A 44,035-nucleotide genomic window follows, 5' to 3' on the forward strand; every position below is an offset into this window, starting at 1 on the left:
CCCATCTCCCCATCTCTCCACACTCCCGTACGGACGCCCTTATGCAACGTCCCTATCCCCACTCCCCTGCTCCCCTACTCTCAATCTATAATTTTAAATAGATCCTTTCAGGGGTTCTATACAGTTGCAACGGAGGGAGATTTCTTTTCCACCTGCTTGCGTTCCCCTTTCATCAGCATTTTTACTCCACCCGCAGGTCCTAAAGTTATTCCTCGACGTTTAGGTTTCACGGGTTGATTTTCTGCTAATTCCATCTCAAAATTAGATAATAGAGTTGCCAATACCAAACGCATCTCGAAATTTGCTAATGCCATTCCCAAACAGCGACGACTGCCACCTCCAAAAGGCAAATATTCATAAGGAGAATATTGTCGTTCTAAAAATCGCTCTGGCTTAAACTTTTTCGGTTCTGGATATAAATCTTCCCGTTGGTGAGTCAAATAAATACAACCCTGAATCATTGTACCTGCTTCCAAGTGATAACCTTGTAACTCAAGAGGTTGTTTTGTCCGACGAAAAGTTGTGAAAATTGCTACTGGATATATGCGTAAGGTTTCCTGACAAACTGCTGTCAAATAGGGTAAACGGAAAATTGTCATAGGGTCAGTATCTGCTTCTAGAGTTGCTAATTCCTGCATTAGCTTTTGATATACTTCTGGATGCTTGTATACCCAATAAACTGCCCAAGCTAGAGCTGTTGCAGTAGTTTCGTGACCTGCAACTAACATGGTCATCAACTCATCCCGAATTTCTTGGTCTGTCATACCTTGACCTTCTTCATCTTGTGCTAATAGCATTAAGGTCAGGATATCAGTACGATTTGGATCTAGTTGAGCGCGACGAGTGGCAATTTCTGCATAGAGAAGTTCATCTAGTTGTTTAAGTAGCCGCTGATATTGACCCCAAGGACTCCAAGCACCCCAATCCTTTTGCAACCAAGGCAAGAATAATAAACTAGCTCGGAGCGGGGTAGCTGTGAGTTCAAGCCAATCTGCCAATATTGACCTAATTTGTGATAACCGGGGACTATCATATAGACCAAACACAGCTTGGAGTATCACCTGCATCGTAATTTCCTGCATCAGTTTACGAGCAATAAATGTTTTACTCACTGTTAAATTGCTAGCGGCTTCTTTGGTTATGTTACAGATTAACTCACCATAGTTCCGCATTCTGTCGCCATGAAAGGGAGGCATTAATAATTTACGTTCTCGGCGGTGGCGATCGCCTGTCAAGGACAAAATTGAGTTTTCCCCAAGCATTGATTGTAAAATTGGACTACCAAAAGTTTCATACTCATTCTCATCCTTTGTTAATATCTGCTGCAAAGCTTGTGGACTACTGACTAATACTTGTACTTGTTTAGGTAAAGTAACTACGGCGGTAAAAATATCTCCATACTGCTTGGCGTATGATTCAAGAGTATTAAGGGGGTTGAGAATAAATTGAATTTTCTGGAATAGGGATGGTTTTTTTTGTCCAGGGATTGATTTCATGTTATTTACTGGTTAATTTTTAGACTATTTAGTGGCAGAAGTTAACAGTAAGCATGAGCATTTCACTCTACTGTTAACTTCATATAGCTTAACAATATATCATCATGACTTACGCACGCGCAACGAAGAAACCGGGTTGATTGCCGTGATATTGTTGTTTGAACCACGACATTTCGCTTGTCAACCCTGTTTTTGCCTAAGTTATAATCATACAACTGCAACGGAGGGAGATTTCTTTTCTACCTGCTTGCGTTCGCCTTTCATCAGCATTTTTACTCCACCAGCAGGTCCGACAATTAATCCTCGACGTTTAGGTTTTACAGGTTTATTTTCTGCTAATTCCATCTCGAAATTAGATAACAACGTTGCCAATACCACACGCATCTCGAAACTTGCTAGTGCCATTCCTAAACAACGACGACTACCACCTCCAAAAGGCAAATATTCATAAGGAGAATATTGTCGTTCTAAAAATCGCTCTGGCTTAAACTTTTTCGGTTCTGGATACAAATCTTCCCGTTGGTGAGTTAAATGGATAGAACCCTGAATCATTGTACCTGCTTCCAAGTGATAACCCTGCAACTCGACAGGTTGTTTTGTCCGACGAGGAAATGTAAACATTCCTGCCGGATATAGTCGTAAGGTTTCCTGACAAACTGCTGTCAAATAGGGTAAATGAAAAATTGTCATTGGATCAGCAGTATCTATCTCTAGGGTTTCCAACTCCTGCATCAGCTTTTGATATACTTCTGGTTGTTTGTAAATCCAATAAACGGCCCAAGCTAGAGTTGTTGCGCTAGTCTCGTAACCAGCAAACAACATGGTCATCAACTCATCCCGAATTTCTTGATCTGTCATACCTTGACCTTCTTCATCTCGTGCTAATAGCATTAAGGTAAAGATATCATTACGATCCGGATCTAGTTGAGAGCGGCGAGTAGCAATTTCTGTATACAGGAGTTCATTAAGTTTTTGTTGTTGAAGTTGATACTTACCCCAAGGACTCCAAGGACCTAAATCCTTTTGCAACCAGGGAAAAAACAATAAACTAGCTCGGACTGGAGATGCGATCATTTGAACAAAATCTCCTAAGCTTGACCTGATTTGTGATAACCGGGGGCTATCCTGTAGACCAAAAACAGCTCGAATTATCACCTGCATCGTAATTTCTTGCATTAGTTGACGCGCAATAAATGTTTTACCTTCTGTTAAATTGCTGGCTGCTTCTTTGGTAATGTTACGCATTAACTCACCATAGTTCCGCATTCTGTCTCCATGAAAGGGAGGCATTAATAATTTGCGTTCTTGGCGGTGGCGATCGCCTTCTAGCACAATCATTGATTTCTCCCCTAGCAAAGATTTCAAAATCATATTACTGGGGGCTTCATACTGATTCTTTTTAGTCAATACCTCTTTTTGAGCTTCTGGACTACTTACATACACTGTAGCGGAATTACTTAAACCAGCTTGTAACATGAAGATATCTCCATATTTTTGAGCGCAGGTTTCCATTGTTTGAACTGGGTCTAAAGTCCATTGCATTTGTTGTACAATGGCTGGTGTTTTTGGTCCAGGGATTGATTTCATGTTAGTTAATGGTAAATTTTTGGACTATTTAGTGACAGAAGTTAACAGTAAGCATGAGCATTTCACTCTACTGTTAACTTCATATAGTTTAACAATATATCATCATGACTTACGCACGCGCAACCAATAAACCGGGTTTATTGCCGTGATATTGTTGTTTGAACCACGACATTTCGCTTATAAACCCTGTTTTTGCCTAAGTTATAATCATGCAACTGCAACGGAGGGAGATTTCTTTTCTACCTGCTTGTATTCCCCTTTCATCAGCATTTTTACTCCAGTTGAAGTCCCTAAAGTAAATCCTCTACGTTGGGGTTTCACAGGCTGATTATCTGCCAATTCCATCTCAAAATTAGACAACAGCGTCGCCAATACCAAACGCATCTCAAAATTTGCTAGTGCTGTACCAATACAGCGACGTTGACCTCCTCCAAACGGCAAATATTCATAGGGAGAAAACTGCCTCTCTAAAAATCGCTCTGGCTTAAACTTTTTTGGTTCTGGATACAGGTCCTCTCGGTGATGAGTCAAATAAATAGAACCGTGAAGATTTGTACCAGTTTCCAATTGATAACCATTCAACTCCACAGTTTTTTTTGTCTGACGTAGGAATGTAGACATTACCGGTGGATATATACGTAAGGTTTCTTGGCAAACTGCTGTGAGATAGGGTAAACGGAAAATTGTCATTGGGTCAGTATCCGCTTCTACAGTTGCCAATTCCTGCATTAGGTTTTGATATACTTCTGGCTGCCTGTGGAGCCAATAAATTGCCCAAGTCAAACCTGTTGCAGTGGTTTCGTGACCAGAAAATAACAGTGTCAATAACTCATCCCGAATTTCTTGGTCAGTCATACCTTGACCTTCTTCATCCTGCGCTAATAGCATGAGAGTTAGGATATCAGTACAATTCGGATCGAGTTGAGCGCGGCGAGTAGCAATTTCTGCATAGAGGAGTTCATCAAGTTTTTGTTGTTGACGCTGATACTTACCCCAAGGACTCCAAGGGCCTAAATCCTTTTGCAACCAGGGAAAGAATAATATACTAGCTCGAAGCGGGTCAGCCGTAAATTGAATCCAATCTGTCAACATCGACCTGATTTCTAATAACTGGGGGCTATCATATAAACCAAAGACAACCTGGAGTAATACTTGCATCGTAATTTCTTCCATTAGTTTACGCGCGATAAATATTTTACCTACTACTAATTTACTCGCCGTTTCTTGGGTGATGTTACGGATTAACTCTGCATAGTTACGCATTCTATCCCCATGAAGGGGTGGCATGAGTAGTTTACGTTCTCGGCGGTGGCGATCGCCTTCTAAGGCAAATATTGAGTTTCCTCCAAACAATGGTTTGAGAGGTTTCGGACCAGGAACCTCATACTCATTTCCATCATCTTTTGTCAATAATTGCTGTAGCTCTTTTGGGTTGTTTACTATTACTGCTTTACCTATATCAGCTACCATGGTAAAAATATCTCCATACTTCTTGGCATTCGATTCAAAAGTCTTAAGGGGGTTGAGAATAAATTGAATTTTCTGGAACAGAGTTGGTGTTTTTGGTCCCGGGATTGATTTCATGTTATTTACTGGTTAATTTTTAGACTATTTAGTGGCAGAAGTTAACAGTAAGCATGAGCATTTCACTCTACTGTTAACTTCATATAGTTTAACAATATATTATCAGGACTTACGCACGCGCAACCAAGAAACCGGGTTTATTGCCGTGATATTGTTGTTTGAACCACGACATTTCGCTTATCAACCCGGTTTATGCCTAAGTTATAATCATACAGTTGCAACCGAGGCAGATTTCTTTTCTACCTGCTTGCGTTCCCCTTTCATCAGCATTTTTATACCACCCGCTGGTCCTAAAGTCAATCCTCGACGTTGGGGTTTCACAGGTCGATTTTCTGCTAATTCCATCTCAAAATGAGACATTAATGTTGCCAATACCAAACGCATCTCGAAATTTGCTAATGCCATTCCCAGACAACGACGACTACCACCTCCAAAAGGCAAATATTCATAAGGAGAAAATTTTCGCTCCAAAAACCGTTCTGGCTTAAACTTGTTTGGTTCTGGATATAAATCTTCCCGTCGGTGAGTCAAATAAATACAACCATTAATCATTGTACCTGCTTCCAACTGATAACCCTGCAACTCTACAGGTTTTGTTGGTACGCGAGGAAATGTTAGCATTCCCACTGGATATATTCGCAAGGTTTCCTGACAAACTGCTGTCAAATAGGGTAAACGGAAAATTGTCATGGGTTCGACATCCGTTTCCATAGTTTCCAACTCTTCCGTTAACTTCTGATATACTTCTGGTTGTTTGTGAACCCAATAAACTGCCCAAGCAAGAGCTGTTGCTGTAGTTTCGTGACCAGCAATTAACATGGTCATCAGCTCATCGCGGATTTCTTGGTTGCTCATCTCTTGGCCTTCCTCATCTCGTGCCAACAGCATCAATGTGAGAATATCAGTACGATTTGGATCTAGTTGACCGCGACGTTCATTAATTTCTGCATATAGGAGTTCATCCAGTCGTTGCATTTTACGTTGATATCGACCCCAAGGACTCCAAGGACCTAAATCATGTTGTAAAAATGGGAAAAATATTATAGTCGAACGCAATGGTGAAGCAGTGAGTTCTAGAAAATTTGCTAATATAGATTTGATTTCTGAGAGTCGGGGGCTATCATATAAACCAAAAACTGCTTGCAGTATTACTTGCAGAGTAATTTTTTGCATTAGTTGACGGGCAATGAATTTTTCACCTATGGGTAATTCTTTGGCAGTTTGCTTAGTCAGGTTACAGATTAATTCTCCATAGTTCCTCATTCTGTCGCCGTGAAAAGGAGGCATTAATAGTTTGCGCTCTCGACGGTGGCGGTCGCCTTCTAACAAAATCATTGATTTTTCCCCAAACATTGATTTTAAAATTGGGCTAGCTGGAGCATTATATTCATTATTATCTTTTGTCAATATCTCCTGTATAGCTTCTGGGTTACTCAGATACACTAGAGGTTGACCACCTACGCCGATTTTTAATTGGAAGATATCTCCATATTTTTTAACACAGGTTTCCATTGTTTGAACTGGGTTTAAAATCCATTGCATTCGTTGTACCATGGCTGGTGTTTTGGGTCCTTTGATTGATTTCATGTTAGTTAATGGTGAATTTTTAGACTATTTAATGTTGGAAGTTAACAGGAGAGTGAAAAATTCAAACTACTGTTAACTTCCTTCAGTTTAACAATATTTTATAGAAGCCATTTGGTATCTCCAAAAAATAGGTTCTCAGGAGAATTAATTGATACACTCAGGGGTAATAATTGATTTGATGATGGGATGATATAGAATCCGGATAATTACTATAGCCTGCGTCATTGCGACTTACACTCCGTGGAAGGTTTGCGGAGCATTCCGGAACAGATAGCAATCTCAGGGGTGCGCGGAGATTGCTTCCTATCGTCGATAGGGACGACTATTCAACCGCTATATGAGTGGGAGATATTTAATACACCCCATCACCCCATCACCCCATCACCCCATCACCCCATCACCCCATCACCCCATCACCCCATCTCCCTACCTCCCCCTCTACTTTTAAATAGCTCCCTTCAGGGGTTCTATACAGTTGCCACAGAAGGAGATTTTGTTTCTACCTGCATACGTTTTCCAGTCATAACCATTTTCACTCCACCTGCTGGAGCTAAAGTTACAGCGCGACGTTCTGTTTTGATTGGTTGTTTCTCTACTAATACTAAATTATAGTTTCTCAGAATAGTTGCTAATACCAATTTCATGTCAAACATGGCAAATGCTGCTCCTATACAACGTCGGTTACTACCGCCAAAAGGTAAAAATTCGTAAGCAGAGTATTGACGTTCTAAAAATCGTTCTGGTTTAAATTTTTTGGGTTCCGGATACAAATCTTCTCGGTGATGAGTTAGATAAATACAGGGAGTTAAAATTATTCCTGGTGGATATGTTTGACCCATTATTGTTATTGGTGATTTTGCTTCTCGTGGAGAAGCTAATTCTAACACTGGATAAATACGCAGGGTTTCACTACAAACTGCATTCATATAGGGCAACTTAATAACTGTCATTGGGTCTGGAGCATCCCCAAGAGTTGCCAATTCTTGTAATAGCTTATGACAAATTTCTGGTTGGTGGTGAATCCAGTAAAAAGCCCAAGCTAATGCTGTTGCTGTGGTTTCATGTCCTGCTAAGAGTAAGGTCATCAACTCATCCCGCAATTCTATATCGCTCATACCTTCCCCTGCTTCATCCCGCGCTAACAAAAGCATTGTCAAAATGTCAGAGCTTTCAGTATCTAGTTTTTGACGACGTTCAGAAATTTCTGCACACAATAACTCGTAAATCTCTTCCCTTTCTTTGATAAATTTTCCCCACGGACTGCTTCATAAAACCGATATAAAACGTCATAAAAAGTGACATTTTCATGTTTACTTCCTGCTTCCACCGGAACTGTCGGCAGCACTCCGTCCACAGGCATTAACGGTCAAGCCGACCGCATCTCTCAAATTAATACTGGCGTTTAAATCTCTATCTATTGATAACCCACAGTCAGGACAGTTATAAGTTCTAAGGTGTAGGGGCATATCTTGGACGTGACCGCAGTTAGAGCAAGTTTTTGATGACGGGAAAAATCTATCAACAACTACTAGCTCAGAGCCGTACCACTGAGTTTTATATTCAAGCTGTCGCCTGAATTCATAAAATCACTATCTGCTAACTGATTTTAGCTAGTTTGTGATTTGCTAACATTCCAGAGACATTAAGGTCTTCAATAGCAACAGTGCCGTGGTTCTTGGCTAAATGTGTTGTCAATTTATGAAGCGAGTCTTTACGGATGTTAGCTACTCGCCTATGTAGGCTAGCTATCTTCAGTTGTGCTTTTTGCCAGTTAGCTGAACCAATCTTTTTATGACGATTTAGGTATTGCAGCCTAGACAACTTAGCTTCAAATTTCTGATACGATTTCACACTTTCAAATACTTTTCCATCACTTAAAGTAGCTAAGGTTTTTATACCTAAATCTACACCTATGATATCAGTTGTTTTCGGTGTGTTTATGGCATTAAATTCATAGCTACAACTGAGATACCAATCCGAAGCTTGCCTACTAATTGTTATTTTTTTAGTTGTTGCTTCAATCGGTTCATAAGTTTTTACCCATCCAATAAAAGGTAATTTATGATTCCATCCATTTAATTCTATTGGTTTTCCAGAATTATCAATTGTGAATGAATTTGACCTACCTTTTTTCTTAAACTTTGGGTATTGTCCTAACCCTTTAAAGAATCTTTTGAAGGCTTCACCTAAGTTTCGGAAAGCATATTGGTAAACTTTAGATGACAAGTTTTTCATCCAAGGATATAAAGGTTTTGTCTGGTTAGTAAAAACTTCTCTAATTATACGAATATTAGGCTTATAACCAGCCAGGGGCGCAGCATTCCACAAACTTAACCCCAATTATAACACCAACGTGAGTAGCCTACGTGTTGAGCCATCAGAGTTTTCTGCTTGTTATTAAGTTTGAGCTTGGTTCTAATGGATTTCATTTACTTGTGTTTTGTATGCGCAGCAAACAGAGTCTGTCTAATAGTATGCTTTATTACTTATAATATCGCTATTCTTTGATTAAGTCAATGCTCCCACCAGTGGTAGCAAATATTTATTACCGGAACCACAGTCAAACTGTTTTGGGTTAGTCTTGAAAATTTCCTCAATGGCCTTTGGATGGCTAATCAATACAATTGGTTCATTCAATTTTACTTGAAATGTGTCGCCATATTCTTTTGCACATTTTTCCATAAATGTCAAGGGTTGGGCCACCCACTGGAGGATTTGAATCAAAGCCGGAGATTTTGGACCTGGCAGTTGTATCATTGCTATATTCTTAATTTAGTTATCTTTTGGATTTTTTGATTATTGTAACTATTAATTTTTTTGATTGCCTAGAACTTGAACAACATTGCCTAGACTTATTAATCCCTCAAGTAAAATCAATTAACATCGATCCCCGTAGATGTTAAATTATTATTAAGCTGAAATAAAAACAGAAAGATATAGGAAAATTGCCATGACTGCAACAACCCCAAAACCAACAACAGTCCCAGATTTTTGCGAAGGTATCCAATATTTCGGAGAAGCTTGGCCTGATTTTGAAACCCACGGCAAAACACCAGCAATAGCAGAAGGTAGTAAAGCGATCGCCTCACCAAGCGACCCTACTGGGGTATATCAAACCCTTCTCTACGCCGACGCCCTCCGTTACCTAATGCTACAAGTGACAGGTAGTAAAGCATCAGGACACCCTGGTGGTTTTGCCAGTCAAGCTGAAGCTTATGCAGCCTTAGTTATGTTAGGCTACAAAAATATTCTCACAGAAGTCGGACACCACGCTCCCGGATTTTATAGCGCCGTATTTCTCGATCGCTCCCTAGAAGATATGGAAATCTTCACAGTCCAACAAATGCGCGATCGCTTCCGGGAAATGCACGGACTTCTCGGACACCTATCTGGCTGTATTCCTGGATTACTTAACCCCGCTGGGCCACTGGGACAAGGGCAACATTTCGCTATGGCAGCAGCATTATTACATCGCGACACCCTATTCCCTTTCACTTTGGGAGACGGTGGTCTGGGAGAACCCTATCCAGTCAGCAGTATGGCGCACTTTAACACTGCCTATCCTGATGTCACTAACTTTTTACCTATTTTAGTGTGGAACGGTTATAGTCAAGAACATCACAGCATGGTCTCCACTAAAACTAATGAAGAAATGATTGCCTACTGGAAAGGCAACGGTTTTGCGGAAGTAATATTGGTAGATGCTAAAGACTTCGACGACCAAAACCAACCAGGCGACTATATTGATAGCAGCGCCTTCTCCTTAGAAAAGCGTCTGGAATTTACCAAAGCAGTATTAGAAAATGTTGACAAAGCAGCAAAATCTGCTCTTGGTGGCAAACTGACGATTTTTATTATCAAACAACTCAAAGGTGCAGGAGTTCACGCCAGAGGTTCAAAATCTCACAACCTCTATCCGAAAGACACCCTCGATAGTCCCCAAATTATGAACGCTCTCAAGGAACGCGCTCTACCAGTAGAAGGTTGGGAGTTAGTACGGAAAAATTGCGAACGTGCTGGTGGCGGTCCTGCTTCTAAAACTGTTGTCACGGAATTTGAGTACCCACTAGCAGAATTAGGTCAACTACCTTTAGAAGAATATGCTGTTGGTGGAGACCCCAAAGTTGCGACAACTGCAATGGGAGCATTAATAGCTCATGTCGGTCAAAAAGACCCTCATTTCTTAATTACTAATGCTGATGGTAACGCTGCATCAGGTATTAATAATATTAACCAAGCATTGAAAATTATTCACCCTACCACCGACGACATTTATTTCCAAGGTCCGAAAGGTCAGGTTTACGAACCTTTGAGTGAAGATGCTTGTGCTGGAATGGCAGCGGGTTTAGCATTAATGGGAGCGCGGACAGTTTGGTGTTCTTATGAATCTTTTGCTATTAACGGCGTACCTATTTGGCAAACTGTTACTCAAGCAATGGCAGAATTACGTCATCTCACCCCTTCGACTATTACATTATTTACTGCGGGTGCATTGGAACAGGGGCGTAATGGTTGGACACACCAACGTCCGGAAATTGAAGCTTATTTTGCAGCGATGATGCGAAATGGGAATGTATTCGCTCTATTCCCACCCGATGCTAATAGTATTCAAGTTTGTTATGACTGGGCGCTGACGACTAAGAATAAGGGTGTGACTATTACTGCTAGCAAGTCACCATTACCTATTCGCACTACTTTTGAACAGACAAGACAAGGTTTACAAGATGGTGCTGTTGTTCTTGAAGAGGTAGCAGGAGATCAGACTGTTGTGTTTGCAGTGGTGGGAGATATGCCATTAATTCCAGTATTTGAAGCTGCTGCTGCTTTGGAAGCTGAGGGTATTGGGGTGCGCATCGTTTCTGTGATGAACCCCCGGCGTTTGTATCGTCCCCAGGATACAGGTTGGGATACTTGTTCTGAAGCTGATGGCGGATTTTTGGATGATGCTGGTTTTGAGAAGTTATTCGGCGGTGATGCTTTAATAGGTGTGACTGGTGGCGCTAGTTTGATGTTGGAACCAATTATGTTACGGAGTCAGGTTAAGCGGGATACCTTTGCTTGGCGTCGTGGCGAGACTGCTTCTAGTGCTGCTCAGGTGATGGCTTTTAATGGTATAACTGCTGAAGCTTTGACTAAGCGAGCGATCGAATTGGTACATTAAATGAGTTAAGCTGAGTCGTATTGGGGTGACATAGCTAAAATCGTGCAATAGTAGGGGCGGGTTTGAGCTAGAATTTTAATGTTTACTCTCAGATTTACATAAACCCGCCCTAATGCACACCCATTAGTTGTGTCATTCTAGTAGGTTGGGTTTTGCTACGCGAAATTTAAAGCGACAGCACAACCCAACAACCTAACACCAATTTCAGCAAATTTTGCTTGGTTTTCTTGTTCTTTTAAACGTTTTCGGGAAGAAGTACAGAAAAGGTACAATGATGTGGTAAAATTGACTTCAACTGAATTTGCCGATAAAACCTTAAATAGCATTCAACCTTGGATCGAACGTTACGAACAAGGATATATGCAATGGGGAATTTTACACTTCCGTTTGTTGGAGAAAGATTGATGACAAAATCCTGAAACCCTTTGATATTATACTGTTCCCTGTTCCATATTCCCTATTCCCTAGCGCTATAACCGATAACTGAAATGACTATTTACTTTTTTGATGAAACAGAACAGCCTTATGGTTGTTTTTCCAATTTTTCCCCCCACGGTTTTGAACTTGATGGACTCTGGTGGCCAACCTCAGAGCATTATTTCCAAGCCCAAAAATTTGTGGGGACTCAGCATCTCGAAGAAATTAGATTAGCTAAAACTCCCGCCGATGCTGCTAAAATGGGACGAGAGCGTAGTCGTCCCCTCCGCAAAGACTGGGAGGAAATTAAAGAGGATGTGATGGAGCGAGGTTTACTTTGTAAGTTTCAAACTCATAAAGATATTGGCGAAATTCTTCTGAGTACGGGGGATGAGTTAATAGTAGAAAATGCGCCTCAAGATTATTATTGGGGATGTGGTAAAGATGGGAGTGGGAAAAATCGTTTGGGAGAAATATTGATGAAAGTGCGTACTCTATTGCATAATTTGTGAAGACAAGAAAAATCATAATTCAATTTCTTAAAAATCTACATCAGAGGTATTTATGGATCAACTACCATTTCCAGAAATAATTAAATCATTGCCACAGTTGACAGATCTTGTAGCTGCCGAGCAGCCTGATAGCCGACAGATAGTTTATCATTTGGAAACGGATAAGGTAGATATTTATTATGCCACATATGAAGCAGGGATAACCACTGATTTTCATAGCCATACAACTGATAACTTTGGGGTAGTTACTGAGGGAGGATTTACATTGATAATGGATGGTCAAGAACAAAGCTTTGGAGTGGGAGATTGGTACTATATTCCGGCCAATAAAATGCATGCGGCTAGATTTGATGAAGACACTGTAGACGTAGAATTTCGGTTGAAAGAAAATAATTGAAAAATAGCCCATAGACATCTCCAACAATGATCAAAATTTTGTAATTCCTAGCATAAAAGTTAGTTAATCGAAATGTCTGGTGGCTCAAAAAAAACAGGTAATATCTTGTCAAAAAAGTTTAAATATCATAAATCACTATGGCAAAATACACACTCTATTGGAATCCTCTAACTTCATCTTTTGCACCCCATGCAGTTCTCGAAGAAATTGGGGTGGATTATGAAACGCATTTGGTGGATATTGAAGCAGGAGAACATAAAACTGAAAACTTCCTCAAGGTGAATCCAAATGGTTTGTTGCCAGCTTTGTTGTTAGGCAATAGACATACTATGTACGAATGTGCTGGTATTGTAATGTATCTCGCAGACAAACATCCGGAAGCAGCTCTTTCTCCATCAGTTTCCGATCCAGATCGCCATCTGTTTAACCAGTGGCTTTTTTATATGTCAAGCATGATTTATCAAACTTATACACGTTACTATTATTGGGAACGTTTCTCCACCGATCCTGCTGATGCACCCAAAATTCGCGAAAAAGCAGCCCAGGATCTAAAGTCTCGTTGGCAAACAATTGATGATGCCTTAAAAGATAAACCTTGGTTAATTGGCGATAGATTTAGTGCTTGCGATATCTATATGCAAATGATGACAATATGGCATATTCCAGACGAACTATACGATCCAACTTCATCCCCATTACCCCCAGAGTCATTCTTTAATCAGTTTAAAAACATTATCAGAACTGCGACAAAAGTTGCCCAACGCCCTGCTTTGCAAAAGATTATTGCTCTTTACCCCTCAAAAGGTTATTTAAGTTCCAAAGCACATCAAAGTAAATAAGTGAAAAAGATTCTGTTTATATTTCACAAACCTACCACTAATCCTGGTCCTGTCGGAAAAATCCTGAAACAACGGGGTTATGAACTTGATGTTCGAGTCCTAAACGAAGGATATCAATTACCCTCTACAATGAATGAGTATGAGGCAGCTATTAGTTTTGGTGGTTCTATGAGTGCCAACGATAGCGAAACTTTACCATTTATTAGAACTGAATTAGATTGGATTCCTAAATTTATTGAATCAGGTAAGCCTTTCCTTGGTATTTGTCTTGGCGCTCAATTATTGGCAAAAGCATTAGGTGCAAAAGTCACACGACATTCTGAAGCTAGGGTGGAAATAGGTTATCACCCGATTATACCTACCCTAGCTGGAAGTAAGTATTTTAACTCCAAGCTGTATTTTTATCACTGGAATGGAGAAGGCTTTGAGTTACCTTCAAATGCAGTAAAACTTGCTTCAGGGGAGATGTTTGAAAATCAGGCATTTCGCTATGGTGAGAACGCCTATGGCGTCCAATTTCACCCAGAAATGTCAAAAATGGTTTTGGAAGAGTGGGCAGCTACAACAGATTCAGAAACAGAACAAAAATTAAAATTACCTGGAGCGCAATCATGGGAGGAGCAAATTGACAAACATTTACAGTATGCACCTGTTGTAGAAAATTGGCTAGAACGATTTTTTTCTCTTTGGTTGAACCTAGAAACAAGCTCAAACCTAAGTTAATTAAAATTGGATTATCGGCTCTAAAACTTTTGATTTTTTTGGTATAAAATACTTTTAGATATTACTGATATATTAAGGTATAAAGCCTATCCATTCATGGATAAATAAAGAAGAAAAATTCCTTGAGTTCCAATCCTTCTATTACAGAAGAGGTAATTAATAATTATTAATTATTAATTATTAATTATTAATTATTAATTGTTAATTGTTGAAAATGCCCTCACCCTTCCCTGGAATGAATCCCTATTTAGAAGATTCAGCCTATTGGTCAAGTTGACATCATTGGCTAATTACGGAAATTTCTCGCTTATTAAACCACAAAGTTAGCCCCTAAATATGTAGTTGCGGTGGAAGTGCGAATCTATGAAACCAGTGGAGAAAAATCTACACTTATTGGTATTCCTGATAATATAATTGCTAAAAGTTCTGAGACTTCCATCAAATCTCCTGAGTCTAATTTAGCTGTTGCAGCGCCTTCTACTCAACCTTTAACCATAGAACTTGCTCTTGCAGAAACAATTAAACAAGGATATCTAGAAGTTAGGAGAGTTGGCACGGGAGAAGTTGTTACGGAAATTGAAATTATTTCCCCTATCAATAAAAATACAGGAGAAGGTCGGATAAAATACGAAAAAAAACGTCAGCAGATTTTAAGTAGCTACACAAATTTTGTAGAAATAGATTTGCTACCTCAAGGTAATTCAATGATTACCTTAAATCAAAATATAGAACATGATTATTGCATTTTAGTCAGTCCTAGTAATCAACGTCCTCAAGCATATCTCTATACTTTTAAGATTCAAGATATGATTCCTGTTTTTACTTTGCCTCTACTTCCAGAAGATTCAGAAATTATTCTAGATTTACAAAGTATTTTACATCAAGTTTACGACCAAGGACGCTATGATTTAATAATTGACTATCAACAAAAAATTATTCCTGCTTTATCAAAAACTGATACAATTTGGGCAGAAAATATCTTGAACAAACAAGGATTAAGATAAATTTGTACTAAAACTTGAACTGGGGAAACTGACCGTCTAAAAGTATGAAGCTAAAATTGACTTTACCTATCTATACTCTGGTACTCCTAAAGATAACTCAAGCAATCAAAAAATCAGCTATTTTTACAAAATCAAATTAGGCAGTAGATTAGTAATAATGTATAAAACTCAAGCAACAGATACAACCATAGAAACTGAAAAAATTTGGTTCGACCTCATAGGAAAAATACCCATAGAAACCAGAATAATGCAATATCACAGGGCATCCATTCAATCTCAAGAAATTTGGTGGAATTTATTTAAACAACAACATGATAATCTAACAAATAAACAACTAAAAATAGAGTATATCAAATTAAAACTAGGAGAGCAATATTGCTCAATAAATAAACTGATTAACACAGATTTTATGATTGCTTCTGAAATTGATTTAGCCCTGAACCTTGGTGAAATATTAGATAATTTAAACATTCCTTACTACTTAAGTAGTGGTCTTGCTAGTTCCTTTTGGGGAGAACGGAGACAAACAGAAGATGCTGATATTGCAATTATTTTAGAACCAGATAAAGTAGAACAATTAATAACAGCGTTATCAACAGAATTTTATCTGAGTGAAACTGCTATAGATGATGCTCTGAGAGGTCGGACTAATAGCTTTAATGTCATTCATACAGCATCAGCTATCAAAGCAGATATTTATCCTATTAAACAGTCTAATGATTTTGAGTTATCGGCTATGTCTCGCCGAAAACAAGTTCAACTTTTTTCGGGGGAGAAATCTATTTATATTACTTCTCCTGAAGATATTATTTTACATAAATTAAGATGGTACAAAATTGCAGATAATTACTCTCAAAAACAATGGCGCGATATTTTGGGTGTGATTAAAGCCAGACGCAAAATATTAGATTTTGACTATTTGAGGTTGTGGAGCAGTCAGCTCAAACTAACTCCAGAATTAGACAAAGCTTTGGATGAAACTACTTTAGCTTAATTATTTTCCCAAGTATTGAGACTTGGTTTAAAAGCAAGTCTTCTGTAGAAACTAAATCTAGCTTATCTAGCTGTATTTTAGGGTAAAATAAATCATCAATAAAATTTAGCTAAAATTATTTATACAGTTTTAGCTAAAATTATTTATACAGTTCTCTAGTTCAGTAAATTGTAATGACAACAACTCTAGCTACTCCCGATACTTCTTTAGCAACTATTCAAGCTGCTTTACCCATCGATCCACAACCTTATATTGTAGCCGATCGCCCCACCGGATTAGTTGTAGTAGATGTACTTAATGGTTTTTGTACTGTTGGGTTTGGCCCATTAGCACCCCAAGAACCAGATGAACAAATTGCTACAATGGTGTCGGAAAGCGATCGCCTAGCTCGAACTTTTGTCGAAAGAGGTTGGCCAGTATTAGCCTTCCTAGATACCCACGAACCAGGTAAACCAGAACCCCCTTATCCTCCACATTGTGAAAAGGGTACTGGAGAAGAAGAACTTGTTCCTGAACTTAAATGGTTACACGATAACTCCCTAGCAACATTGGTTCCCAAAGACTGCATCAATGGATTTATCGGTTCCATTGACGTTGATACTCAAAGTAATGTATTGTTGAACTGGATTAATAATAATAAGCTGGAGAGCCTAGTTGTAGTAGGAATTTGTACTGATATCTGTGTAATGGACTTCGTTGTTACTATTCTGTCAGTCCGCAATCATGGTTTAGTACCTACTTTAAAAGATGTTGCTGTATATGATAAAGGTTGTGCTACTTTTGACCTGACAGCAGAAATGGCTGCCGAGCAAGGTTTACCCAAAACCGCTATTCATCCACAGAAAGTATCTCACCATGTAGGGTTATATACAATGGCTGAACGTGGTGCATTTATTGCTTCTACTATTAATTTAGAGGTTAATTAACATTATAAAAGCAGGATTTTCAATTTAATAATACTGAATTTTTAGACCTCAACTCAAATCCTGCTTTTCTCAAGATCAGGGAAGTGAATAATTTTAAAAGCTCTGTTGAGAAAATCAGGGTCAAAATAGCAACGTACTTTGAAAATAGAGGATAAAAAATTTATGAATACTCGATTAGCAATTGTCACAGGTGCCGGTGGTGCTGTTGGAGGTTCCTACCTCAAACATTTTTTAAAAGCAGAAAATACAAAATGTGTCGCTCTTTCCCGGAGCAATTTAGAAGCAACCGAAGTTATCCAATTTAAAGTCGATCTGCTAGATGAAAACAAAACTAGGGAAGCTATTGAACAATTAGACCTTAGTGGAATTTCCGATCTCATACTGGTACATGGCGTAGGTAAATTCAAGTATGAAGATTTAGAATCTCTGCCCCACCTCAACCAAGATCCGCACAAAATAGATAATGAAGTATTCTCATCAAACTACCATACTTTTGTCAACGTTGTCAATCCCTTGGTAGAAAAACTTACTAAAGAACATCAGGGCGGGCAGAAAATAACCCTCGCCCTTTGTGGTTTTGGTTCTATTAGTGATAAATATAAAATCCCGTTTTGGCGTTCTTATACCTATGCTAAAGATACTTTACGCCAATATATCAAAGATTTAGCCAAGTCAGAAGAGTGGAAAGGATTAATTCGGGGACGTTTTATTAATGTTAGTACCACAGATACAGGTAATGAAAATAAATTACGTCCTAATGTAACAGTTGAAGAAAAACAATATTGGTTAAAACCTGAAAAAATTGTAGCTCAATCTATGCCAGTTATTGAAAGTTTACAACCTTTATGGCAAGAAATAGATGTTTATGAAATTTTGCCAGGATTTAATCCAGAAGAATATTACAACGACTATCAGACTATTAAACAAAAATGGGAGCGTCAGATGGGTTTGGTAAATGCTTGATCTAGACTTTGACTTTTACTCATTAGAAAATCAGCGACCAATTAGGAAAAAGTTTTAGTATTTGTGGGTGAAGTATTACCGAAAAATTAAGGTATAAAATCTCTCTATTCATGGAGCGAAAAGAAAAAAAATTCCTTTTAGCCAATCCTCTTCTTATCAAGAAGAGGTAATTATTAATTATTAATTATTTAATAGGTTTTCGTGACTCCTCAATCATACGATAATTACTTGGACTCTATACTAAGATAAATTTTGTTTTAAGTATGGCCACAAGCACCTTGGGTTGAATTAAATTAGTAATGGCAATTTATTTTTACTAAACTACGATGAGCCATATAACTTAAATTTATCAAGACGATTATTTCATAAAAGAAAAAAAGTATAAAATAAAGTAGCTGAATCAGAAGAAATCAATTATAATATCTCTAATATTTAACTGTTGGAAGCAACATTTTTTTATACCCCATCCTGAATTTGGATATGGGGGATATTGTTGTAATTATAGCTATAGCAATTAAAACTCATCTATATCAGTAGTCAATTTTTTTGTTTTTCTTATCTTGCCTTGCTTTCAAGATGGGTTAATTACTTAACTTTGACACAAACAAACTGCTATATCTGCTTGAATCATCTCCGGCATAGATATTGCTCATAAAAATTGTACACCAAGTTATTCTATATCAAAACATACTTTTACGAATGCCAAGATTAAAATCTCCAAGTATTTCTCCCCACTTTGACGTTATAGTAGTAGGTTCGGGTGCAGCAGGACTTTATGCGGCCCTTTGTTTACCTACTCATCTCCGAGTCGCCTTAGTTACTAAAAATACCATAAACATGGGTTCAAGTAACTATGCTCAGGGAGGTATTGCTGCTGCTGTTGACCCATCCGATAATCCATTCTTACACCTAGAAGATACCCTTAAAGCTGGTGTGGGTTTGTGTGACTATGAAGCAGTAAAATTTATGGTGGAGAATGCTGCGGAGGCGATCGCTCATCTAGTAGAAATGGGAGTTGCCTTCGACCGCAAAGGAGAAAAACTGGCAATGACTTTAGAAGCTGCTCACTCCCGCCCCCGCGTACTTCATTCCGCAGATACCACAGGTCGAGCTATTATTGATACACTTGTCGCTAAAGTTCTAGAACGTCCAAACATTCAGGTTATTTCCCAAGCAATAGCATTAAATTTGTGGTTAGCTCCACAAAAAGATCGGGTTCAAGGTATTAGTCTTCTCCATCAAAGCAAAATTCAGTGGTTAAAATCTTCTGTAGTTGTTCTCGCCACAGGTGGGGGCGGTCAAATATTTGCCCAAACTACTAACCCAGAAGTCAGTACCGGAGATGGAACTGCTATTGCGTGGCGTGCAGGGGCAATTTTACGAGACTTAGAATTTTTCCAATTTCATCCTACTGCTTTGACTAAACCAGGCGCTCCTCATTTTTTGATTAGCGAAGCAGTGCGAGGGGAGGGAGCGCATCTTATTGATGAAAAAGGTTATCGTTTTGCTTTTGACTATCATGCTGCTGGAGAATTAGCTCCCAGGGATGTTGTCAGTAGAGCTATTTTTCACCACTTGCACAAAACCTCTAGCGACCCTACTAATGCTCATGTATATTTAGATTTGCGACCAATTGGCCCAGAGCGTATTCGCTACAGATTTCCTAATATTATCAATGTCTGTCAACAATGGGGTATTGATGTTTTTCAAGAACCTATTCCAGTCTCTCCAGCAGCTCATTATTGGATGGGAGGAGTTGCTTGTGACTTAATGAGTCAAACTTCTATTCGCGGACTTTATGCCATTGGAGAAACAGCAAGTACAGGAGTTCACGGTGCAAACCGTTTGGCTAGTAATTCTTTGTTAGAATGTTTAGTATTTGCGGCTCAACTATCTCAGATTGAAATTGAGCCAAATTTGGTAGCACGAGATTCTGATATCTCTCAGGTAAACTCTGACTGGAATAGGGAGATGGAACAGATAGAGGCGATCCGGCAAATGTTACCAAGTTTGATGTGGGAAAGTGCAGGAATTTCTCGTCAAGGAGAGTTATTAAATCAGGCACTATATCAAGTTAATCGCTGGCGAGATAGTTTGGCAAGTTTGGAGATAGTTAAATTTTTAGCTAATCTCTTGCCTAATCAGACGATCGAATTAAATCCTACTAATGCTGAACAGCAATTGCGAACGGTTGCAGAAACACTAAATCTGATAGACCTGGGTTATTTAATTCTCAAAAGTGCTCTATCCCGCGTTGAAAGTAGAGGCGGACATTATCGTAGTGATTATCCAAAAACTTCTAATAATTGGAATTTACATACTTTGATGCAGGGCGATCGCTTGTGGAAGTCACCAACCCAGATTAAATCTGAACGCTTGAAAATCAAAAGTATAGGTAGTTGAAGTGTAAATATCTGATAAACTTGCCTAAATTTAGGTACTGGTTACGAGCAGCAATACTCTTAGGACTTACGCAGAAACCGCGTTGATAGACGAAATTTCGTGGTTTGAAAAACAATAATCAGGGTAAACCCGGTTTCTGGTTAACGTAAATCTGTAACCATCTTTCTGAAATACCAGTTATATCATGTTCGGATAATCAGTTATAAACAGGACTTACGCAAAATATGAGAATATACACCATCTGTAAGGGCGAATGGCATTCGCCCTTACTAGATATGGCGGTTATGCGTAAGTCCTGATAAATAAAGATTAGTTTGTAGTTGGGCTTTAGCCCGCTAAATATCTATCTGGGCTAAAGCCCAACAAAAGAGCCTAATTATTAAGTATTCAAGCGAACATGATATTATTCTAGCGTTTCGGCTTGAATAGTTATAATTTAAAGCTCGTAGTAGGGCTAAAGCCCTACTACAAACAAAAATTTTTTTATCACGCTCTTATCCGGACATGATATTAGTGGTTATAGCTGCCACTAGGCTCCGCCAACGTTTTACCTGACAAAATTTACAAACAGTCTCTAAGCTGACTTATGCCAATAATCTCCCTGAATCAGGGTATGCAATTGCCAATCAGCAGAAGTTTGAGAATAATCGCTGCGGTAATGTCCGCCTCTACTTTCAGTGCGCCAAGCAGCACTTTTCAACATTAAATAAGCAACATCCATCAGATTGAAAGTTTCCGCAGCCAGTCTCAGGTTTTGTTCAGCCCGATCAGAGTCTAATTGCACTGTTTGGTTTGGTGTCGCCTTGAGTAAGTATCCCACAATATTCAAATCAGTTAGTTGAGAACGCCAAATATGCAGTTGTGATATCCCATCTTCAAGTATTGCTTGAGAGCGAGAAATACCAGCACTTTGCCACATCAGTTTGGGTAAATTTTCTCTGATTGACTTAACCTTCTCCATCTCATTATTCCAATCCTGTTGTTCCATCTTTATAGGGATAGATGGATATCCAGGATCGTCATCATCATTAATCTGAGGGTGAACCGTTAGCTGAGACAATTGAGCAGCAAAAACAATACATTCTAGTAGGGAATTACTCGCTAAACGATTAGCACCATGCACCCCTGTACTCGCAGTCTCACCGATAGCATATAGGCCACCGATTGAGGTACAACTCTCCAAATTTGTAGCAACTCCCCCCATAAAATAATGAGCCACAGGAGCAATAGGAATAGGTTGTGTAAACAAATCAATGCCCCACTGTTGACACGCTTGAATAATACTAGGAAAACGCTCTCGCATCCTCTGGGCTTTTATGGGTCGCAAATCCAGGTAAACACAATAGGGATCGGGTTGTGTTTTCTGTAAGTGACTGAAAATCGCCCTACTGACTACATCCCTCGGTGCCAATTCTCCACTAGGATGATAATCAAAAGCAAAACGCTCCCCTTGGGAATCGACTAAATGCGCTCCTTCCCCTCGCACAATCTCAGTAACCAAAAACCGTGGAATTCCACCTACTGTTAATGCCGTCGGGTGAAATTGGAAAAACTCTGGGTCTCGGATTAAAGCTCCTGCACGCCAAGCCAGAGCAATACCATCTCCAGTGCTGACTGTAGGGTTTGTGGTGTGGCAAAAAACTTGACCGCAGCCACCAGTAGCTAAGACTACTGCTGCAGCTCTAATCCAGCGTATAGACCCCTGATTGAGGACACTTACCCCCTGACAATTTCCTGTCACTTGATTGAGCCACAAACTCAAGGCAAACGCTTGGGAAAACACTTGGATGTTTTCGCGTTCCAAAACTTGAGCCGTGAGTGTATCAATCAGCACTTTTCCGGTGGTTTCACCAGAATGGAGGACACGGGGGCGTGAGTGTGCTGCTTCTAACTCTTGGGCAAGTTTCTGACCTTTGCGGTCAAAAGTTACTCCCATCTCTAGAAGGGACTCGATCGCCCCAGGAGCAAGATCGGTTAAAAGTTTTACTGCTTCTGGTTCGCAAATACCTGCACCAGCTTTGAGGGTATCTTCCCAGTGTGACAGGGGTGTATCAGCAGGATCGATCGCTGCAGCAATACCTCGTGCCCAACTACTTGCTCCTGTTTTCAGAGCATCTTTGGTAATTAAGCCCACTTGGAGGTGGTTAGGCAAACACAAAGCAGCATAAAGTCCTGCTGCACCAGAGCCAATAATTAGGACATCAAACTTGGAGGGAATAGTTGGCATTTTCATTAATTGATAATTGATAATTACCTCTGGTTAAAACCGTAGGGGAATTGAATATAAGGAAATATTATTTCTTCTCTTGGTCGATTGGATATGGCGTTTAGCGTTCCGCACAACTTCGTTAACGGCTGTCACCGACATGAAAAGCGGAGCGGCTGTGAAAGAGCGGGAGACCTCGCCATCCCATCCTAAGGTCATGCTCCGCAAACAACCGCTTTTTTCCCTTAAAAGGGGAGGCTTTCAACCTGAATTATTTAATTATTAATTATTCGGTAAGAAATTATATACAGAAATTAACGTTAAAAAGCAATTTATGCAATTGTGCCAAAACAAGATTCTCTTAAGCAAACTCCTTTACTCACTTCTCGATCGCCTATTGTTAAAATTGCCTCCCTATATTCCAAGCTGAGTTTACTTTCCATGGCTGATGTTCGATTTCGCAGAATGGTAGACCAAGTTGCAAAGCCTAGATCAAAGTTCAGGTCATACATTTTGTTTTGAACCCACGCATGAACACTTGTTTTGCGATGATAAGACTTTTCTGAGCGCAACAATAACTGCTTTTCTGTTTGGTAAGTATTCAAGAAGTTGAAATGATTGTTTCTTTCTTGACCAAATGTGCCATCCGCACTCCAAATAATCCCGTAATCTGGGAAAAACGCATAAACAAAATGGTAGCCCCAAAATCTGGGATAATTACCCTCATAAATTTTGCAATATCCTTCGGCTTTTTGAGTGCCATTTTCTCTATGGACTGTGCATTGAAGTTGTGGTTGATGGATAACAGAACGCTGATTTTCTTCACCTGGAACTCCCCAAGTGAATTGAGCTGTAACTTCAAATTGTACTTCTAGATTAGCTTCTGGTAAACAAATCGTTCCGGTTTGATTATTTTTTTGGATAGAGATATGGGGATTTGAGCTTCTTTGTTCCGAGGTATTAATCAGCTCGCGGGAATTACCCTTAGTGTCACTCCACCACGCTGAGTAATGCTCAAGGGTTTTGGTTTTGAAATGTCTAAGAGCAAGTAGAGAGCCATCTTCGAGAAAGAAATGGTATTGCTCATTGTAAACAGAAGTGAAAACAGAAAAATTGGTTTCAGGTACGAGATATATCTGTGCAGCACTAGTTTTTTTTGCCAGGATCAATGCTCCACCAATGCTACCTCCTTGAAACATATCCCTACCAATTCGATACAATCGACTGCGATGCTCATAAATCTCTTCACCGAAAACTTTGATTGATTCTTCTTTGGATTCGGTAAATTTCTGATAGCGTTCTGCTTTAAAACGTTTCCATCCGTTTGTTAAATCAATAAAACAAATATCAGTAAACCCTGCACTTTCCAAGTGATGTCGGTAGGTTTCACGGGTTGGCACGTAAGAAGATTTAAACACTTCTCTTAGAGTGGTTTTTACCTCTGGTGTCAGGGTACAATTGGCAACGTAATCTTCAACATAAATGTAGCCATTTTCTTTCAAAGCACGAAAACAGATTTCCAGGACTTTTTCACGCTCTTCAATATGTAATAAGGAGAGGAAGGAAATGATGTTGTCAAATGAATTAGGTAACAGGGAATCAAGGATTTTGGAACTGAGAACATTACCAGTGAGGTATTGGATGCGCCGATCGAGTCCCATCCGTTCGGTGAGTTCTTGGGCAATTTCACTAAAATCCTGTCTTAATTCCACACATTGGAGCTGACATCCCGTTTTATAGCTAATATATCGAGCTGGTCCACCCACACCACTTCCTATATCCAAAACGCGAGAATTGGAATTGAGCGATAAATAATCAATGGCGCGATCGCAAGCCTGACTACCAAAGTAGTGATATTGATCCAGATGACCCAAATCTAGTAAGTCTTGAATTTCTAAAGCTCCGGTAGCTTTTCCTTTTTGCTTAAGAGCTTGACGAATACTGTAAATGCGCCAATCGTAAAGTAAAGCTGCGTCTTTTGAGGAAAATTGATTCTCCGATTGTGGTAATGTCATTTCAGTTATCAGTTATCAGTTATCAGTTATCAGTACCTCTGTCTGTTTGCGCAGCATGATCTAGGAAAGTCAGAAGCTTGAAACCGTATGAAAAAAACTGTAGAAAAATGAAACAGCTTTGATCTTGATATTGGATTAACCAATACTGGCGCTCTCGGCACAGCTCACTATTCCCATCCTAGGGAATGCTACGCAAACGGCAGTAAATGCCCCTGGGAATTTCTTGTCTTATATTTGAAGACTACCATTAATGTCAGCATTAATCACTTTACCAGTTGCACTCCTGAATAAACCAAGTTTGACTCGCTTACCTACATAGTTTTCATGCTTAAGAAGAAGATTATAGTAGTCAATAGGAGTCAACGACTCAAAGGGAAGCAATCTCAAATCCTAGTTTTTCGTACCTCATGCGTAACATCAGACATCTAATTTGAGTCATGGTTACGGAGGATGTTTTAAAATCAACCTCTCACAGACTTGTTCAAACATCCTCTAAGATTTAGACACTGGACACCATCTGTTTAGCAGCAGAAATTTGCGCTGACATCTCCAACATCCGTTGCATAGGCTTGAGTGCAGCAATCCGAATATCTTCTGGTATGGTGATTTCCGGTGCCCGATTTTTCATTGCCAAATATAACTTTTCCAAACTATTCAAACGCATGTGGGGACATTCGTTACATGCACAGGTTGTTGCTGGTGCAGCAAGAAACTGCTTGTTTGGCATATGCTTTTCCATTTGATACAAAATACCAGGTTCAGTCCCCACGATAAATTTCTCCGCAGCACTTCGCTCACTATACTCAAACAAAGCCCTGGTTGAACCGATGAAATCAGCATGACGCAACACTTGCTCTTCACATTCGGGATGAGCAATAAATTCTGCTTGAGGATGTTCAATTTTGAGTTGTACAATCTTCTTTTCCGAAAAAATTTCATGAATCATACAACTCCCATCCCAAAGTACTAAATCTCTACCAGTTTGTTCGCTAACATAGCGACCAAGATTTTTATCAGGAGCAAAAATAATTGGCTGATCTTTAGGGATTTGATTAACAATCTCTACCGCATTAGAGCTGGTACAAATAATATCACTCATGGCTTTAACTGCAGCAGAGCAGTTAACATAACAGACTACTAAATGATCTGGATGGGCAGCTTTAAAAGTCGCAAATTCTTCAGGAGGACAACCATCAGCCATAGAGCAACCCGCATCTAGATCGGGTAATAATACTAACTTGTTGGGGTTAAGAATTTTGGCAGTTTCTGCCATGAAATGGACTCCAGCAAAAACGATTACATCAGCATCTGTAGTAGCAGCTTGCCGAGATAAAGTTAAAGAGTCACCCAAATAGTCAGCAATATCCTGAATATCTGGCTCTTGATAGTAGTGAACTAAAATAACTGCATTGAGCTCCTGCTTAAGAGCTTCAATAGCTCCGAATAAGTCATCTGGAATAGAGTTAAAGTCTGTATTTGTTTTTTTTGATTCCTTTATAAACATAGTTAGGTATTTTTTAGAAACTTTTTGCCAAATAAATATTAAGAAGGTTTCCGGCTCTCGAGCTCATAGCCTTCCTAAACAAAACATAAATCACTATAGCATAAATCAGAATTTGACTCTGGTCACTAGAACAAGAAATTTTCAAAAATTTTTATTAAATGTACTATAATGAGTTAGTTTATTAGGAATTTACACTACTTTTCTTTAGCTTTTTTTGACAAACAATCTCTGAAGAATATAGAAAAGTGCTAAATTTGGGTTTAAATATATAAAAATTAAAGATGATTTAGTTTTCAATCCCAAAAAAATAAAATGTTAATTTTTTGTGTTAGGCAGTCGTGAAAGTTCCAAGATTTACTGAACTTATTGGAAATACTCCCTTAATTGACTTGACTAAAATAGTCGGGGAAAACTCAGCATACCTATATGCTAAATGCGAGTTTATGAATCCAGGTTTAAGCTTGAAAGATAGAATGGCCAACTACATTCTGGATATTGCAGAAGCACAAGGCAAATTAAAAAGAGGGGATGTTATTGTTTGTTCTTCTAGTGGTAATACAGGTTGCAGCTTTGCTATCTTAGGTAAGATTAGAGGCTATCAGGTTGTTATTGTCACATCAGAAAAATGTAGCATTGAAAAGCAAAACCATATAAAAGCTCTCAATGCGGAATTAATTGTAGTCGATTATGATAGCTATATGAGTTACGGAACAGATTATGCCAAGAAAAATGGGTACTTTGATGTAGATCAATATAACAATATCTATAATCCAGAGGCATATTATAAAACTTTAGGACCAGAAATATGGAAAGACACAAATGGAGAAATTACCCACTTTGTGATGACTGGTTCTACCTTTGGTTGTATATCAGGTACAGCACGCTTTTTAAAGGAGTGCAACCCAAAAATTCAAGTTATATTGGCAGACCCTGTATCTTCAAATATTTATAATTACTACTACAGCAATATTAAAAATGATTTGAGTTTTAACTTAGTTTCTGAGCAATACTCAATTATTGAGGGTGCTGGAAAATCTAAACCGACAAAATGCTTAGATTTTTCTGTCATTGATGAGGTTATAAAGATTTCAGATGAAGAAGCGATTTCTACTTGCCATCAATTGGCTAATGATGAGGGTTTGCTTATTGGTGGTAGTAGTGGTCTCAACGTTTTTGCAGCTAAATTTATTGCTAATCGTTTAAATAAAAAAGGTGTCGTAGTTACAATACTCTGTGATAGTGGAATTAAGTATATATCCAAAATTTACAATAAAGAGTTTCTCAGAAAGTATAGCGCTACTTGAAAAGGGAATAGGGAACAGGGAACAGGGAACAGCCAACTGTCAAAGGGTTTCAGGATTTAGAAATGTCCTAACCTATTTGCGTAGTGCTATATCTATAGCAGAGTAAGTGCAAGTCTCTTTGTAAAGCTATCAAAGAAGCCTTCAACATATTTCCCTAACTATTCCTGACTTTGCTCTAAATCTTGAAAATTCGATCCCTATAATTAAATGTAGCGATCGCTCTCTTCTGTCACTTTCAGAGAGAGCTATTTTTTTCCTATCTAGCTATCAAGTCTGGTCTCAATTTTTTTGCCCCTCGCAAATAGGTATGCACAATTTTTTGGGCGTGAGTTTCCGGAATATTCACATGAATCAAAAATCTGATACAACGTTCTAAACTACCCTCAACGTGCATTTGCTGCACATCTAATAAAGGTACATTATTCCACTGAGGACGTTGGCGGGCGATCGCTGCTGGAAAAATAGCATCTAAGTCGCGAGTCACAGAAAAAGTTGTACTAATAATTTGCTCTGGATCTATCTGGTTATTTGCTTCTAGTTCATCTAGCAGTTCCGTTACTGCCTCTCGAATTGCCTCTATAGAATTTTCTGAGACTGTAGTTGCTCCACGAATTGCTTGAACTTGCCACGCCACGCCAAAATCCTCCCAATCAACAGTGTTGTACTTAAGTTTTACTAGCTATCAGCTTTTAGCCATCAGCTATCAGCTTTTAGTTGAGGAGTTCTGGAAATCTTCTCCTCAATGTCCCCAAAAAAAAATTCTGCTGATTGCCGACCGCTGACTGCTGATTGCTTTATTAAGGTCGATACAGCCACATAGGTAAGCCACTGGTAGATACTTCAAACTCTACCCAGCTTTGAGCAGCCGATAATTTTGATGATACCTGATTATTGCCCAAAACACGATTTAATAGAGATTTTGGTTTTTCTAAAGTACAACTCTCGGTCTTCTCTGGGTCTAAGTCCACCAATTTACAAGCCCATTTCCGGGCATCTTCCTCAGTACCTAAACGGTCTACCACACCTAGCTCTAATGCTTGTTGTCCTGTAAATATTCGCCCATCTGCAAAACTTCTCACAGTTTCTACAGCTATATTTCTTGCTTCGGCTACCGTTTGGACAAACTGCTGATAACTAATATCTATTAAATCTTGGAGAATTTGCTTTTCTGGATCGGTCATTTCTCGGTCAAAGGCTAATATATCCTTATACGGCCCAGATTTTACTACTTTAAAGGAAACTCCGACTCTTTCTAAAAGACGTTCTATATTGTTGCCTCGCAAAATTACGCCAATACTACCAGTAATCGTCCCTGGATTGGACATAATATTTTGGGCACCCATGCCAATATAAACACCACCGGAGGCAGAAATATTGCCGAAGCTTGCGACAATTTTGACTTTCTCTTGCAACCTTTTCAGGGCACTGTAGATTTCTTGAGAGTCAGCTACAGTACCTCCAGGACTATCTATTCTAAGTAACAGAGCCGGAAATTTTCTTTCTTCTACTGTTTTGAGTGCTTCTAATACTCGTTTTCGGGTGTCGCTGGCAATGACACCATTAATTTCTATTCGGGCAATTTGTTTACGATATCGGGGCTTAAATGGCCAAATCATGCTGTTTTTATTTCAGTTATCAGTTAACAGTTATCAGTACCAAGGGCTGAAACCAGAGGGTTGAAATACTGAATTTGATTTTTTTATCACTTTAAAAGAGGTAATACCTCATTTTTTGGTCAAAATACAAAAGTAACAGACTTTTTCGCTCATAACATATTAAAGTAAAATTGTCAATCAAAATAATACTAATCAATATTTTGACATATCACTATATTTTACTTTATGATTTATCAAATTAATAATCATACACATTTTTGTGAAAAATTGTTACAATTAGTAAAAATATTTTTACTAATTTTAGTAAATACCTATTTATAAAACTTATGCAGCTAAAACTGACTGTGCATTCAAAACTCCCCTTTGCACCACTCTTACTAATAGCTCCCTTTTTCTTCTGGGGAACTGCAATGGTAGCAATGAAAGGTGTTATTCCTCAGACAACACCATTTTTTATGGCAGCAATGCGTATATTGCCAGCAGGTATATTATTGTTACTGGTAGGAATGATTCAGGGAAGACCTCAACCACAACGTAAATTAGCTTGGTTGTGGATTTTATTGTTTGCCTTAGTAGATGGTGCTTTGTTTCAGGGGTTTTTGGCTGAAGGGTTAGTCAGAACAGATGCTGGTTTGGGTTCGGTGATGATTGACTCCCAACCTTTGGCAGTGGCTATTTTATCATTATGGCTATTTCAAGAGAGAATTAGATTTTGGGGTTGGTTAGGGTTAGGTATTGGTGTTATCGGTATTAGTTTAATTGGTTTACCTGATGAATGGATCGGGAGTTTACTGCATCCAGAAACAATAGAAGCGTCTCTGGGAATAGATGCACTGTTTCAAAGTGGAGAATGGTTGATGTTATTAGCATCTCTATCTATGGCAGTAGGAACAGTTTTAGTGCGTTGGGTTTGCAAATATAGTGATCCAGTGATGGCAACTGGTTGGCATTTGATTTTAGGTGGTGTTCCATTACTTGCTATTTCCGCAGGGTTTGAGTCTCAACAGTGGGTTAATATCGATGGGTATGGTTGGATAGCTATGGGTTATGCAGCTATTTTCGGCAGCGCGATCGCATACGGTTTGTTCTTTTATTTTGCTTCTTCGGGAAATCTTACGAGTTTAAGTGCTTTAACTTTTTTAACTCCAATTTTTGCTTTATTGTTTGGCAATTTCTTTTTAGGAGAGGTGTTGAGTTCGCTACAGTCTGTGGGAGTAGGTTTAACTTTAGTAAGTATTTATCTAATTAATCAACGGGATATATTAGCTCAGAAGTTGAAATTTAGCAGTTTAATAAAGGAAGATGTTTCCAATACCACTACAGGTAAATTATTGAAACAGTCTCAGCAACAACCAGTTAAAGTTACTGAAGACTTGTAGAAGTTTTGGTTTACTTGTGCAACTTTTGCACTATTTCTCTTGTTTGGTGCGTTACGACACAAAAGAGAAAAAGAAGAGTAGAAGGAAAAAGTTTTTTGGTTGCCTCAACGAGATGGGAAGTTCTATCGCGCTCTTATCCGGACATGGTATCATACTTCAAATTACCAACGCCCGAAAAATAAATAAACCTTTTAGTTATATTAGCTAAAGAAAGAAAAAGTCACAATCAAACATCCTTTTTCCTGCCTTTTTCGTAAAAATATCTTACCTGTTCCCAGTTAAGTGTTCCCTGTTCCCTACTTCTGCAAACAATCTATATCTTTTTCACGCCTAGGTCTATTGCACAAAATTGTAGGGGCGGGTTCGCGGTTACATTAACGAGTTGAACCATTAGATGAAATAACCCGCCCCAAAATAAATACCCACATTCATTAGTTGTGTCAGTCCACTACTATTAACTGAGAGCCAAAAATAATAATCGGAGCAAGAAACCTAATTTCTTACTTGGGTGCGTCAGTGCTATTGAAATTAAACAAAAGTTACTTGTCGGTAAAAAGTAAAATCTCTTTCTATCGGAGTTAATTGTGAAGAGTCATAACCTTCAACAATAGCAATAGGATCATTTTCAACTAAAATTGTGGCTCCAACCTCGCCTTGCACAATATCAAAATCAGACTGAGTATCAAGTATTATTTGATCTCCATCTGATGGATCGAAATTTTGAATTACAGCAACTCCTTCACCCAGATAAAAAGTTGTTACGCCTGCGAAAAAACCACGACCATTAACACTTCCTCTTCCCAAAATAAAGTTATCTTGACCTGCACTTCCCACCAAAGTATCAAATTCGTTACTACCATCACTATATCTTATAGTTGCCGAGGAAGTAAAGGCTTGAGATAGACCGACGAACCGATTAAACTCCTCTGATGTAACTTCTCCATCATTATTGAAGTCAGGACCTCCCAAACTGGAAAAACTAGGTCTGAAACTGACATCAACACCATAAATGTCTTTTTCTCCTTCGCCATATCCCAAAATTATATCGCTACCGGGAGTACCAGTAAAACGTGCAGAGCGTTGTTCAAATTGCCCATATTCTCTATAGTGATCTTGAGCTGTGACAAAAACACCATTATTAACTGCCTCAGCTACAGCAGAATTTTGCCCCAAATAGAATGAATCTACAAAACTGGTAGTCTGCAAATTTTCTGTACTACCAACTTGGATAAAATGAGAAAATCCACTTGGATAAGTACCTGTTTCTACCTGTAATGCTACATCATTATATTTCTGTAGGTAAAAGGTTTCATCATAGTCAGGACTTGTATTGCTGCGTCCCTCTTCATAACCATAATTAATGAAATGTTCTAGTCCTGATACGAATATATTTGTTTCTACGAGATTAGCTATATCGGGATTATTTTCTAAGTAGGTTGTTTCGTCATAGTAACGGGAAACTTGTGTACGTCCTTCTGCTAAACCATAACGCTGAAAATGATCTAATGCTGATGTTACTAGACCTTGAGTAATTGCTACATTAATATCTGGATATTTTTGTAGATAATATTCCTCGTCAAAAATATCAAAGTTCATTGAATTTATCCTCCAAAGAAATAATACAATTTCTTTCAGCGCTAGTGAATCAAGCTATGAAATCTAACTAGCATTTGAGTAATTGGTTGCCAGACAAAGCTTAGACAAATTCTCAATAGGTAATACTTGTGCATACTTACTTAAGCAATCAAAATTTCAAGAACATCATAGCCACGCATCACCAACACTTTTTATTATATCCCACTTAACTATATTGTAATTATTAAATATCATATCTTCCCAGCAAGTATAAATGGCTGAAACAATATCATATCAATGGTTTAAGCTGATTTACATTTTTTTACATACATGACAGGGTGGAAATCTAATTTCTGTCTGTAAAAATTATTATTGCTAGTATAAATATCAGCCCAGTATGGATTTGAGGCTATTTTAAAACTTAAGTTTTGTCTAAGTTTAGATATTGAAACACCTTGATTTGTTATAATGTTTTTGACAACAATCTTTACATTTTCACTACTGACACCTCTACACTTGAATTTACAGCGGTTTTCATTATTAAGTGAATATAATGGAAAAGATAAATAGATAATTCGTAATTGGTAATTTTGCAATGAACAAGTCCGTTAACAAGTTTAAAATTCAACCTAAAGTTATTTTCTCACCTAAGTATGATATTCGATTTTTTGGAATTGAGAATCTACATCCATTTGATAGTTGTAAGTATGGAAAAGTATGGAAAGAGCTTAAAAAAAGGTTGGGTACAAACTTAGATAAATGGAAAATATCCCCGAAGAGAGAAGCCTCAAAAGATGAATTATCTACTGTTCATACCCAGGCATATTTGTCTGATTTAATCACAAATTCTCAGTATCTTTCTCAAGCTCTGGAAATTTTGCCCTTAGCAATTATTCCTTATAAACTAATTGATAAATTTATTCTATCTCCTATGCGTCTAGCAACAATGGGAACTATTCTGGCAGCAGAATTGGCATTAGAAAACAGAATTACTGTCAATTTATCTGGTGGTTATCATCATGCAAGCAGAGAAAATGGTGAGGGATTTTGTATTTATTCAGATATTGGTGTTGCTATTTATCAACTTAGGCAAAGTGGCAAGATAAAATCTGATGATAAAGTTTTAGTTATTGATTTAGATGCTCATCAAGGTAATGGTATTGCCAGGATATTTTATGACGATAAAAATGTTTTGATTTTTGATATGTATAACAAAGATATCTATCCACAAGATCAACGGGCGAGGAAAAGAATAGATGTTGATATTCCTCTTCATTCTGATACAAAAGATTCTGTATACCTTGGTGAATTAAAGAAAAAACTGCCTTTATTTCTAGAGAATCAAAAAGATGCAAAAATTGCTTTCTATAACGCTGGTACTGATATTTATAAAAAAGATCCTCTAGGTCAATTACACATATCTAAGCAAGGAATTTTAGAGAGAGATAAATTTGTTTTCGATAGTCTAATAAGTTATAATATTCCATGTACTATGGTTTTGGCTGGTGGATATATAAAAGATAGCTACAAATTAATAGCTAATAGTGTTTACTATATTTTGACAGAACTATAGAAAAAATTCGTAAATTTGCAATTTATAGAAATAATTAAAACTAAATTCCTTAGCAAAGAATACGTTAGGGGATTTTTTGACTTTTGAATTATTATATTAAGTCTGGATAAATACTAACTGTAAAAGTGCGAACGCTGTTTTAAGGTGCGTTACATTGCATTAATGCACCAAACCCAAACAACACATAACCAATCCATAATCGTGCGTTACGGCACAAAAGAAAAAATGTTTTCTATGTTGACAAATAAGTGCCTAACACACCCTACTATTTACTATTCTCTCTACTTTTTAATTATGCCCCTATTTTAGCCTATATTGAAATGACTAAAATTATTTAGCCTCAAGATTTTTCTGTAAAATTCGCCGAAATTTGTAAGTTATTAAGATTAGTTTGATAGAAAACAAAATTAATCTTTGTAACTGTTTCTGGTAAATCAAATCCTACTGTTCCATTCCCTCCTTTTATGTATATATCATTATTTAGAGAATTAAAAATTCTATCTTGATTATTTGGTTCAAGAGGTTGATTATTAACTTCAAGTTTAAATAATTTTTCCTCTGCTCCGTCTCCTATTCCATTAATGTCTAAAAATAGTCGTTTGTTATTTAGAGAAGATAATGTAGGCTCCCCGTCAATCACATATCCTCCGCTACCAGTAACTGTTAAAACAATATCTTGCCCCGATCTTTGTACTTCTACATCTCTGTAACTACTGCCAGAATTTGTTGCTAAATTAAATGACTCTAATGGTGCTACATTTTGTGATGATAATTCTTTAATTAAATAGTTTGATTGCAGAAGAAAACTACAATCTTCTTCCTCCGAACTTGATTGAATATCTCCTAATTTTTGATTTATTTTATCATCATCAATTCCTAACAAATAAACTTGAAAATCATTCTTTTTAACTGCAGGTGATGAAAGTTTTGAATTTTTTGAATTTTTTAAATTTATATCATAGTCTTTACCTGCAAGAAACCCTTCCCGATAACACTTTCGTTGCTGGTTTAGATCAAAATAACTGCTAATAATCCAAACTTTAGTCTTCTTCTTGATTAATCCATCGTTACCAATAAAATCTTGAGATGATATGTTCCCAGATATTCCGATCTTACCATCATTTTTGTCCCTATTTAACTGAAGTTCATTTGCTGTTAGGACAATTTTCATTTCTCCTAGGAAGGGGTATTTTTTACATTCTTCAATATTAAAAGAATATTTAAGTTGATTCTCAATTAGTTTATTAAGGCACTTTTCTGTTTGAGATAAATGATCGAATTTTTCTTGAGAGATGATTTTATTTGAATTTACACCTATTATTGCTCCATAGCTAGCAAAACCCATTCCAAAAGCAGCAACAATTGTTCCCAAATAGGTTATAATTGGATATTTTTGAACAATTTCTATTACCTTTGATAACGCATTCGATTCTTGGCGTTCTGTTTCTGGATCGTTAGACTCACTCATAATAATTAAACTCCGGAAACTATCCGATACTTACTTATTACCTAGTTCTAGTATCAAACCCGGATATTTACTTAATGACTATAATTAATTACCAGTAAAAAAAATACACAATTATTCATTATTAAATTACTGCATCCCTTAACCCTTTTTTTCACAACCAACTAGCAAACTCGGTGGTAAAGCGATCGCCTAAAATAGCATCCCGAATACGTTGAGTAAACCTAATCAATTCTGTAACATTATGAAGCGACAAAAGAGTAAAACCCAAAGCTTCCTTTGCTCTAACCAAATGAGCAAGATAAGCGCGACTAAAATTTTGACAACAATAACAAGGACAAGACTCATCTAGTGGCCTAAAATCTTCTCTAAACTTAGCATTCTTCAAATTCCATCGCTCACCCTTAACCAATGCTGCCCCATGTCGCCCCAAACGAGTCGGAATTACACAGTCAAATAAATCTATACCCGCAGCGATCGCCCGTACCATTTCCCTATGAGTGCCAACACCCATCAAATAACGAGGTTTATCCTCCGGTAATAAAGGAGTTGTCACCTTCACAATATTATCTATTAACTCGCCAGGTTCTCCCACACTTACTCCACCAATAGCATAACCAGGCAAATCCAAATCTACCAACTGCCTAGCTGCTCTAGAACGCAGATCGCCATAAACACCACCTTGAACAATACCAAACAAAGCTTGATCCTGACGTTGATGAGCCTCCATACAACGCTGCAACCATCGATAAGTGCGATTTGTTGCCAACTCCACCTCTTCCCGACTCGCTGGGTAAGGAGGACACTCATCAAAAGCCATAATCACATCCGCTCCTAATTCGTTCTGAATTTGGATCGAACGTTCTGGAGTCAAATCAATCATACTACCATCACGAGGCGAGCGAAACTTAACTCCTGCTTCGCTAATAGTTCGGATGTCTCCCAAACTAAATACTTGGAAACCTCCAGAGTCAGTTAATATTGGCCCATTCCAAGCCATAAATTTATGTAAGCCACCAGCACCAGCGACTATACTTTCTCCCGGTTGCAAATGAAGATGATAAGTATTTGCCAATATCATCTGCGCACCCGCTGCCTCTAACTGAGCAGGTGTCAGAGTTTTCACATTGGCCAAAGTCCCCACAGGCATAAATCTAGGTGTATCTATATTGCCATGAGGAGTCGAAAAAACACCAGCACGAGCTTTTGTATAGCTACAAACAGCCTGAGAATGAAAGGAAAAGTTTTGGGACATGGGATAGTATAGCGCTACGGGCAAGTCAAAAGTCAGAAGTTATAAATAACTGAGTTTGAGCATTTATAAATGTCTGCGCCCTATTTTGGGTATTGGTATTATACAGTTTTTCGGAAGTCATGCATCATCTAGACCCCACGTTGCTGACACCCGCAAGATAACCCTTGGTAAGACAGTCAAAGGTCTAAAGTTAAAAGTAAAATTTTATAGACTAAAAACTTTGACTCGCTCAGTAATTCGAGGTAATTATTTCACATTTTAAAGTGAATTAATATAAATTTTGGTAACTCAAACATTTTACCTTTTAACTTAAAATGGACAATCATCATCATCCACCTGCACATCCCAATTAGAGGACAAAACTTGATCCATCACTGCATCAAAAGCTGCAGCATTAATATTTCTGCTAGTTTCTTCTTGCATGGGGTTTGACAGGGGAATTAGTCTTAACTGGCGGCCTTCGTTAACTAAATCAAAGTATGTTTCTTCACATGGGGACTTCCCAAGTTCTAGGTAGTCAAAACTAAGTACATTCAAATATATTGAGTGATTAGCAACTAAGGTGGATCTTTGGCGATCGGCAAATACTTCTAGTATGTATCCTTCTCCCTGGCTTTGAATTTGGCCATCTTGACTATGGATATAGCGGACTCTTCCTAAATCTATCAATAGTCTTTGCATATCACGTTTGTTGACAAGAATACCATTGTCAATTATACAAGGTGCGGATACCCTGTGGTTAGAATTATTGGAACTCATATAGCAAAAGCCTCTGATTTGGTAGACAGTTATTCAGAACAATTTTTTTTGTTCTTAGTTATGAGATAGTGCTATTTCTATTCCAATTCTGGCACAGTTTTTCTGAATATGAACCAATAATATCTCTTTTAGCAGCATTATTTAATTTTTGAAGCGATTTTAACGAAGTCAGATAGGGGAGCCATCGGATTGAGGACCTACAAAAGTGATTTTTGTAACGGCGATTTCTTAAGTTAGAAGTTATAAGTTAAATTCTTAATTTGACATACTCTCCGCGCCTAAAGGCCCGGAGATTCTCCTGAAAACAGGATTCTTGGTTCAATGAGTCCACTTAAATCAGATACGCAAGCGATACCTAAGCCAGAGATGGTTCTCTCCCCAAGCGTTTACTCTATTTCAAGAGCCTGTTCCTGTATGCCCTACGGTACAGTTCAAACAAACCAAAAACTTTGGTTCTCTGGTACTTGTTGCTTAGAGCTTTTCCATACACAAGCATATAGATGTGCAAAACCCCATAACTCTTCTCTTGGTCAGCATTCCGCAAGCGAGCTGACGGCGACGCGGGGTCTGACCGCAGTTTTCAAGGTAAATGGCGCTACTGATTAAGTAGCTAGGTTTTTAGAGTGGTTGAATACCTTTCCACTTTTTCTAGCATAACACAAAGTCCCTCTAAAAGGGGGAGGCTTTAAACCCAATTTTTCGGTAATTTAATTTTAAAAATATCCTAAACTTATTACCATATAAAATTTATTTTGTCAACTCATATTGTGTTTGGATAATTTAGTTATAAATAAAATACTCAAGTAGGGAAGTTCTATAAAACGCCCCCACTCTTTTCACCTATTCCTCAAGATAAAAAATTTTTGGTGGTAAATATTGATACAACTAATTAGGAAAATTCTGGCAAAGCTCTGTGCTGGAATTGCTTTTTATACTTGTTTACCAATTCCCCATGATTGGAATTTGGATTTTCACGGTATTGCTCGTTTTGCTCCATTAATTGGATTGATAGTTGGAGGTATTCAGGGTTTAGTAGATATGGGGTTAGAGTCTTTAGGGATGCCTATACTTACTAGGTCTGCTGTAACGATTATATCTGGAATTGCTGTAACTGGTGGTTTACACTTGGATGGGGTGATGGATACTGCTGATGGGTTAGCAGTGCCAGACCAAAAACGACGACTAGAAGTTATGACAGATAGTGCTACAGGAGCTTTTGGTGCAATGGCAGCGATCGCTCTACTGCTACTAAAAATTACAGCTTTAACAGATTTAGAGAGCGATCGCTTCTTAATATTAATGGGGGTAGCAGGTTGGGGAAGATGGGGTCAGTTAGTAGCGATCGCTCGTTATCCCTATCTCAAACCAACTGGAAAAGGAGCATTTCACAAACAGGCAAAATATTCTATTTGGGATTTTTTACTAGGGGTAGTTTTATTACTGAGTCTGAGTGGAATTCTGATTTTATTAGATCCTCAAAATTGGTTAGTAGGTTGTGGAATGGCAATAGGAGGAATAGCGATCGCTCTACTAACAGGTGCTTGGTTTAACCGTTGTTTGGGTGGTCATACTGGCGATACTTACGGCGCAGTGGTTGAATGGACGGAAGCATTATTATTGTGTGTTTTGGTTACTTTGGAATCAAGAATTGGGTTGTTGTGAAAAAATTTTTACCGAAAAATTAGCCAAAGGAAAACTATCACAATTTGAAAAAAAACTGCTAAACTAGACAGATAAAAATCAATAGGAATTTTTAAAGATCGGAAGTCGAATTTTCGGTTCTAATGCGTAAGTCCTGCCTTATTTATTTCGTCGTTGTCTTCGTCGTTGTCTTCGTTCCTTTCTTTTGGCTTTAGCGGCACGACGCATTTCAGTTTGATTAGACCGTTTTTTCAACTGTTGATTGGGGTATTAATCTCTGAAAATACATCTTTTCCTGACTCGCCAAATTTTAATTCTAATGCTATTTCTATTCCAGAAAGTATTCCACGTTTTTCACCTTGTTGTTGACCAATTTTTACTCCTTCTTCTAAGATTTGTTGATACCAAGGAGATTGTTGTAAAACTGCCATATCCCACCTCATTATTTGTTGTACTATTTCCGTATTTAATATAAATGTAGCAAAAAATGCCTAAATAATTGATAATGAAAACTATCTCTAATTATCAATTATTAATTACCTTTGGTTAAAACCGAGAGGATTGAATCAAGTATAGAAATCTCCTAAATAATGGATAATTGATAATGAAAACTATCTCTAATTAGAGATTATTAATTGCCTTTGGTTAAAAACGAGAGGATTGAATCAAGTATAGAAATCTCCTAGCACTTTTTTCTCCTAAAAAAAAGTAGAAGCTTTAAACCTCTGAAGATTAATTATCCATTATCCATTATCCATTAATGTCTGTACCTACTCCCTCAGAATGAAAATTCTACCCTAATTCCAACTCCTAACTCTTAGGTTGTATCCAAACTTTCATTCCCTCTACCCTCAGAGACTTGTTGCGAGTACCACAATATTGACCATTAGTATAAACAGGCAAATCTCCCATATTTTGCACATGAGCAGTGTAGAATATATCATAACTACCAGCTTGAGGACCTGTAAGTCGCATGGCAAATCCTTCTAGTCTACGCGCTTTTCCACGTTCCCCTGCTAATTTTCCAGCTTCTAACCAAGGAGTATCACCAACTCCACCAATATGTGCCATATATTCCAAATTTAACCCAAGAATAGGGGGTTCTATATTAACTTGAAAAGCTTCGACACGGAAACCTTGACCGCGAGTACCTGCATATTCTCCAGCAGCAAAGGAGCGATCGCCAATATTTTGTATATGAACTATAACTTTTAATCCTACAGAAACTCCTGACGGTTTATTGGTAGTTTTTCCAAACATAATATTTGGTCTTTCAATTTTCGGAGAATTTTGAGGTGTTTCTACTCCAGGAAGAATAATAATTTCGTCTAGGGGTTTTGCTGGTGTCGGATCTTCTAAAATCATTATATCTGGATCGTCAATAGATGGTTTATTAGGTTCGCCACCACCAGATGGTACTACTATTAAAGGTGGTAAATTGGTAGTAGTTGTTGACTTTTGGGGATTAGTTGGTTGAGTAGCAATATTTTTAGTTTGTTCTAATTCTTCTAGTGCAGGTAATTTAATTCTAGCTGTTGTTGGTAAAGAATTATTGGCAATTATCAGCTTTCCTCTGGATATAGCTAACATTAATTTTTTGCCAAAGGTTATGTTAACTTTTTCCTCCAATTCCAACCATTGTTCGTCATCTAAATTTTTCCCTTGTTTGACAAGTTTTAATACTGCTGAAAGTGGATGTCTATTTTCAATTAAAGCTTGAGCATCATCAGGTAATTTTTCAGATTTTGTCTGATAAATTATTTGATATAATTGTTGAGCTTGTGCTTTAACTGATTGTAAAGGAGCAAATTCTGGTTGTTCTTGATGAGCGATCGCCAAAATTTGATTAAGAATATCTAAAGCTGGTTGACTGTTTGATAATTCTGTGGTTTTTGTAAGTGCTTTGATTAAGTTTTCTAAGTCTTTTAAGGAAGATATTGCCCCAATAGACACTTGAGATGTTTGTGCCAATTTTAGTCCCTGGTCTTTCAGGTCAGCAAAATCTTTACAGTAGGCCATAAGTTCTTCTAGTAAACTTTCTGAGGGAGGAGTACCTACATTTTGTAATTCTTTAGCTGCTAGGGAGAGGCGAATACCCAAGTTAGGAAAATTGCCTGATAGGGATGCTAGTTTCTCTAACAAGTTATGATGAGTTCTTTCCATGCTGTTGTTACGGTAAAATCGTACAGTCACAATTTTACCGCTTCAGGAAAAATAATAATTCTCCTATTGCCAGTTTAAGACTAGAGATGCTATCCTGAAAATTATATGTTAGGGCGCGTAGCTCAGTGGATAGAGCACCAGATTCCGGTTCTGGGTGTCGGGGGTTCAAATCCCTCCGTGCTCGTTGGAGGAAGTAAGGCAGAAAGCAGAAGGAAAAAAATATCTTAGAAACAGGGTTTCTTAAGGAACTACTCCTTATCATGTAAAGACATTGTATGCAACGTCCCTACTCACTACTCCCCAAATAACTAATTACCACCAAAAGTAGGGTTTGACTGAGGTGGAGGAGCAGTTAATACAGATTGATTGTAGGGATTAATCAGATCGGGAGTCCGAATAACTGGGGTACTAGAAAATTGTCGTCTTTGTTCATCTATATATAACTGATTAACTCGGCGATTATCATTTTCAATAGCTTGCTCTGGGTACTTGGGAATACCAAAAAAACGACCCATTTGGTGTAAGAGGTCTCTTTTCTCAAAAAAGTTACCAGAACGTCTTTGAGTTGCTCGGTTAAACCCTTCTGCAAAAGGTTGATACGTTCCAGCAGGATCTTCTGGATGTCCCGCTTGAGCCATCTGGACAGATGTTAGGGTCGCGATCGCAGAAAAAAGAATTGTGCCACTAAGACTTTTCCAATTTATGGCCATAAATTATAATTTATTTAGATTATTACTGCTAAATTGCTCGTATTATAGCAGCGAGATTCTCAAGATAGGGAATAGGAAATAGTCTTAAACTGTGCCTCAATATCCTCAAAAGTGCTGTAAGTTTTTTTAGTATCAGTCAGAATAATGGGAAAATTAAATTTGAGTCTGGATTGTTTTCCTCAAAACTGATACTTATCTCATAGTTACCAAATAATCTAGAATCCGGTTATACGATTCTTAACTTTTGAATTTTAACTTTTTTTCGGCTTTGATATGACAAACCAAATTACATCTCTAAATTCTTCATCTTTAGCTACTGGCGATATAACAACTATTAGACAACAACTACTCGATCTGTTATGTCGCTTAGCTTATCGTGAGGGAAATTTTGTACTATCCTCTGGGCAAAGTAGTTCCTATTATATAAATGGTAAATATGTGACTCTTCATCCCCTGGGCGCTCTGATAATTGGCAGATTATTATTGTCCATGTTACCTGAAGATACTCAAGGGGTAGCAGGTTTAACATTGGGTGCCGATCCAATTGTGACTGCTGTGAGTGTTGTATCTGCTTATGAAAATCGACCTATACCAGCTTTAATTATCCGCAAACAAGCTAAAGGACATGGCACAATGTCTTACATTGAAGGCCCAATATTAGAAGCTAATGCCAAAGTAGTTGTTTTGGAAGATGTCGTAACAACTGGAGCATCAGCAATGATGGCAGTTAATCGACTACGAGAGGCAGGTTATCAGGTTAATCAGATTTTTTCTCTTGTTGATAGACAACAAGGTGGTGGAGAATTTTATGAGAAAGAAGGTATTGAGTTTGAGTCAATATTTACAATCTCAGAATTACAAGAAAATCTGAAAAATCTTAATGATAAAAATGACGACTAAAGCCGATTTTACAGACTCAGAATGGGAGTTATTATTACAGGCAATTACTTTGATTACGATGATAGTTATTGGTTCGGATTTTACACTTTTCTCGGCAGTAAAAGAAGTTTTGACTTTGCCAAAAATCAGAAACAAAACTAAGTCTAATTATCAAAATAATCAACTTATTCAGGGTTTATTAGCAGATACTTCTGATGCCGACAAAACAACTCAAATAAATGAGATAGAAAATTCAGAAAATTTTGCCGATTTTCTGGAAAACGCACTAGAAAAACTTAAAGCTGCGGTAGCGATCGCTCATCTTAAAGCTAATCCTATAGAAGCTCAAGAATACAAAAAATTTCTCTATGAAATAGCTAATGAAATAGCTAATGCTTCTGGAGAAGGAATATTTGGCACAGGACCTAAAGTTAGTCAAAAAGAAGCTATAGTTCTAGAGCAAATCAAAAAAGTTCTAGAACTATAGAATTATATTAATTGATTGGATTAAATATCAGGATATGAGAAACTATACCGTTTCACGGAAGTCAAAATTTAAAAGTTAAGATGTTATAGGATCAAAACTTTGATGCTACAGTAATTGAAGCAAATTATTTCACATTTTTAATTTGAAACTATTTGTGACATCTTTCAAGTGAATTGATCTAGAGTTAGATTTTCTCCGTTAATCTTCTCGCCATTCTTCTTTACCAATCAAATCAATAATACGGTCTCTAGACAGAAAGTTATTTCTCTCTAATTATGACTCAATTTCATCCCAATCTTGATTAGGAATATACCAACTGAGAGTATAAATAGATTGATGACGACTAATAAGTTTTTGCCTTAATAATTCCTGTACTTCATCCTTGATAACATCAAGAGAATAGATAGTAGCTTGAACCATTGGATTTCTCCTAAGCTTAGATATTGTTAAACAGACAATTAACCAGAATTACTAATTTCGAGTGAAGCTTTTTGTCAAAAATCGAACTCATATCTAGAAACATAAATCTGATTATCCAGGAAATATTTTTGTCTTGCTGTATTTGCTGTAACGTGTTAAAAAGCTGATTTTTGGTAAGTTGAATAACTAACTTTAAAAATTTAGATATGTGTAGACTTTTCCGATTTACTGAAATCACAATTCAAAAGTTAATGTAGTGGACTGACACAGTTAAAATGTAGCAATATGTAGGGGCGGGTTTTAGCTAGAATTTTAATGCTTACTCTAAGATTTACCGAATCATTAATAATTAATTGTTAATTAAATAATTGTGGTTTAAAGCCTCCCCTTTGAAGGGGAAAAAAAGTGCTAGGATATTTCCCAATCTTCAATCAAGAAAGGTTTTAACCAGAGGTAATTATCAATTATCCATTATCAATTATCAATTATTG

The 44,035-nt window shown here is 37.8% G+C and carries 34 protein-coding genes, 1 tRNA gene and 2 pseudogenes; 17 read left to right on the plus strand and 20 right to left on the minus strand.

Annotated elements, in window-relative coordinates; translation table 11 throughout:
* Positions 1–116: 116 nt before the first annotated feature.
* The 7 genes and pseudogenes from ACP6PK_RS31380 to ACP6PK_RS31410 all read right to left on the minus strand — a co-directional run bounded on the left by ACP6PK_RS31380 (position 117) and on the right by ACP6PK_RS31410 (position 9,011).
* Positions 117–1,496, minus strand: coding sequence for a cytochrome P450 (locus ACP6PK_RS31380; RefSeq protein ID WP_426565688.1), 1,380 nt, complete (start codon positions 1,494–1,496; stop codon positions 117–119).
* Between the two features lie 207 nt (positions 1,497–1,703).
* Positions 1,704–3,083, minus strand: coding sequence for a cytochrome P450 (locus ACP6PK_RS31385; RefSeq protein ID WP_426565690.1), 1,380 nt, complete (start codon positions 3,081–3,083; stop codon positions 1,704–1,706).
* Positions 3,084–3,290: 207 nt separating this feature from the next.
* Positions 3,291–4,667 (minus strand): cytochrome P450, encoded by a 1,377-nt coding sequence (locus ACP6PK_RS31390; protein ID WP_426565692.1) that lies wholly within the window; start codon positions 4,665–4,667, stop codon positions 3,291–3,293.
* A gap of 207 nt (positions 4,668–4,874) precedes the next feature.
* Positions 4,875–6,254: a cytochrome P450 gene (locus tag ACP6PK_RS31395; RefSeq protein WP_426565694.1), complete on the minus strand. Its 1,380-nt coding sequence runs from the start codon at positions 6,252–6,254 to the stop codon at positions 4,875–4,877.
* Between the two features lie 467 nt (positions 6,255–6,721).
* Positions 6,722–7,498 carry a cytochrome P450 gene (locus ACP6PK_RS31400; RefSeq protein WP_426565746.1) on the minus strand — a complete coding sequence of 259 codons (777 nt, stop codon included), beginning with the start codon at positions 7,496–7,498 and terminating at the stop codon, positions 6,722–6,724.
* A 66-nt stretch (positions 7,499–7,564) separates the two neighbouring features.
* Positions 7,565–8,683, minus strand: a pseudogene (locus tag ACP6PK_RS31405) (RNA-guided endonuclease InsQ/TnpB family protein).
* A 79-nt stretch (positions 8,684–8,762) separates the two neighbouring features.
* Entirely contained in the window at positions 8,763–9,011 is a 249-nt protein-coding gene (locus ACP6PK_RS31410; protein WP_426565696.1) for a cytochrome P450, read from the minus strand.
* Positions 9,012–9,204: 193 nt separating this feature from the next.
* Between ACP6PK_RS31410 and ACP6PK_RS31415 the strand changes: the two genes are divergently transcribed.
* The 10 genes from ACP6PK_RS31415 to nadB (ACP6PK_RS31460) all read left to right on the plus strand — a co-directional run bounded on the left by ACP6PK_RS31415 (position 9,205) and on the right by nadB (ACP6PK_RS31460) (position 20,593).
* On the plus strand, positions 9,205–11,415 hold the full coding sequence (locus ACP6PK_RS31415; protein ID WP_094676784.1) for a phosphoketolase family protein: 2,211 nt from the start codon (positions 9,205–9,207) through the stop codon (positions 11,413–11,415).
* A gap of 488 nt (positions 11,416–11,903) precedes the next feature.
* Positions 11,904–12,344: an NADAR family protein gene (locus ACP6PK_RS31420; RefSeq protein WP_426565698.1), complete on the plus strand. Its 441-nt coding sequence runs from the start codon at positions 11,904–11,906 to the stop codon at positions 12,342–12,344.
* Between the two features lie 52 nt (positions 12,345–12,396).
* Positions 12,397–12,741, plus strand: a complete 345-nt coding sequence (locus ACP6PK_RS31425) for a cupin domain-containing protein (RefSeq protein WP_426565700.1) — start codon at positions 12,397–12,399, stop codon at positions 12,739–12,741.
* 137 nt (positions 12,742–12,878) lie between these two features.
* Positions 12,879–13,580: a glutathione S-transferase family protein gene (locus ACP6PK_RS31430; protein WP_426565702.1), complete on the plus strand. Its 702-nt coding sequence runs from the start codon at positions 12,879–12,881 to the stop codon at positions 13,578–13,580.
* Positions 13,581–14,303, plus strand: coding sequence for a glutamine amidotransferase-related protein (locus ACP6PK_RS31435; RefSeq protein WP_426565704.1), 723 nt, complete (start codon positions 13,581–13,583; stop codon positions 14,301–14,303). It abuts the gene before it with no gap.
* Between the two features lie 353 nt (positions 14,304–14,656).
* On the plus strand, positions 14,657–15,307 hold the full coding sequence (locus tag ACP6PK_RS31440) for a DUF4058 family protein (protein WP_426565706.1): 651 nt from the start codon (positions 14,657–14,659) through the stop codon (positions 15,305–15,307).
* A gap of 157 nt (positions 15,308–15,464) precedes the next feature.
* Positions 15,465–16,301 (plus strand): hypothetical protein, encoded by an 837-nt coding sequence (locus ACP6PK_RS31445; RefSeq protein ID WP_426565708.1) that lies wholly within the window; start codon positions 15,465–15,467, stop codon positions 16,299–16,301.
* 173 nt (positions 16,302–16,474) lie between these two features.
* Complete coding sequence (locus ACP6PK_RS31450; protein ID WP_426565710.1) at positions 16,475–17,227, plus strand: isochorismatase family protein; 753 nt, start codon at positions 16,475–16,477, stop codon at positions 17,225–17,227.
* 162 nt (positions 17,228–17,389) lie between these two features.
* Positions 17,390–18,190, plus strand: coding sequence for an SDR family NAD(P)-dependent oxidoreductase (locus tag ACP6PK_RS31455; protein ID WP_426565712.1), 801 nt, complete (start codon positions 17,390–17,392; stop codon positions 18,188–18,190).
* Between the two features lie 699 nt (positions 18,191–18,889).
* Positions 18,890–20,593: an L-aspartate oxidase gene (gene nadB / locus ACP6PK_RS31460; protein ID WP_426565714.1), complete on the plus strand. Its 1,704-nt coding sequence runs from the start codon at positions 18,890–18,892 to the stop codon at positions 20,591–20,593.
* Positions 20,594–21,167: 574 nt separating this feature from the next.
* Here nadB (ACP6PK_RS31460) and nadB (ACP6PK_RS31465) read toward each other — a convergent pair.
* From nadB (ACP6PK_RS31465) to nadA, 3 genes are all read right to left on the minus strand, one after another.
* On the minus strand, positions 21,168–22,826 hold the full coding sequence (gene nadB, locus ACP6PK_RS31465) for an L-aspartate oxidase (RefSeq protein ID WP_426565716.1): 1,659 nt from the start codon (positions 22,824–22,826) through the stop codon (positions 21,168–21,170).
* 305 nt (positions 22,827–23,131) lie between these two features.
* Positions 23,132–24,814 (minus strand): methyltransferase domain-containing protein, encoded by a 1,683-nt coding sequence (locus ACP6PK_RS31470; protein ID WP_426565718.1) that lies wholly within the window; start codon positions 24,812–24,814, stop codon positions 23,132–23,134.
* A gap of 499 nt (positions 24,815–25,313) precedes the next feature.
* Positions 25,314–26,318 carry a quinolinate synthase NadA gene (gene nadA, locus ACP6PK_RS31475; RefSeq protein ID WP_426565720.1) on the minus strand — a complete coding sequence of 335 codons (1,005 nt, stop codon included), beginning with the start codon at positions 26,316–26,318 and terminating at the stop codon, positions 25,314–25,316.
* A gap of 338 nt (positions 26,319–26,656) precedes the next feature.
* Between nadA and ACP6PK_RS31480 the strand changes: the two genes are divergently transcribed.
* Positions 26,657–27,622 (plus strand): PLP-dependent cysteine synthase family protein, encoded by a 966-nt coding sequence (locus ACP6PK_RS31480; protein WP_426565722.1) that lies wholly within the window; start codon positions 26,657–26,659, stop codon positions 27,620–27,622.
* 256 nt (positions 27,623–27,878) lie between these two features.
* Here the strand turns inward: ACP6PK_RS31480 and aroH are convergent, their stop codons facing one another.
* Positions 27,879–28,256, minus strand: coding sequence for a chorismate mutase (gene aroH / locus ACP6PK_RS31485; RefSeq protein ID WP_094677655.1), 378 nt, complete (start codon positions 28,254–28,256; stop codon positions 27,879–27,881).
* 163 nt (positions 28,257–28,419) lie between these two features.
* Positions 28,420–29,238: a signal peptide peptidase SppA gene (gene sppA / locus ACP6PK_RS31490; RefSeq protein ID WP_426565724.1), complete on the minus strand. Its 819-nt coding sequence runs from the start codon at positions 29,236–29,238 to the stop codon at positions 28,420–28,422.
* Between the two features lie 326 nt (positions 29,239–29,564).
* Between sppA and ACP6PK_RS31495 the strand changes: the two genes are divergently transcribed.
* Positions 29,565–30,617 carry a DMT family transporter gene (locus tag ACP6PK_RS31495; RefSeq protein ID WP_426565726.1) on the plus strand — a complete coding sequence of 351 codons (1,053 nt, stop codon included), beginning with the start codon at positions 29,565–29,567 and terminating at the stop codon, positions 30,615–30,617.
* Between the two features lie 528 nt (positions 30,618–31,145).
* Here the strand turns inward: ACP6PK_RS31495 and ACP6PK_RS31500 are convergent.
* A complete protein-coding gene (locus ACP6PK_RS31500) occupies positions 31,146–32,213 on the minus strand; it encodes a calcium-binding protein (RefSeq protein ID WP_426565728.1) in 1,068 nt (355 codons plus the stop codon).
* Between the two features lie 574 nt (positions 32,214–32,787).
* Here ACP6PK_RS31500 and ACP6PK_RS31505 point away from each other — a divergent pair.
* The gene (locus ACP6PK_RS31505) at positions 32,788–33,765 is read left to right on the plus strand and encodes a histone deacetylase family protein (protein ID WP_426565730.1); all 978 of its coding nucleotides are present in this window, start codon (positions 32,788–32,790) and stop codon (positions 33,763–33,765) included.
* Positions 33,766–34,105: 340 nt separating this feature from the next.
* On the opposite strand, the gene ACP6PK_RS31510 is transcribed toward ACP6PK_RS31505, so the two are convergent.
* The 3 genes from ACP6PK_RS31510 to ACP6PK_RS31520 all read right to left on the minus strand — a co-directional run bounded on the left by ACP6PK_RS31510 (position 34,106) and on the right by ACP6PK_RS31520 (position 37,244).
* Complete coding sequence (locus ACP6PK_RS31510) at positions 34,106–35,233, minus strand: hypothetical protein (protein WP_426565732.1); 1,128 nt, start codon at positions 35,231–35,233, stop codon at positions 34,106–34,108.
* Between the two features lie 151 nt (positions 35,234–35,384).
* Entirely contained in the window at positions 35,385–36,485 is a 1,101-nt protein-coding gene (gene tgt, locus ACP6PK_RS31515) for a tRNA guanosine(34) transglycosylase Tgt (protein WP_426565734.1), read from the minus strand.
* A 309-nt stretch (positions 36,486–36,794) separates the two neighbouring features.
* Positions 36,795–37,244, minus strand: a complete 450-nt coding sequence (locus tag ACP6PK_RS31520; protein WP_426565736.1) for a hypothetical protein — start codon at positions 37,242–37,244, stop codon at positions 36,795–36,797.
* 879 nt (positions 37,245–38,123) lie between these two features.
* Here ACP6PK_RS31520 and cobS point away from each other — a divergent pair.
* Entirely contained in the window at positions 38,124–38,906 is a 783-nt protein-coding gene (gene cobS, locus ACP6PK_RS31525) for an adenosylcobinamide-GDP ribazoletransferase (protein WP_426565748.1), read from the plus strand.
* 230 nt (positions 38,907–39,136) lie between these two features.
* On the opposite strand, the gene ACP6PK_RS31530 is transcribed toward cobS, so the two are convergent.
* Complete coding sequence (locus tag ACP6PK_RS31530) at positions 39,137–39,316, minus strand: hypothetical protein (RefSeq protein WP_426565738.1); 180 nt, start codon at positions 39,314–39,316, stop codon at positions 39,137–39,139.
* Positions 39,317–39,695: 379 nt separating this feature from the next.
* The gene (locus tag ACP6PK_RS31535) at positions 39,696–41,078 is read right to left on the minus strand and encodes a hypothetical protein (RefSeq protein ID WP_426565740.1); all 1,383 of its coding nucleotides are present in this window, start codon (positions 41,076–41,078) and stop codon (positions 39,696–39,698) included.
* Between the two features lie 81 nt (positions 41,079–41,159).
* Here ACP6PK_RS31535 and ACP6PK_RS31540 point away from each other — a divergent pair.
* Positions 41,160–41,232 (plus strand) — tRNA-Arg (locus ACP6PK_RS31540).
* A 124-nt stretch (positions 41,233–41,356) separates the two neighbouring features.
* Here the strand turns inward: ACP6PK_RS31540 and ACP6PK_RS31545 are convergent.
* The gene (locus ACP6PK_RS31545; protein WP_426565742.1) at positions 41,357–41,758 is read right to left on the minus strand and encodes a hypothetical protein; all 402 of its coding nucleotides are present in this window, start codon (positions 41,756–41,758) and stop codon (positions 41,357–41,359) included.
* 273 nt (positions 41,759–42,031) lie between these two features.
* Here ACP6PK_RS31545 and pyrE point away from each other — a divergent pair, with 273 nt between their 5' ends.
* Together pyrE and ACP6PK_RS31555 are read left to right on the plus strand one after the other, a co-directional pair.
* Complete coding sequence (gene pyrE / locus ACP6PK_RS31550) at positions 42,032–42,658, plus strand: orotate phosphoribosyltransferase (protein WP_094674560.1); 627 nt, start codon at positions 42,032–42,034, stop codon at positions 42,656–42,658.
* Positions 42,648–43,124: a hypothetical protein gene (locus ACP6PK_RS31555; RefSeq protein WP_426565744.1), complete on the plus strand. Its 477-nt coding sequence runs from the start codon at positions 42,648–42,650 to the stop codon at positions 43,122–43,124. The genes pyrE and ACP6PK_RS31555 overlap by 11 nt, the downstream gene beginning before the upstream one ends.
* A gap of 198 nt (positions 43,125–43,322) precedes the next feature.
* On the opposite strand, the pseudogene ACP6PK_RS31560 reads toward ACP6PK_RS31555, so the two are convergent.
* A pseudogene (locus ACP6PK_RS31560) lies at positions 43,323–43,544 on the minus strand (DUF4327 family protein).
* Between the last annotated feature and the right edge of the window lie 491 nt (positions 43,545–44,035).

This window comes from Dapis hubbardiae BLCC-M172 (genome assembly GCF_050016015.1).
Taxonomy (GTDB): domain Bacteria; phylum Cyanobacteriota; class Cyanobacteriia; order Cyanobacteriales; family Microcoleaceae; genus Trichodesmium.

Excerpts from the sequence above, each read along its gene's own strand:
- ACP6PK_RS31380 (WP_426565688.1), bottom strand. The coding sequence starts at position 1,496 with ATGAAATCAATCCCTGGACAAAAAAAACCATCCCTATTCCAGAAAATT.
- ACP6PK_RS31385 (WP_426565690.1), bottom strand. The coding sequence starts at position 3,083 with ATGAAATCAATCCCTGGACCAAAAACACCAGCCATTGTACAACAAATG.
- ACP6PK_RS31390 (WP_426565692.1), bottom strand. The coding sequence starts at position 4,667 with ATGAAATCAATCCCGGGACCAAAAACACCAACTCTGTTCCAGAAAATT.
- ACP6PK_RS31395 (WP_426565694.1), bottom strand. The coding sequence starts at position 6,254 with ATGAAATCAATCAAAGGACCCAAAACACCAGCCATGGTACAACGAATG.
- ACP6PK_RS31410 (WP_426565696.1), bottom strand. The coding sequence starts at position 9,011 with ATGATACAACTGCCAGGTCCAAAATCTCCGGCTTTGATTCAAATCCTC.
- ACP6PK_RS31415 (WP_094676784.1), top strand. The coding sequence starts at position 9,205 with ATGACTGCAACAACCCCAAAACCAACAACAGTCCCAGATTTTTGCGAA.
- ACP6PK_RS31420 (WP_426565698.1), top strand. The coding sequence starts at position 11,904 with ATGACTATTTACTTTTTTGATGAAACAGAACAGCCTTATGGTTGTTTT.
- ACP6PK_RS31425 (WP_426565700.1), top strand. The coding sequence starts at position 12,397 with ATGGATCAACTACCATTTCCAGAAATAATTAAATCATTGCCACAGTTG.
- ACP6PK_RS31430 (WP_426565702.1), top strand. The coding sequence starts at position 12,879 with ATGGCAAAATACACACTCTATTGGAATCCTCTAACTTCATCTTTTGCA.
- ACP6PK_RS31445 (WP_426565708.1), top strand. The coding sequence starts at position 15,465 with ATGTATAAAACTCAAGCAACAGATACAACCATAGAAACTGAAAAAATT.
- ACP6PK_RS31450 (WP_426565710.1), top strand. The coding sequence starts at position 16,475 with ATGACAACAACTCTAGCTACTCCCGATACTTCTTTAGCAACTATTCAA.
- ACP6PK_RS31455 (WP_426565712.1), top strand. The coding sequence starts at position 17,390 with ATGAATACTCGATTAGCAATTGTCACAGGTGCCGGTGGTGCTGTTGGA.
- nadB (WP_426565714.1), top strand. The coding sequence starts at position 18,890 with ATGCCAAGATTAAAATCTCCAAGTATTTCTCCCCACTTTGACGTTATA.
- nadB (WP_426565716.1), bottom strand. The coding sequence starts at position 22,826 with ATGAAAATGCCAACTATTCCCTCCAAGTTTGATGTCCTAATTATTGGC.
- ACP6PK_RS31470 (WP_426565718.1), bottom strand. The coding sequence starts at position 24,814 with ATGACATTACCACAATCGGAGAATCAATTTTCCTCAAAAGACGCAGCT.
- nadA (WP_426565720.1), bottom strand. The coding sequence starts at position 26,318 with ATGTTTATAAAGGAATCAAAAAAAACAAATACAGACTTTAACTCTATT.
- sppA (WP_426565724.1), bottom strand. The coding sequence starts at position 29,238 with ATGATTTGGCCATTTAAGCCCCGATATCGTAAACAAATTGCCCGAATA.
- ACP6PK_RS31495 (WP_426565726.1), top strand. The coding sequence starts at position 29,565 with ATGCAGCTAAAACTGACTGTGCATTCAAAACTCCCCTTTGCACCACTC.
- ACP6PK_RS31500 (WP_426565728.1), bottom strand. The coding sequence starts at position 32,213 with ATGAACTTTGATATTTTTGACGAGGAATATTATCTACAAAAATATCCA.
- ACP6PK_RS31505 (WP_426565730.1), top strand. The coding sequence starts at position 32,788 with ATGAACAAGTCCGTTAACAAGTTTAAAATTCAACCTAAAGTTATTTTC.
- ACP6PK_RS31510 (WP_426565732.1), bottom strand. The coding sequence starts at position 35,233 with ATGAGTGAGTCTAACGATCCAGAAACAGAACGCCAAGAATCGAATGCG.
- tgt (WP_426565734.1), bottom strand. The coding sequence starts at position 36,485 with ATGTCCCAAAACTTTTCCTTTCATTCTCAGGCTGTTTGTAGCTATACA.
- ACP6PK_RS31520 (WP_426565736.1), bottom strand. The coding sequence starts at position 37,244 with ATGAGTTCCAATAATTCTAACCACAGGGTATCCGCACCTTGTATAATT.
- ACP6PK_RS31530 (WP_426565738.1), bottom strand. The coding sequence starts at position 39,316 with ATGGCAGTTTTACAACAATCTCCTTGGTATCAACAAATCTTAGAAGAA.
- ACP6PK_RS31545 (WP_426565742.1), bottom strand. The coding sequence starts at position 41,758 with ATGGCCATAAATTGGAAAAGTCTTAGTGGCACAATTCTTTTTTCTGCG.
- pyrE (WP_094674560.1), top strand. The coding sequence starts at position 42,032 with ATGACAAACCAAATTACATCTCTAAATTCTTCATCTTTAGCTACTGGC.
- ACP6PK_RS31555 (WP_426565744.1), top strand. The coding sequence starts at position 42,648 with ATGACGACTAAAGCCGATTTTACAGACTCAGAATGGGAGTTATTATTA.